The following is a 57671-nucleotide window of genomic DNA, read 5'->3' as shown; positions in this document are numbered from 1 at the left end:
GGTAAGGCGCCATGTCCGGATTCCATAGTCGATGCGACTGCGCGTCAACCCGGACGCGTCTGAGGCCCTGCACGAAATTCGACGAACGCACGATTTTATAAGCCTTGCCCGCGGCAGCACCGCCGGCCGCAAATCCAGCCATCAGAATCAGGTTTTCAAGGGTGTCAAACAGGCAATCGGTGGCATGTTCCTGCTCGCCATGGGCCCAACTGTCGATGCCTTCGTAAATCTTGCCAAGCAGCTGCAAACCGGCGACAGCACACATCACTTGCCCGAGAACCGGCACGAAGGACGCAAAAAACAGCAGTGTATTCAGTCCGATGGACTTATAGGTTTCCAATCTGGCGAGACGGGTTTTTTCATCCTCGTCGTCGGTCGGCACCACCAGCAGTCGACTGTCGGCACTTACCTGCGCCGCACGATGCTGGAAGATCGCCAGAAACAGGTCCAGTTTTGCGTCACCGTCAAGGTCGACGCCTGTCAACGGCACGTAGGTGGAAGTAATGGGAAATTGAATTGGCCTAGCATTCAACAGCCGCACATTCAGCCCGGTGAGGAAGGACGAGCGATCTTGAAGTGTGACGAAACGCATGAAAAAACTGCGAAAGCTGAAGTCTCGTAAGCGTCGACTCAACTCGAACTCAAATTTGGAGAACGAAGGGTATTCTTTCAATGGATGTTCGGGATCGTCCGGGATATAGACCACACAGCGGTAATCGTCGTCGGCATGCTCGCTGACCGGGCCGATGAACATGGGTCCTCTCAGCTTTACACCAAGCATTTCAAAATCTTGATAACCAAGAGTGTTATTGCCCAGCTTGATCGAAGACTCCCCGTCCTTGACCAATTTGAGCATATGGTAAACCTCGGTACTGATATGTCCGCGCATTAAGGCAATGTGGCGATCCACTTCAAATTGATCCCTGGAACAGGCTACCGACGTTTCCTGCAAACTTGCGGTTTGGCTAGCACTGCCGAAAAAAGCTTGCACATGTTTTTGGTATTGCTTACCCAAGTCGAGGTATCGGCAAAGTCTGGCGAACTCGTGGGGCTCCATCGACAGAACCCTATTGAATCGTCCCGTCACACGTTCCGGGATGTAAAGCACAGAACTTTCGTGATAATTGCCGGCCAGGGTTTCCGACAATTCGAAGTTCTCGCAGGCCGCCGTCAACAGATCGCGGTCGATCGGCAGCACCAGTTTTTTGCGTAGGCCCAACAGGCTGGAGGTAGAGCGCACGTGCTGGAAAATCGCACCCTCGACCTCGAAGGGCTCGCCCAACTTGTCAGCCATGGCCTTGGCCAGCAACGGCGTACAAAAGCTTTCCGGGGACTGTAGCTCTCGCAACTTTTCGAGCGCGACATGACGTGACTTATAACTGGACTTGAGGCTTTGATAGAGAGCCTCGCGCAGGGCGTCCGACGATTCAAGCAGCCAGGAAGGCATTTGCTTTTTGAACAAATCAAAAAAGACGCCTTGTTGGGCGGGCGTCATCTCCGACAACTTTGATTTACTTTTTTCAACGTCCATGTTTAGCAACCTTGTTCTAAATGTAATATTCAGAATAAAGTCGAAACAGCATTCAATACAGAGCGATTAGTTGATGAGTTTGCATTCAAAACAACAACAATGCAGAACGTTAATATATATATTTACCGCACACGTTCTTATCGAATATGAAATCACGCTCGCATGGCTGAAACCACACGAGCGTGCACAGCGATTACCAGAAACGTTGCTGGGTCAACCGGCTCCACCAGCTCAGCAACACGCGATCGACCGAACTGCTGGCCGCCATGCCGATGCGCTCCTGCAGGCTTTTACGCTCGGCGTAATGCAGGTGATAAAGCTCGGATTTCTTCGCCCGTTCGGCGAGGTATTCATCGCTGGTCTTGAGCTCGTCCACCAGTTGTTTGTCCAGCGCCGCGATGCCGAGCCAGATTTCACCGGTGGCCACTTCGTCGATGGCCAGTTGCGGGCGATAGCGCGAGACGAAGTTCTTGAACAGCTGGTGAGTGATGTCCAGGTCTTCCTGGAACTTCTCGCGGCCCTTCTCGGTGTTTTCGCCAAACACCGTCAGGGTGCGCTTGTATTCGCCGGCGGTCAGCACTTCGAAGTCGATGTCGTGCTTTTTCAGCAGGCGGTTGACGTTAGGCAACTGCGCCACGACGCCGATCGAGCCGAGAATGGCGAACGGCGCACTGATGATCTTCTCGCCGATGCACGCCATCATGTAGCCACCGCTGGCCGCAACCTTGTCGATGCACACGGTCAACGGCACACCGGCATCACGGATACGCGCCAGTTGCGAGGACGCCAGACCGTAGCTGTGAACCATGCCGCCGCCGCTTTCCAGACGCAGTACCACTTCATCCTTGGGCGTGGCGAGGGTCAGCAGCGCGGTGATTTCATGGCGCAGGCTTTCAGTGGCCGATGCCCTGATGTCGCCGTCGAAATCCAGCACGAACACCCGAGGTTTGGCTTCAGGTTTTTTCTTTTGCTTTTTCTCGGATTTAGCCTCGACTTTGCGCAGCGCCTTGAGTTGGTCCTTGTCGAGCAAGGTTTGCTCCAGGCGTTCGCGCAGCCCTTTGTAGAAATCATTGAGTTTGCTGACTTGCAACTGGCCGGCCGACTTGCGCCGACCTTTGCTGCGCAACGCCGCGAAACTGGCCAGGACCACCAGAATAGCGATCACCAGTGTCACGGTCTTAGCCAGAAAAACTGCGTACTCGGCAAAAAAATCCACAGGGACTCCTTTAATACAATGCGCTGCAAGAACGCGCGCGGGATTACCTCCAGCATACCCATGCACCGGCTCGGCGGCCAGCCGTGAAACCTCTGGCAACAGGCCTGTAACGGGCATTTCAAACAAGCGTATGTTTTTTCATTGACAGCTCACTGTCATCCTCATAACCTCGCCGAACCTTCAACGTACCGGGATGACGCGGACGTGGGCAGTATCTATTTGATTCGACATGGCCAGGCCTCCTTTGGTGCAGACGACTATGACGTCCTGTCGCCGACCGGTATTCGCCAGGCAGAAGTCCTCGGCCAGCACCTCGCTGAGCTGGGTATCAGCTTCGATCGCTGCCTTTCGGGCGACCTGCGCCGACAGCAGCACACGGCCAACAGCGCACTGGAACAGTTCGCTGCCGCAGGCCTGCCGGTTCCAGCCCTGGAAATCGATTCCGCTTTCAATGAGTTCGACGCCGACGCGGTGATCCGGGCGCTGCTGCCGGCCATGTTACCGGACGAACCCGAAGCGCTGCACATCCTGCGCAATGCCGCGCAAAACCGCGGTGAATTCCAGCGCATCTTCGCCCTGATCATCGAGCGATGGCTCGCCGGTACCTATGACACACCGGGGCTGGAAAGCTGGCTGGGGTTTGTCGAACGGGTGCAAGCCGGTCTGCAGCGCATTCTCGAACAGGCCGACAACACCCAGAAAATCGCCGTGTTTACCTCCGGCGGCACCATCACGGCCCTGCTCCACCTCATTACGCAAATACCTGCCAGGCAAGCGTTTGAACTGAACTGGCAAATCGTCAACACCTCGCTCAACCTCCTGAAGTTTCGAGGTCGTGAGGTGGCTCTGTCTTCTTTCAACAGTCATGCGCACCTGCAACTGTTGAAGACCCCGGAACTCATCACGTTTCGCTGAGTCCGGACTATTGTGACCCAGGCTGTAATCACCCAGCTCTAATTACCCAAGAAAGGATCGAACCATGACCTCCGTAGCTGATGCCGTACAAGCAATGAAAGCCAAGTTCAACCCAGCCGCTGCTGCCGGTCTGGACCTGGTATTCGGTTTCCGCATCGACGACACCAAGAACTTCTCGCTGATCGTCAAAGACAGCACCTGCGAGCTCAAGGAAGGCGAAAACCCGGACGCCCAGGTCACTCTGGTGATGGACGGCGAAACCCTGGAAGGCATCGTCGACGGTTCGACCGACGGCATGCAAGCGTTCATGGGTGGCAAACTGCGCGCTGAAGGCGACATGATGCTGGCCATGAAACTGTCCGAGCTGTTCCCGGCCTAAGCGCGCCGCTCCCGACCTTCGGGGGCACGCCTGGCTGCAAACGAATCCCGCCCCTCGTGGCGGGATTCGTCGTTTTTCGCCATCGGAAAACGGCTACCTGTGGATTTGCCGTCTATATTCCTTCTGGCCGCATGCGTCAGACATCGGCTGTTTGCCCTCGCTTCTTTTGTGAAGAGCCTTTGCGCGGAGCACTGCCCATGAGTCCACCTGACGACCACGACGGATTTAACCGCCGACGTGTACTGCAAGGCCTTTCGGCAGGCGCCGTCGGTGCCTGGATCAGTCCTCTAATCGCAGGGAGTAAAACCATGCCCGACGCCCCCGCCGACCTCATCCTGTACAACGGACGCCTGCATACCGTCGACCGCAAAAAACCTCAGGCCAGTGCCGTCGCGATCAAGGACGGACGCTTCGTGGTGGTCGGCAGCGATGCTCAGGCCATGGCCCTGCAAGGCCCTGGCACACAGATTATCGACCTGCACGGCCGCACGGTGATTCCCGGTCTCAACGATTCACACCTGCACCTGATCCGTGGTGGCCTCAACTACAACCTCGAACTGCGCTGGGAAGGCGTCCCTTCACTGGTCGACGCGCTGCGCATGCTCAAGGACCAAGCCGATCGCACACCCACGCCACAATGGGTGCGGGTGGTCGGTGGCTGGAACGAATTCCAGTTCGCCGAAAAACGCCTGCCGACCCTCGACGAACTGAACAAGGCTGCGCCGGATACCCCGGTGTTCGTCCTGCACCTCTACGACCGTGCCCTGCTCAACCGCGCGGCGTTGAAAGTGGTCGGTTATACCCGCGACACGCCGAACCCGCCGGGTGGCGAAATCCAGCGCGATGCCAATGGCGATCCGACGGGCATGCTGATCGCCCGCCCTAACGCGATGATTCTCTACTCGACCCTGGCCAAAGGGCCGAAACTGCCGCTGGACTATCAGGTCAACTCGACCCGCCAATTCATGCGTGAACTCAATCGCCTCGGTGTCACCAGCGCCATCGATGCCGGCGGCGGTTATCAGAATTATCCGGACGACTATCAAGTCATCCAGCAACTGGCCAAAGACCAACAGCTCACGGTGCGCATTGCCTACAACCTGTTCACGCAGAAACCCAAGGAAGAGCTGACCGACTTCAAGAACTGGACCAGCACCTCCCACTACGGTCAGGGCGATGACTTTCTACGGCACAACGGTGCCGGGGAAATGCTGGTGTTCTCGGCGGCAGACTTCGAGGACTTCCTCGAGCCACGCCCCGACCTGCCCCAAACCATGGAGCAGGAACTGGAACCGGTGGTCCGCCATCTGGTGGAACAGCGCTGGCCGTTCCGTTTGCACGCCACGTACAACGAATCCATCAGCCGCATGCTCGACGTGTTCGAGAAGGTTAACCGGGACATTCCGTTCGATGGTTTGCCGTGGTTCTTCGACCACGCCGAAACCATCACCCCGCAAAACATCGAACGGGTGAAAGCCCTCGGCGGCGGCATCGCGATACAGGATCGCATGGCATTCCAGGGCGAATACTTCGTCGACCGTTACGGCGCCAAGGCTGCCGAAGCCACGCCGCCCATCGCCCGGATGCTGGCCGAGGGCATACCGGTCGGCGCCGGCACCGATGCCACGCGCGTGTCCAGCTACAACCCCTGGACTTCGCTGTACTGGCTGGTCAGCGGTCGCACCGTCGGTGGTCTGGCGCTGTACCCGCAAGGCTTGAGCCGCGATACGGCGCTGGAACTCTTCACCCACGGCAGTGCCTGGTTTTCCTCCGAGCAAGGCAAAAAAGGCCAGATCAAGGTCGGACAACTGGCGGACCTGATTGCGCTGTCGGCGGACTATTTCCACATCGAGGATGAAGCGGTCAAATGGATCGAATCGGTGCTGACCATCGTCGACGGCAAGATCGTCTACGGCAGCGTCGAGTTCGAAAAACTAGGGCCGCCGCCAATCCCGGTGGTGCCTGAGTGGTCGCCAGTGGCCAAAGTACCAGGCCATTGGAAACCACTGGCGCCGCTGACGGCGCAGATTCATCAATGTGTCGGGGCTTGCGCGGTGCATGCCCATAGCCATGAACGGGCCCGGTTGTCCTCTGCGCCGGTCAGTGACTTCGCCGGTTTCTGGGGGGCCTTTGGCTGTTCGTGTTTTGCGTTTTGAAGGCAGAATCGAGTTGGAGTTCGGCCCTGTAGGAGCCAGGCTTGCCGGCGAAGGCACACTTAAGGACGCCTTCGCCGGCAAGCCTGGCTCCTACGAAAAGCAGTTCACTCGCCACCGGTAGCGAGTGCTCTTACAATGGCGCACCTCCCGCACCGGCCGCCCCATGGACATCGATCTCGCCCGCACTTTTCTGGAAATCGTCCGCCACGGCAGCCTTGCCGCAGCCGCCGAAAAACTCCACGTCACCCAGACCGCCATCACTGCGCGCGTGCAGAAACTCGAGAGTCAATTGGGCAGCACCCTGTTCGTGCGTAATCGCGCCGGTGCCCGTCTGACGCCAAACGGTGAAGCTTTCGTGGTCTACGCAAACCAACTGGTCGAAACCTGGGAAGCGGCGCGACGGGATTTGCCGTTGCCCGAGGGCTACCGCGACGTGTTGCACATCGGTGGCGAGGTCAGTCTGTGCAACCCGCTGATGCTCAGCTGGGCCGGCGAGTTGCGCGAAAAGATTCCCAGCCACGCACTACGGATGGAAATCCGTGACGGTGAAAACCTGCTGCGCCAACTGGAACTGGGGGTTCTGGATGCGGCACTGGTCTACCAGCCCGAGTATTGGCCGCGCCTGCAAGTCGAGCAGGTACTGGAAGAAAAACTCGTCCTCGTCCGGCTGGCCGCGAGTCCCGATCCCTACGTGTACATCGACTGGGGCCCGGATTTCCGCCGCCAGCACGATGCGGCCCTGCCGGAAAAAGCCAAAGCCGCGTTGAGCTTCAACCTCGGCCCACTGGGCTTGCAGTACATTCTGGAAAACGGCGGTAGTGGCTACTTCCGCACCCGGGTAGTCCAGAGTTATCTGGAAAGTGGTGTGCTGGAGCAAGTGCCCAAAGCCCCGGAATTCAGCTACCCGACCTATCTGGTTTACTCCCGCGACCGCGATTCGGCGACCCTGCAACGAGCCTTCGACCTGCTGCGCGAAGTGATCAAATCCGACGATGACTGGTCGCAGCGCTGGAGCCCGCTGACCTGAGTCCGGTTTGCACCGGATCATGGCGTTTGTGACCTCATGGTTCGGCCCGCCTGAAACGTCGGGATCGTCTAATCTGCTGGTTATAACAATAACTACAGGTGAACGCAGTGAGGCAGACGACCGAAGGATTCCGCGCCCGCTACCGCGCTGATATTCATCCGCTCTACAACCCATGGCTGCACGGCGCTTTTGTGCTGCTGTTCGGGTTGCTGGCCATTGGCGGATTCTGGAGCACCGTGCATCAGGTTCAGCCACTGGAATGGCTGGCAATGCCGCTGACCCTGCTGTTCTTCAACTTTGGCGTGTACATGGTGCATCGGCACCTTGGGCATCACAAAAAAAGTTTCGCGCGAATGTTCTACGCCCGCCACGCGGGCGACCACCACAGTTTTTTCGCCCCCGGCCACATGACCTACGGCAGCGCCCGCGACTGGCGGGTGATTCTGTTTCCGGCCTGGCTGATCGTGTTGCACACGGTTGTCATCACCCTGCCCATCTGGTGGCTGCTTGAGCAGTTCGATGCCAACGTCGCCGGGATGTTCGGCGGCTGCCTGGTCCTCGGTTACCTGACCTATGAAGTGTTCCACGCCTGCGAGCACCTGCCACCCGAGAACCCCGTCACACGTTTGCCGTGGATCCGCCAGATGCGCCGCCTGCATGAACTGCATCACCGTCGTGAACTGATGCAGGAACGCAATTTCAACATCGTTTTTCCGCTGATGGACTACCTGTTCGGCACCCTCTATTGGGAACCGGAGCCGATCGACCTGCACCTGACGAGAACGCCAATGACGCGCATGCAGCATCAGATCGACATTGCTGGAAACCCGATTGACGTGCTCGCCTACGCCAGCACCGTGACCCATTGGCCGGAGTGGCATCCATCGTCCCTCAAGGTTTATGGCCAGAGCGGGCCGCTGCATGTCGGGGCGCGGTTTGAGGAAGACATCAAGGCTGGCGGGCGTGAGGGACACTTGATCTGGGAGGTTAACGAATACCTGCCAGGACGTCGCTGGAGTGCCTGGGCCCGTGGTGATCACGGGTTGTCTTTAATGGTGACTTACGAGTGCGAGGCCTTGGGCGATAGCACACGTTTTGTCCGCACCCTGGAGTATCAGTTCAGCGGCCTGGCGATGCGCATTGCCAACCGACTGCTGCTCAAGAGGCGCATCGATCGTGAGTCGGCAGCGTCGATGCTGGCGTTGCGCGAGATGGCGCAAAAACAGTTGACCCCGGCAGGAGTCAGCGCGTGAGTCGAACCGTCAAGTTTCGCCATGTGGTGTTGCTGGTGATCGTTGCCATCGGCGCCTTCCTGCTGCTGATGCCGACCAAGGTTCAACCGGTGGCCTGGACCCCGCCGCCGGCGCCCTCCCTCACCAGCGGAATCTACGCCGACAATCAGCGCCTCAAAGGTGTGGAGCGCGTCGGCGCCGCGGACATCGACGGGCCGGAAGCGTTACTGCTGGAGGAAGACGTCCTCATCACGGGTTTGCATGACGGCCGACTGCTACGCACCAGCCTCGACGGCAAGGTCACCAAGGTCCTGGCCGATACGGGCGGTAGACCCTTGGGCCTGGCCCGTCACCCCAACGGTCTGTTGGTGATTGCAGATGGGGTCAAGGGTTTGCTGTCACTGGACGCCCAGGGCCGATTGATTCCATTGACCACTGCGGCCAATGGTGTGCCTTTCGGTTTCACCGACGACGTGGCCATCGACAAGTCCGGGCACTACGCCTATTTCAGTGACGCCTCCAGCCGCTTTGGCTATGGCAGGGACGGCGAAGCGATCATCGAGCACGGCGGTGACGGCCGCTTGCTGCGTTATGACTTCCAGACCGGCAAGACGGCGGTCTTGCTGGATAAGCTGGAGTTCGCCAACGGCGTGACCCTGGGACCGGACGAAGCCTTTGTGTTGGTCAACGAAACGGGGGCCTATCGTATTAGCCGTTACTGGCTGAGCGGGCCGAAAACCGGCACCCACGATCTGTTCATCGACAACCTGCCAGGGTTGCCGGACAACCTCGCGTTCAATGGGCGCGACCGTTTCTGGGTGGCGCTTTATGCACCACGCAACCCACTGCTCGATGCCACCGCACCGCATCCATTCGTGCGCAAGATGATCGTGCGAGCAATGATTGTCCTGCCTAAACCGGTGGAGAAACGCGCCTTCGCGCTGGGCCTGGATCTGGACGGAAAAGTGATCGCCAACTTGCAGGACGGGAGCCGCGACAACTATTCGCCGATCACTACCGTTCGCGAGTACGGGGATTGGTTGTATTTCGGGTCGTTGAAGGCGAAAAACATGGCGCGATTGCCGCTAAGTACCGCGCTGCAGTAAAAATCAAAAGATCGTCCGAACGCGGCCCGATCTTTTGATCCTGGTTTAGCGGGGGTCCACCTCACCATCCCTCACCGCATTGTCGGTTTCTTCAAGCACCCTTTCCGGGTCCATGGCGGTGGAGTCATCCTTGTCCAGCGGGCGCGCTCCTTCATTGTTCGGCAGTTCGTCGATGCCCGGCTCATCTTCGGGATGGACGGCAGTGCGTCCTGGACTCAGAGGCTCGGGATGTGTCGGGATGGGATCGTAGCCGCCCTGCTCTTCGCTGGGGAATTTGGGATTGCTCATGTGGCACCTCGCATGGAGCCGTAAATTCGGACTCTGATCATTCGAGGTGCCGGGATTTATCACCGTTCCAATTTTTCAGTCACCGGTCGTCGGTGGCTGATACGGAGTGTCAGGACTGTGCCTGGAGTCGGTTAACGATGTCCTTCTTGACCGCCACGCGCTTCTCCTTGAGCTTCTTCAGTGCATCGTCGCTGGGCGCATCCGATTGGGCGGTTTCAGCCTTTACAACCTCGGCGTCCGCCTGCGAATACTTGTTGATCAGTGAATCCAGTAACGGATCCTTGGTGCGTTTTTGCTGGATATCTTCCTTTGAAAGTTTGAGATCCTGATAAAGGTCGTGTGGCACCGGCATGGAACACCTCCGTTTGTTGATCGGTAGCAAACGCGATCGATTGCGTTCACCAACTATCAGAATGGCCTTGGTTAGCGGGTTCTGTCGACCGCCTATCAGACCAGCGGTGCCCGTTCGTCGCCCTGTGGCAAACGCAATAAAACCTTTGTCCGCTCGTCGGCCTCCACTGATTAACGATCACTCGATCGCCCATGAAAACCTGTGTGGAGAATAACCAATGGACGGATTTACCCTGCGCCACCTCACGTTGGCCGTTGCCTTGAGCACTAGCATGGGCACGGCTTTCGCTGCCACTTCCAATGACTTCGTCGACAACGCGGCCGAGGGCGGTATCGCGGAAATCGAAACGAGCCGATTGGCCCTGGAAAAAAGTTCATCGGCGGATATCAAGGCATTCGCCAACATGATGATCACCGACCACTCCAAGGCCAACGATGAACTGGCGGCGGTGGCGAAAAAAAATGACATCGAGGTGCCGGACAACACGACGATGGTCAAGAAGGCGAAAGAGAAAATCCTCGACATGCGCGATGAATCCTTCGATGCGGCCTACGCCAAGAATCAGGTGAAGGCTCACGAAGACACCATCGCGCTATTCAAGAAAGAAGCCAATACGGTGACGGACGACAAAGTCAAAGGCGCCACGGAGCTAAAAGGTTTCGCGCAAAAAATGCTGCCGGCGCTGGAGAAGCATCTGGCTATGGCGAAAAAGCTCCAGGCTGCTCACCCCAGCAAATAACGCACCCACAAAAAAGGCCGCATCGTTTGATGCGGCCTTTTTCAATGGCTTGTCTAGCCGCCATCGGTGTCGATATCGGCATCGGTGTCATCCCCGGATTTTGGCCGGTCGGGACTCGGCTTGAAACCCGGACTGAACTCATTATCGTTATCTGTGTGGATATTCTTCTGGTCAACCGCTTTGTCTGCGCTTTCCGGTTCGGCGGTTTTTGCGTCTTCCTCAAGACCACTGTCATCGTTCATAAGTACCTCGTTCGTCACTGCAAGTGCGCGGCTGAAACAGTCGGGCTTTGTAGATTCGAAGCCTCTCCGGGGACAGGGTTCCATCGTAAGGGTCATTCAAGGTCAAAAGCCGCAACCCTTTGACTATGCTCAAGTGACGGACACTGACTGATCCTCTCACCCTGGAGCCCGTCGATGAAGCGTGACATCCGTTTGCTGATCGTCGACGACAACGTCGCCACGCGCTACGCCTTGCGCCGGCACCTGGAGCGCCACGGCTATGAAGTGCTCGAATCTGGCACGGGTAGCGAAGGCCTGGAGCTGATCGAAAGCGTAGCGATCGATGCGCTGATCCTCGACGTCAATCTGCCGGACATGAGCGGTTTCGACATCGTGCGCAAACTGCGCGCCGAACCTGCCACCGCCCTGCTACCGGTGATTCACGTATCAGCGGCCTCGATCCAGTCCGGCGACATTATCACCGGCCTGGACGCGGGTGCCGACGCCTACCTGATCCACCCGGTAGATCCGGATGTACTGCTCGCGACTTTGCGCACCTTGCTGCGGGTGCGCGAAACCGAAAATGCCCTGCGTGAAAGCGAGGCGCGGTTTCGGGAAATCTTTGTCAATGTGTCGGCGCCCATCGCGGTGCTCGACGCCGAGTTGAAGGTGCACGAATGCAACCATGCCTTCGCGCAACTGATTCGGGACAACCGCAACCCGGACGCCCTGCGCGAGTGCTTTGCCGAAGACCAGGACACCGTCATCGAGGAACTGCGCCTGCGTCTGGCCTATGGCGAGCGCTGGAAAGGCACGCTGAGCATGCGGGTCCACGGCGAGGCTCGCGAAACCGAGTGGCAAATTTCGCCATACCGCACGCCGGAACTGAGCCTGGTGTTTGTCGAGGATGTCACTGAACACCGTCACCGCGAACGCTCGCACCTGGCCCGGCTTGACGACGCCACCACCCTATTGGCCAAAGAAGTCGCCGAACGAGCGCGAACCGAAGCTCAGCTGCTGCAAATGCAGAAAATGGATGCACTGGGCAAGCTGACCGGGGGCATCGCGCACGACTTCAATAACTTGCTGACCGGCATCATCACCAGCCTGGAATTGATTCTGAAACGGATCGCCGCCTCACGCACCGACAAGGTTCAGTTGTACGCCGAAGCCGCCTTGAACTCGGCCATGAGTGCCGCGTCGCTGACTCATCGCCTGCTCGCCTTCGCGCGCCAACAGCCACTCGATACCCGGCCCGTGGACATCAACGAGCACTTGCGTTCCCTTGAGGAACTGCTGGTGCGCACTATCGGCGAGCGCATTGCCCTGAAACTCGAATTGACTTCCAAAGCCGCCATCGCCCTGGTCGACCCCATTCAGCTCGAAAGCGCGATGCTCAATCTGGTGATCAACGCTCGCGATGCCTTGCCCCAGGGCGGCAACATTTGGGTCAGCACCTATGCCGCCTATTCCCATGGCGACCCCAATCTGGCCGATGGTGCGTATGTCGCGTTGTCTGTGCGCGATGACGGTACCGGTATCGACCACAGCGTGATCGACAAGGTGTTCGACCCGTTTTTCACCACCAAGCCGTTGGGCCAGGGCACCGGGCTGGGGTTGTCGACCCTCTACGGTTTCGCCCGACAATCGGGTGGCGATGCACACATCCGCAGCGTCGCCCGGCGCGGCACCGAAATCACCATAATGCTGCCGGCCAGTTCCGATCCCACCGCCGGCGAAGCCGAGCCAGCCACCGTCGATTATCAGGGTGCCGGCGAACATGTGTTGATCGTCGAGGACACGCCGTCGGTGTGCATGTTTGTAGCCGAAGTGTTGGTGGATGCCGGTTACCGTTGCACTCAGGTAGGCGACATCGAAGGAGCCCTCGAGCGCCTGCAAAACGACGAGTCCATCGACCTGTTGCTGACCGACGTCGGTTTGCCACGCATGAGTGGCCGCGAGCTGGCCGATGTGGCACGGGGCTGGCGCGAAAAACTGCCGATCCTGTTCATGACCGGTTATGCCGAAACCGCGATCAACCGCCAGGTGTTCCTCGGCGACGGCATGGAAATGCTGATCAAGCCGTTCCAGATCAATGAACTGCTGGACAAGGTGCGACGCACGCTCGGCCGCGCCTGAATTCGGGCAACAGATCGTTCCCACGCGCAGCAAAGGAATGCCTCTAGGGACGCTCCGCGTTCCAGCTCTGGAAAGGGACGCGGAGCGTCCCGGGCTGCATTCCCACGCGGAGCGTGGGAACGATCATCGACCAAGGGTTCTGGCCAAAAAGGGTGCCGTCCGGCTCATTTTGCTGTTGGCCACTTTCTTCGGCGTCCCACTGACGACTATCTTCCCACCCTGATCCCCCGCCCCCGGGCCAATGTCGATCACCCAGTCACTCTGCGCAACCACGCGCATTTCATGTTCGACGACGATCACCGTATGCCCCGCCGCCACCAGCGTATTCAACTGTTCGAGCAAGCGATCGACATCCCTTGGGTGCAATCCGGTGGTGGGTTCGTCGAGCACATACAGCGTTGCCCCACGCTGGTTGCGTTGCAGCTCGGTAGCCAGTTTGATCCGTTGGGCTTCGCCGCCCGACAGCTCCGTCGCCGGCTGACCGAGGCGCAGGTAACCCAGGCCGATATCGCGCAGCACCTCCAGCGAGCGGCGAATACCCGGTTGTTCGGTGAACACCGTGACTGCTTCATCCACCGTCAGCTGCAACACCTGGGCGATGTTCAATCCTTGCCAGACGATCGCCAGCGTCTCGGGGTTGTAGCGCGCGCCGTGGCAGGTCGAGCATGGCGCGTAGACGCTGGGCATGAACAGCAACTCGACGCTGACAAAGCCCTCACCTTCGCACGTCGAACAACGGCCCTTGGCAACGTTGAAGGAAAACTGACCGGCGTCGTAACCCTCGGCCTGCGCCTCGGGAGTGGCGGCGTACAGCTTGCGCACGTTGTCGAACAGCCCGGTGTAGGTCGCCAGGTTTGAGCGCGGTGTGCGGCCGATGGGTTTCTGATCGACTTGCACCAGACGCTTGATCGATTCCAGCCCCGCCGTGACCTGACCGCCGCTGACTTGCGGTGCGTCGTCCTCAAGGGTCAGCACTTCCGGCTCGCTTTCACTGGCCGCGCGCCCGAGATGCGCGCCCACCAGCTCCAGCAACGCCTGGCTGACCAGGCTCGATTTACCGGAACCGGAGACGCCCGTCACCGCGGTAAAACAGCCCAACGGAAACTCGACGCTGAGGTTGTTCAGGTTGTTGCGGGTGATGCCTTCCAGCCGCAGCCAATCGGTCGACTTGCGGCTGGTTTGGGGCTGAGTGACCTGCTCGGCGAACAGGTAGGCGCGCGTCTGCGAGTTCGTCACATCAGCCAAGTCTGGTGGCGGTCCGCTGTACAGGATCCGGCCGCCATGCTCGCCGGCCGCCGGCCCCACGTCGATCAACCAGTCGGCGCGGCGCATGGTTTCCAGGTCATGCTCGACCACGAACAAGGTGTTGCCAGCGGCTTTCAAACGTTGCAGGGCTTCGAACAGCGCTTCGCCATCCGCCGGGTGCAAACCGGCCGACGGTTCATCCAGCACATAGATCACCCCAAACAACTGCGAACCCAACTGCGTCGCCAGGCGCAGACGCTGCAACTCACCGGACGACAGTGTCGGCGTGCTGCGTTCCAGCGCCAGGTAACCGAGCCCCAGATCAGTCAACGTACTGACCCGTTCCAACAAGTCCTGAGCGATCCGCTGTGCGGCCAGGCGTTTCTCCACTGACAGATTCGGTGTGTGGCGCACATCCGGCGCGTTGGCGTGGCCACTGGCGCCGTGGGCCACACGCTGCTCACGGGCCTCGCGGGTCTGGCTGTGCGTCAACACCTCGCCCGCCTCATCGGCCTGTTCGAGGTAACTGTGGGCCGCCACCGGTTTCAGCACCTGCGCTACTTGCAGCAACGGCATCTGCGACAGCTCACCGATGTCGTAACCGGCAAACGTCACCGACAACGCCTCTCGCTTGAGCCGTTTGCCGTCGCACAGCGGGCACGGGCTGCCGAGCATAAATTGCGAGACGCGCTTCTTCATCAGCGCGCTTTGGGAATGGCTGAAGGTGTGCAGGATGTAGCGCCGGGCGCCGGTGAACGTGCCCTGGTAACTCGGTTCCAGTTTGCGTTTGAGCGCGACGTTGGTTTCTTCGGGGGTGAGCCCGGCGTACACCGGAACCGTCGGTGTTTCTTCAGTGAAGAGAATCCAGTCGCGCTGCTTTTTCGGCAGATCGCGCCAGGGTTTGTCGACGTCGTAACCCAGGGTCACCAGGATGTCGCGCAGGTTTTGTCCCTGCCAGGCCGTGGGCCAGGACGCGACCGCGCGCTGGCGAATGGTCAGGCTCGGGTCCGGGACCATCAGGGCTTCGGTGACTTCATACACCCGCCCCAACCCATGACATTCCAGACACGCGCCCTGGGGCGTGTTGGGCGAAAAATCTTCGGCATACAGCATCGGCTGCCCCGGCGGATAGCTGCCGGCCCGGGAGTAAAGCATGCGGATCAGGCTCGATAACGTCGTCACGCTGCCCACCGAAGACCGCGTGCTCGGCGTGCCCCGTTGTTGTTGCAGGGCCACCGCCGGCGGCAAGCCTTCGATGGAGTCGACGTCCGGCACCCCGACCTGATCGATCAGGCGCCGCGCATAAGGCGCCACGGATTCGAAGTAGCGGCGTTGCGCTTCGGCGTAGAGGGTCGAGAACGCCAGCGACGATTTCCCCGAACCAGACACGCCGGTGAACACCACCAGGGCATCCCGGGGAATGTCGACATCGACGTTTTTGAGATTGTGCTCCCGGGCGCCGCGCACCCTGACCATGCTTGAGGGAGGGTTGGAGGTGCGTGTGGAATTCATCGGCCAGCCTTGTTTCGAGAGTTCAAAGGAATGATCTATAGCTTGGGTCTGCACTCAATGATCGTTCCCACGCGCAGCAAAGGAATGCAGCCCGGGACGCTCCGCGTCCCTTTCGCGAGCTGGAACGCGGAGCGTCCCTGGAGGCATTCCCACGCGGAGCGTGGGAACGATCATTCAGCGTGGGAACGATCAAACATTTTGACTGCGTCAGCCATTGAGCACAGTGCGAACCATCTGTGTGAGCGCTTCGGGACCGTAGGGTTTGCTCAGCAGCCAGGTGTCGGGGTTGAGTTGGTGATTGCGCGAAATAATGTCACGGGTGTGGCCCGAGGTGAACAGCACGGCCACCGGTGGCGCCTGCACCTTGGCCCAGGCAGCCAGGTCCGAGCTTTTGATCAGGCCGGGCATGACCACGTCGGTGAAAATCAGGTCCACCGCCGCACCCTCCAGCAACATCTGCATGGCGGCGTCACCGTTGGCAGCCGTCAGGACTTGATAACCTTCTTCGCTGAGTAATTCCACCGCGGCACTGCGCACCGCCTCGTTGTCCTCGACCACCAGAATGGTTTCGTGTCCGCCTCGTTGTTGCGGATCTTGAAGTGTCGTTTCGCTGAGCATCGGACGCAGGCTGCGAGGGAAATACAGCTGCACCCGAGTGCCCTGCCCGACGACGCTGGAAATCTCGATATGCCCGCCACTCTGCTTGACGAAACCGAACACCATGCTCAGTCCCAGCCCCGTGCCCTGGCCGTCGGCCTTGGTGGTAAAAAACGGTTCGAAAGCCTGTGCGAGTACCTGCGGCGACATGCCGACACCCGTGTCAGCCACCGCTACACAGACATAGTCACCGGCGACGATGCCCTTGCCTGCACAAAACTTGCTATCAAGGGCGATGTTCTCGGCGATCAGGTCAATGGTCCCCTCGCCTTTCATGGCATCCCGGGCATTGATCGCCAGATTGAGGATGGCGTTTTCCAGTTGATTGCGGTCCACGTAGATATTCCAAAGGGCTTCAGTTGCGCAGACATTGATCTGGAGGGTTTCCCCCAGCGCCCGCTGCAGCAATTCACCGACGCCCTCGAAGACCTGCCGCAGATCGCAGACTGCTGGCGACAAGGGCTGGCGACGGGCGAACGCGAGCAGTTGCGAAGACAATTTGGCGCCGCGCTCGACCGCGGCAATCGACGCACTGACCCGGCGTTGCACGTTGGCGTTGTCCGGTTCATGCCGCGCCAGCAAGTGCAGGTTGCCGGCGATCACCTGCAACAGATTGTTGAAGTCATGGGCCACGCCGCCGGTGAGGCCGCCAATGGCTTCGAGTTTCTGGGATTGACGCAGTTGTTCTTCAGCGGCCAGCCGCGCTTCGACTTCGTCGGCAACGCGTTGCTCCAGGTTGCGGGTGAACTTGAGCAAGGATTCTTCGGCAGTCTTGCGTTCGTGGATGTCGATCAACACCCCGGGAAAACGGAACGGTTCGCCCTGTTCATTGAACTCGCAGCCACCGCTCGCTTGCACCCACAGATAACTGCCATCCGGGCGCTGGACCCGATACTCGGCATTAAAGGGTTCGCCGGTTTCCACTGATTGATTGAGCTGCTCCTGCACCCAGCTACGGTCATCGGGATGAATCCGTGCTTCGGCGATGTCCGTTGGCAGGTCAGCCAGGTTTTGCTCAGGCGGGTAGGAAAGGGTGCGGGCGAAACGCTCATCGCCGGAGAGCATATTGCCCTTGATGTCCCAGACGAATGAGCCGAGCAAAGCCCCGGCATTGAGCGCCAGGCGCACCCGTTCGTTGTCGGCGTGATAGGCGTCCTCGGCGGCCTGACGACGGCGTTCGGAGATCACATGTTCGGTGGTCTCGACCACCATCGCCATGACCCCGGCCGGTTTCCCGCCATCATCAGCCACCGGGCTGTAATAGAGGTCCAGCCAGACGTCTTCGGGAACTCCGTCGCGCAACAACTCCAGTACTTTGTTGCGATAGGACAAGGTGCCGCCGGCCAGGCAGGTGTCGACCACATGCCGATTGAATTCGGCGACTTCCGGCCAACCCAGTTCCACCGGGGAACCCAACAGGTAAGGATGTCGGCCACCGGCAAATTTCGAATACGCATCGTTATAGATCATGTAACCAGCACGGCCCCACAGCATCACCATCGGCAGTGGGGACGCGAGCATCAACTGCACCGCGCTGCACAGGCTTGCGGGCCAGGTGTCCATGTTCCCCAGCTCGGTCACGCTCCAGTCGAACGCGCGGATGCGCCCGGCCATTTCGCCGTTCCAGCCGGTACACCCGTGGCTATCGTCTAGAAACTGCATCGACTGACTCTGTATCCCTGTAGATGACTGGCTTAAGGGATCGCATCGGCATGAGGACGGTGCGTGCCCGTTTGTTTCGAGCATCGCGGTCGCCAATGGTTTCATAGAGGTTAGCTGATTCTTCACCTGCAGATTTTTGTGGACGTGCCTGAGGAAGAACCCTACGGATCCCGCTAAACCTCGATCAGGTGCTTGAGCGGGTGGTAGCCGGTTTTCAGCGTGGCGGCGACGTCGAGAATGGCCTTCTCGATGCCATTCAAATGCATGCAGGTCAGTTCGATCGCGGCGCTCTGATTGCCCGCTTCGATGTACTCGATCAGCCGCAGGTGTTCATCATCGCGGCAGACCTCATGACTGTCGTCATCCAGCGCGGCGGCGTACAGCGAGGCGCGGGAAATCAGCTTGCGGAACCAGTCCAGCAACACCGGGTTGTTCAGGCTTTGCGCGAGCTTGATGTGGAACTCGCCGAGCAAATGAATCAACCGTTCATGGTCGCCGCTGCGGTGCGCTTCATCCTCCAGCAACAGGTGATCACGCAGGTCCTGGGTCACGGCGGTATCACGTCGGCGGCAGAGTTCGCTGACGATGCCAATCTCGATCAGACGCCTGGTTTCGAACAATGAACGGATTTCTTCATCACTCGGCAACGACACCGACGCGCCTTTGTTGGGTTCGGTGGTGACCAGTCCGTCGGCCTCCAACTGTTTGAGCGCGGCACGAACCGACGTCCGGCTGACATTAAAAAGTTCGGCCAATGACGCTTCGCCGAGCTTCATGCCGGGACGCAATGAACGTTTGCTGATCGCCTCGTAAACCCCTTGGTAGACGCGGTCGACCGTGGTCTCCAGTTTTTTCTCGGTCATCTGAACACTCCTTTAGCGCGTAACAACCGACCCCTGGCGATGAGCAGCCATGGAAAAAGGGGGTTGCACGAGCAGGTTAATCCGGGTATTTCTAAATTGCATCCAGATATTGCATACAATAATTAGAGGAATGCACCATTATGGGTCATCCAGTCGCAATCGAAGTGCGTAGTGTGTCCAAGCGGTACTCCGACGATCCGGGGCTGGCTCCAGCCCTCGACAACGTTTCAGTCGACATTGCCGACAATGAATTCTTCACCCTGCTCGGCCCTTCCGGCTGCGGCAAAACTACCTTGTTACGCACCATCGCCGGTTTCGAGCATGTCAGCGAAGGCGAGATTCGTCTGGCGGGCGAACCGGTCAACAACCTGCCGCCGTTCAAGCGCCGGGTCAACACAGTGTTCCAGAGCTACGCGCTGTTTCCGCACATGAGTGTCGCGCAGAATATCGCCTTCGGCCTCGAGATGCAGGGTCTTGATCGCAAGCTCATCGCGCAACGTGTCGATGAGATGCTGGCGCTGGTGCAAATGCAACACCTGGCCAAGCGTAAACCCGCCGAATTGTCCGGCGGTCAGCAGCAGCGCGTGGCACTGGCTCGGGCCCTGGCGCCGAAACCCAAAGTGCTGTTGCTGGACGAACCGCTGTCGGCGCTGGACTTGAAGCTGCGCAAGGAAATGCAGATCGAACTCAAGCGCGTACAGAAGGAAGCCGGGATCACCTTCATTTTCGTCACCCACGATCAGGAAGAAGCCCTGACCCTGTCCGATCGTATCGCCGTGATGTCCGCCGGCAAGATCCTGCAAATCGGTACACCGAACGATATCTACGAACGGCCGCAGCATCGCTTCGTTGCTCAGTTTATCGGCGACATCAACTTCCTCCCCGGCCACCTCAAGCGCGGCCAGCAGAACGAAAAGCTCTTCGTGCCGAGCGGCATGCCGGTGGAAATCCCCTGCCCGGCTCAAGGCTTCGACGGCGCCAACGTGCAACTGGCGTTCCGCCCGGAACGTTCGCAATGGGTCGACCCGGCGCAACCGCATCACCTGCGCGGCGTGATTGAAGCGGTGTTGTATGTCGGCACCGCGACCCTTTACCAGTGCCGGTTGAACAACGACATCAAGGTCATGCTGCGCGAGAACAACGAAGGCCTGAACCGCGGCCGGGTGGTCGGTGATCGCGTCGCGGTCAACCTGCCACCCCACGCCTGCCTGTTGATGGAGGCCTGAGATGAGCGTCAGCAGCACTTCTCCCGCCCTTAACCGTGCGCTGTTGCTCAGCCCGGTGGTTCTTACTTTGCTGGCGCTGATCGCCATTCCGCTCGGCATCATGGGCTACATCAGCCTGTTGCCCCGCAACGTTTACGGTGGCGTCGACTGGCAGGCCAACTGGCAATTGCAAAGCTACGTGCAGCTGTTTTTCCAGGAAGGTTTCGACGGTGAACTGGAGCTGAACTGGGTCTACGCCCAGGCGCTGTTGCGCTCGGTGTTCCAGGCCGGTGGCACCACGTTGCTGTGTTTTCTGTTTGGTTTCCCGGTGGCGTTGTGGATGTCGAGCCTGACACCGCGTCGGCGCAACCTCATGGTGTTGCTGATCACCATTCCGTTCTGGACCAACCTGCTGATCCGCAACTACGCCTGGCTGATCATCCTGCGCGAACAGGGCTGGGTCGCCCAAAGCATTAATGCACTGTTCCCCCAGGCCGGTGGCATCACCCTGCTCTACAACGACTTCGCGGTCAGCGTCGGGCTGGTCTACAGCTTCCTGCCGTTCATGATTTTGCCGATCTACTCGACCCTGGAAAAACTCGACTGGCGCCTGGTGGAAGCGGCTTACGACCTCGGCGCCAATCGCTGGCACGCGTTGCGGCGGATCATTCTGCCGCTGTCGATGCCCGGCGTGATTGCCGGTGCATTACTGGTGTTCGTGCCGAGCCTCGGCGCCTTCATTACCCCGGCGATTCTCGGCGGTGGTAAGACGCTGATGATCGGCAACCTGATCCAGCAACAGTTCGGCACCGCGCGTAACTGGCCGCTGGGCAGTTCGCTGTCGTTCCTGCTGCTGGGGATTCTGCTGCTGTCGCTGGTGCTTTACGCCCTGTATAGCCGCAGCACCGCCAAAACCCTGCGTCGGGGAGCCACCGCATGATCGCCCTGCACCTGAAAAAACTGCCGCTCACCCGCGAAGTCAGCCTGTTGATCCTGGCTTATCTGTACGTGCCGATCTTTGTGCTGATCGCCTACAGCTTCAACGCCAACCGCTCGGCGACGGTGTGGACCGAGTTCTCCTTCGCCTGGTACGGACGGATTCTGGCGAACCCGTCGATCCAGACCGCCGCGCTGAACTCGATCATCGTCGCCGGCATCGCCACGGTCTGCGCCACGGCCATTGCGTTGCTCGCAGCGCTGGCGACCTATCGGCCGTTCTACGGACAGAAGATGGTCGAGGGCGGGATCAACCTGCCGCTGATCCTGCCGGAGATCGTCACCGCCGTGGCCACCCTGCTGCTGTTCATGGCGCTGGGGATCAAGCTCGGTTTGCTGACGGTGATCGTCGCGCACATCGGCTTCTGCATTCCCTTCGCGTACCTGCCGATCCGCGCGCGGCTCAATGACCTGGACAAGAGCTTGCTGGAGGCGGCGAACGATCTGTACGCCAACCCGTGGCAGGTGTTTCGCCGGGTGACGTTGCCGCTGCTGTGGCCGGCGGTGTTGTCCGGGTCGGTGCTGGCGTTCGTGGTCAGCCTCGACGATTTCATCATGACCTTCTTCGTCGCCGGCCCCGGTTCGACAACGTTACCGGTGTACATCTTCTCGGCGATCAAGTCCGGCGTGACGCCGGAGATCAACGCGATCTCGACCCTGATGCTGGTGATTTCCATCGTGCTGGTGGTGCTGGCCTTCTGGCTGGGACAGCGCGGCAAAAACCAATGAGCCCTTTCCTTCGCGGTACTTTCGGAGCGTAAAACCATGATGTTGAAAAACACGATCTTCAAAAGCATGCGTTACGGCGTCGCCGGTCTGGCCCTCAGTTGCTTCACCGTTTTTACCGCACAGGCCGCCGAACCCAAGGAATTGTTCTTCTATAACTGGACCGACTACTACCCGGTTGAACTGCTGGCCAAGTTCGAAAAGGAGACCGGGATCAAGGTCACCATGGACGGCTACGACAGCAACGAAACCCTGCTGGCCAAGTTGCAGGCCGGTGGCGCGGCGTATGACGTGATCGTGCCGTCGCAGTCGATCATGCGCACGTTGATCAACCAGGACCTGCTGTTGAAAATCGAGGCGTCGACTCTGCCCAACTTCCAGTACGTCAAACCGGCGTTCCGCGACCCGGGTTTCGACCCGGGCCGCAAATTCTCCGCACCGTACCTGTGGGGCACCACCGGGTTTTCCTATGACAGTGCGCGGGTACCCGGCGGCAGGCTGGACGATTCGTGGAAAGAATTCTTCGAACCGCGCAAGGAACTCGAAGGCCAACTCGCCGCCCTCGACACCTCCAGCAGTGTGATCAACGCGGCCAGTCATTACCTGAACGTCGACGAATGCAGCGAAAACCCGCAGGACGCCAAGCGCATTCTGGAGCTGCTGCAAAAGCAGAAACCGCACTTGAAGATGTACAGCTCGGACAACACCGTCGACCGCATGGCCTCCGGTGAAGTGATCATGATGCAGAACTGGAACGGCTCTACCGCCCGGGCCACGTTGCAAAAAAGCACCATCAAGTACGTGTACCCGCGCGAAGGCCTGGCCATGTTCCAGGACAACTTCGCCGTGCCGAAAAGCGCGCCGCACCCTGGCAACGCGAAGATCTTCATCGACTGGATGATGAAACCGGAAAACGCCGCCGCAGTGTCCAACGCCATCGCCTACGACAACGGTATCCAGAGCGACAAGTTGATCGATGCCAAATGGCGGGTCATGGACGCCATCAACATGCCCGACGAGTTCGCCTCGCGCCTGCGCCCGGAAAAAGAGTGCAGCAACAAGGCGCGCGAGCTGCAGGACCGTATCTGGTCGAAGCTCAAGGGCTGATTGCCTGGCTTGAAACCGAGTCGCGGCCATCGCGGGCAAGCCCGGCTCCCACAGTGATTTGTGTTGATTACAACATTTGTGACCACCTCCGAACCCTGTGGGAGCGGGCTTGCCCGCGATGAGGCCCGCCCTAACACCATAAAATTTGAGGTTTCTCATGACTCAATCCCGCTGGCTGCGCAATGTGCGGCCCTACGGTTCAACCGCCGAAGACCTGTTGATCGAGAACGGCCGGTTCACCCAACGCCGCCCCGCCTCCGACGCGGCAGTGACCACCACCGACATCGACGGCCAAAACCAGCTCCTCACCCCGGCCCTGGTTGAAAGCCACGTCCACCTCGACAAAACCCTCTGGGGCCAACCCTGGCGTCCGAACAGCGCTGGACCGACGCTCAAGGATTACATCGCCAACGAGCGCCGCGTGCTGCGTGAAGTCGACGCGCCCATCGCTCAACGCGCCGGCGCGCTGCTGGAAAACTGCATCGCCCGTGGCTCGCTGACGATGCGTTGTCACGTCGATATCGACCCGGAATTCGGCCTGCGCCATGTCGAGGCCATGCAACAACTGCGCGAAAGTTACCGCGACCTGATCGATCTGCAACTGGTGGTGTTTCCGCAAACCGGCCTGATCAGCCGACCCGGCACCGCCGAACTGATGCGTGAAGCCATGGCCCTGGGCGTTGAAAACGTCGGCGGCCTCGACCCGTGCGGCATCGACAACGACCCGATCGCCCAGCTCGACTTCGTGTTCAAACTGGCCAGCGAATTCGAGCGTGGCGTCGACATTCACCTGCACGACAAGGGAGAACTGGGCCTGTGGCAGATCGCGCGGATCGCCGACTACACCGAGCGCTTCGGGTGTCAGGGTCGGGTGATGATCAGCCACGCCTACTGCCTTGGGATATTGCCGTGGAGCCAGGTCAAACCGGTGGCCGAGCGTCTGGCGGCGCTGAACATTTCGTTGATGAGTTCGGCGCCGGCCGATTGCGCGGTGCCGCCGTTCCTCGCGCTGCGTGAGGCCGGGGTGAATGTCTGCTTGGGTTCGGACGGCATTCGCGATGCCTGGTCGCCCATGGGCAACGGCGACATGCTGGAACGGGCGATGCTGTTGGCATTCCGGTTCGACTTGAACAAGGACGATGAACTGGCGGCGGCGTTCGAAGCGGCGACGGTGAATGGCGCTCGGGCGTTGGGCTGTGAAGGTTATGGGGTGGAGATCGGCCAGCCGGCAGACTTTTTGCTGATGCCGGTGCAGACGCTGGGTGAGGCGGTGGTGTCGCGGCCGGTGCGGCAGGTTTATCGCGGCGGTGAGTTGATCGCTTCCGGTGGCCAACTGCTGGACAGTCGCTTGTGAAACGGATTGCGTTGAAAGCCAGTTGCGTGGTCGGCTTCGACGGCACGCAGCATGTGCTGTGGCGCGACGGCGAAGTGGTGTTCGAAGGTTCGCGCATCGTGTTTGTCGGGCGTGATTATCCGGGCCCGGTGGATCAGAGGATTGATTACGGCAACGCGTTGATCGGTCCGGGCTTCATCGATCTGGATGCGCTCGGGGATCTTGATTCGACGGTGCTGACGCTGGACAACGGCGATGAACGCGACATGGGCCGGATGTGGTCCGAGGACTATCTGGCGAGCGGTCCGCGGGAGAGTTACAGCGCAGATGAAGAAGTCTTCAAATACCGCTATGCCTTCACTCAGTTGATCCGCAACGGCATCACCACCGCCATGCCGATCACCTCGATGTACTACCGCGAATGGGCCGAGACTTACGACGAGTTTTCTGCGGTGGCCGGTGTCGCTGCCGAGTTGGGGCTGCGGACTTACCTCGGTCCCTGCTACATGAGCGGCATGAGTTACTGGCGCGCCGATGGAACCCTCGGGCATCACTGGGATGAAGCGCGGGGAATGGCCGGGCTCGATGCGGCTGTGCGGTTTTTCCATGATTTCGACGGTGCGCACGAGGGTTTGATTCGCGGCGCGCTGTTGCCGGACCGTATCCAGACCTGCACCCCGGCCCTGCTGCAACGCACCGCCGCGCTGAGCCGGGAACTGAACGCGCCGATGCGTTTGCATTGCTGCCAGGGGCTCGGTGAGGTGGCGATGGTCGAGCAATTGCGCGGTACTTCGCCGCTGGGTTGGTTGCAGCAATTGGATCTGCTGACCCCGCGCAGTCTGCTGCCCCACGGCATTTACACCTCTGGCGATGACGATCTGCAACGCGTGGTGGATGGCGGCGCGAGTCTGGTGCATTGCCCGGTGGTGTTTGCCCGTGACGGCGAGGCGCTGAACGCCTTCGGTCGCTATCGGGCCAAGGGCATCAACTTCGCCTTGGGCACTGACACCTGGCCGGCGGACCTGCTGGAGAACATGCGCCAGGGTCTGAACATCGCGCGATTGATGGAGGGCGATGGTTCTTTGACCGGTACGTTGGACTTTTACAACGCCGCCACGCTCGGTGGCGCCAAAGCCTTGGGTCGAGACGATCTCGGCCGTCTGGCACCGGGGGCCAAGGCCGACATCACCGTGTTCAGCCTTCGCGGCCTGCATTTGGGGCCGCTGTTCGACCCACTGAAAAACCTGGTGCTGGCCGGGCGCGGTGACGACTGCATCGCCAGCTACATCGACGGCCGCTGCGTCATGCAGGACGGTCAGGTTCAAGGCGTCGACTACCCCGCCCTGCAACGCCAGGCCCAACAACAATTCGAAAAACTGATGCGCAGCCACAGCGACCGGGCCTTCGGCCAACCGGACTGGAAAGGCCTGTTCAAACCGGCCATCCCATTCGCTGACGACTACAGCGCACACGCGCCGCTGAGTGCGATTGATCCACTTTTTTAGAGAGTTCTGCCCATGCAAAGCTTCGACTTCAGCCAATTGAGCCCGCGAGACAAGTACAAGATCCTGATCGGCAGCGTGGTGCCACGGCCGATTGCCCTGGTCACCACCATCGACGGCGAAGGTCGGATCAACGCCGCGCCCTTCAGCTTCTTCAACGCCCTCTCGGCCGACCCGCCGATCCTCGCGTTGGGCGTGGAAAACTACGGCGACCAAAGTCCCAAGGACACCACTCGCAATATCCAGCTCAACCAGGAATTCACTGTGAACATCGTCAGCGATGCCCTGGTGGAAGCCATGAACGTCTGCGCCGTGCCGTTCGCTCCCGGCTTCGACGAACTGACCGCCGCCGGCCTTACCGCGATTCCCGGCACTACCGTCAAATGCCCAAGGATCGGCGAAGCCCCGGTGGCGCTGGAGTGTCGGCGGATGATGGCGCTGTCCATCGGGCAGTCGCGGGAGATTATTTTTGGGGAAGTGCTGATGGCGCATGTACGGGATGAATTGATTGACCCAAAAACGTTGTACATCGATCAGTTGGGGCTGGATGCGATTGGACGCATGGGTGGGCATGGGTATGCGCGTACGCGGGACTATTTTGATTTGCCGACACGTTCGTTGCAGGCATGGACGGATGCGCCGGGGGGTGGGGAGCGGTTTTGGCCAGAAGCCAAATGATCGTTCCCACGCTCCGCGTGGGAATGCATCCTGTGACGCTCTGCGTCACGCTTGCGAAGGGACGCGGAGCGTCCCGGGCGGCGTTCCCACGCGGAGCGTGGGAACGATCCTGCAAAACAGGCTGATCTCAGTCAGTGCCGTATTTCGGCGAACGCGGCCCGTACAGCAACCCCGCCGGTTGTCCTGCCGACAGCAGCCGAGCGCTGGTCACACCGGCAATCGGGTGACCGGCATCGGTGGAGTTGTTTATCACTTGCTTGACCGCAGCCGTAATCAGCATGCCAATCAAACCACCACCACCGTTGTTACCGCCCTCCTCGCTCGAAGCCCGAGCCGAGCCAGTCCACAGGGTGGTGCCGCTCTTGAGGTCCACCAGTTTCGCGCTGGCCGTAACCACGGTTTCGCTGCTGATGATCATGTAGCGAGTGCCGTAGTCCGTCACAGTGATGTACAGCGCAGCATCGGCACCGAAGATTTCTTGCAGCTTGTTGGCCGGTGCCTGGTGGATGTCTGCCGGCGTGGTCAGGCCGTTCTGGCGGAACGTCTCATCGACCAGCGTGATCGGCAGCACGTAGTAACCGGCTTCAGCCAATGGATACGTGACCTGCGACAACAGGCTGTAGGACGCTTTGACGTCTGGCGAGTTGTTCAGCGGCGGCAGCACCAAAATGGTTTTTGGACGACTTTGCTTGTACGCCGAATAATCCACGGTCTTGGGGCTGACGCAGCCACCGAGCACGGCCAGAGCCAGCAGCCCGGCCAGCAGTTTCAATGAGCGCGCGATCATTGGGTGTCTCCGGTCTTGGCGTTTTTAAGCAGAAAATCCATGTACGGCGTCGACTCGGGGAACAACGTTTTCTCGGTTCTGAATTGCTGCACCATCTGATCGTCCTTGCCCATGCTCAGGTACAACAAGCCCAAGTGAGCGTGGTAGCCAGGCGGCGGTGTCTTGCCGGTGGACCTGATCTTCTGCAGGTCGCGCTCCAGGGCTTCGGCCTGAGCTTCCTTGGGCTCTTCACCCTTGAAGTACTCGTAGACTTCCGGCTGGTAGCTTTCCCACTGGTAAAGGGTTTTCGGGCCGCTGTTGCAGCCGGCCAACAGGCCACTGACCAGCACGGTCGACGCCATCAGCGCCCATTTCGCATAAACCTTGAACATGCTTGTACCGCTCCTTGTCATCGACCTTGATCAGTTGCCTGGTTTCCATGCACCGGCATTCATGCCGTCCACCAGACGATTGATCGCCTCGCGCATGGCCAGGTCGAGCACTTTGCCGTTGAGGGTCGAATCGTAGGCAGCGGTGCCGCCAAAGCCGATGACTTCACGGTTGGACAAGGCGTATTCGCCCGCGCCCTGAGTCGAATAAACCACTTCGGACGTGCTGATATTGACGATGTTCAGATTGACCTTGGCGTAGGCCACCTGGGTCTTGGCGCGACCGAGAATGCCGAACAACTGGTGATCGCCAGTCTCTTTGCGGCCGAACTCGGTGACATCACCGGTGACCACAAAGTCAGCCCCCTTGAGGCGCTGGGACTGGCCCTTGATCGCGGCCTCCTGCTGGATCTCACCCATGTTGTCGCGGTCCAGCACGCTGAAGCGGTTGGTTTGCTGCAAGTGAGTGATCAGGATGGTCTTGGCCTGACCGCCGAGGCGATCCACGCCATCGGAGAAGATCCCGCGCATGTAGCTCGAACGGTTGTCGAACTTGCCGACGGCCATGGGTACGCGAAGACCGGCATAAGCGAGGCTGGCGCTTTCAACCTTTTCTACCGGCAAGGCGCGCGAGCTTTCGGTCGCACACCCAGCCATCGCGCCCAAGACGGCAATCGCTGCCGCCGATACCAACATCCGAGAGATCATTCTCACTGTGCATTCCTTTTGAAAAACGGTTTATCCCGGCACGGCAATAGCCCGCCACTGCGGGTTGCAGCGGCGAAAAAGCGAGGGGGAATCAAATCGACAATCGACGTGCGGGACGTCGGCGGCCGGCATTATGCCAAAGTGCCATCATCGAAGACAGTATTAAATGTGTGGGGTGGTTTGATCGTTCCCACGCTCTGCGTGGGAATGCAGCCACGGACGCTCCGCGTCCGCTGTGACGCAGAGCGTCACGGGAGGCGTTACCACGCAGAGCGTGGGAACGATCATGCCCCGAGATCAACGGAAATCCCGGCTGCGCACACTGATGCCGTCGAGCAACGCACTCAAATCGCTCAACCGTCCGGCAATCAAATGCCGCACCTCGCCTTCCCTCTCCCAGCGCCCATCAACCTTGAGCAATTGCGAGCCGACCAATACCTGGCGCTGCCGGTCGGCCAGGTCGCGCCAGACCACCACGTTGACGTTGCCGAACTCATCTTCAAGGGTGACAAAGGTCACGCCACTGGCGGTGCCCGGACGTTGCCGACCGGTCACCAGCCCGGCGACGCTGACCGGTCGTCCATGCTCGACATCCAGCAGCTCCTTCGAACTGCGGCAGCGTCGGGCTTTCAATTCACCCCGCAACAACGCCAGCGGATGCGGACCGAGCGTGGTGCCGACACTGTTGTAATCGGCTAGCAGGTCCTCGCCCACGGTGGGTTTGGGCAATGACACCGCGCCCTCCTCCTGACTCGGCAGGCCGGCAAACAAGCCGAGCTGTTTCTGCACCCCCGCCACTTCCCAGCGCGCCCGATGACGGTCGCCGGCCAGTCCACGCAGCGCACCGGCATCGGCCAGTTGCTCCTGGGCGCGGGCATCGAGTCGTGCCCGCTCGCCGAGGTCGGCAATGTCGATAAACGCCCCCTTCGACCTCGCCGTTTCGATGCGCCGGGCATCGTCCTCGCGAAAGCCCTTGATCATCCGCAACCCCATGCGAATCGCCGGCTGGGCACCGGTGATCGGTTCGAGGCTGCAATCCCAGTCACTGGCGCGCACGTCCACCGGGCGGATCTGCAAATGATGCCGGCGCGCGTCCTGCAGAATCTGGTCCGGGCTGTAGAAACCCATGGGCCAGCTGTTGATCAGCGCACAGGCGAAGGCCGCCGGCTCGTGGCATTTCAACCAGCAACTGGCGTAGGTCAGCAAGGCAAAACTGGCGGCGTGGGATTCGGGGAAACCGTAACTGCCGAAGCCTTTGATCTGCTCGAAGATCTGCGCGGCAAATTCTGCCGTGTAGCCGTTTTTCTTCATCCCGGCGGCCAGGCGATCCTTGTGCGGTTCGAGCCCGCCGTGGCGTTTCCAGGCGGCCATGGAGCGGCGCAACTGATCGGCCTCGCCGGGGCTGTAGTCGGCGGCGACAATCGCAATCTGCATCACTTGTTCCTGGAACAGCGGCACGCCCAGCGTGCGCTTGAGCACGACTTCCAGTGCCGGGGACGGATAGACCTCGGGTTCTTCCTTGTTTCGGCGTCGCAGGTACGGATGCACCATCCCGCCCTGAATCGGCCCCGGACGGACGATCGCCACCTCGATCACCAGGTCATAGAAAGTCCGGGGCTTGAGCCTCGGCAGCATCGACATCTGCGCCCGGGACTCGATCTGGAACACGCCGATGGTGTCCGCACGGCCGATCATGTCGTAGGTTTGCGGGTCTTCGGACGGGATCGTCGCCAGGCTCAGGTCCCGATGGCGATGACGGCGCAACAGATCGAAACAACGGCGGATCGCACTGAGCATGCCGAGGGCCAGGATATCCACCTTGAGCAGCCCGACCGCGTCGAGGTCATCCTTGTCCCACTGAATGATCGTGCGCTCGGCCATGGCGGCGTTTTCCACCGGGACCAGGCTGTCCAGAGGCTGCTCGGAAATCACGAAGCCGCCAGGGTGCTGGGACAGGTGTCGGGGGAAACCAATCAGTTGCCCCGTCAGGCTCAGCACCCGGCGCAGTACCGGGCTTTCGGGATCGAACCCACCTTCGAGCAGGCGTTCCACGGGCGGTGTTTCATCACTCCAGTGGCCACAGCAATCGGCGAGGGCGTTGATCTGGTCTGGCGGCAACCCCAAGGCCTTGGCCACATCACGCACCGCGCCGGCCGCGTGATACGTGCTGACCACCGCCGTCAGCGCCGCGCGGGTCCGGCCATACCGCTGGAACACGTACTGCAAGACTTCTTCGCGGCGTTCGTGTTCGAAATCGACGTCGATGTCCGGCGGCTCGTTGCGCTCCTTGGAGAGAAAACGCTCGAACAACAGCGTGGTGCGGTCCGGATCGATTTCGGTGATGCCCAAGGCAAAGCACACCGCCGAGTTGGCCGCCGAACCACGTCCCTGGCACAGGATTTTTTGCTCACGGGCGAAACGCACAATGTCGTGAACCGTCAGGAAGTAGCTTTCGTAGCCCAGCTCGGCGATCAGCTCCAGTTCCTTGTCGATCTGCTCCAACACTTGGGTTTGCGGGCCTTTTGGCCAGCGCCACGCAATGCCCTCCTCGGTCAAATGACGCAGCCAGGACGTGGCTGTCTGGCCTTCCGGTACCAACTCCCGGGGATATTGATAACGCAACTGACCGAGGTCGAAGGTGCAGCGCCGGGCGATGTTCAGCGTTTCGTCGAGCAGTGTTTGCGGATAGATCGATTGCAGAGCATCGAGACTGCGAACATGCCGCTCGCCATTGGGATGAAGACGCAACCCGGCCGCGGCCACCGGCACGTGATGACGGATCGCAGTCATGGTGTCCTGCAAGGCGCGCCGCCCACGGGCGTGCATGTGCACATCGCCGCTGGCCACTGCCGGGATTCGCAGTTCGCCCGCCAGGGTCAGCAGCGCAGCCAGCCGTCGGGCATCGTCCTGGCCGCGATGTAACTGGACGGCCAGCCACAGGCGTTCGGCGAAAGTCTGCTTCAGCCAGTGGCCCTGTTCAACGTCATCGACAGCGTCCGGCACCCACAACGCCAACAGCCCTGGCAACGGTTCGCTGAAGTCTTCCCGCAGCACTTGATACTGGCCTTTCTGCGTTCGGCGTCGGGCTCGGGTAATCAGTCGACACAGGGTCTGGTAGCCCTCGAGGTTTTCCACCAGCAGCACCAGTTTCGGGCCGTTCTCGATCCGCACTTCGCTGCCGATGATCAGCGGCAGCTCCACGGATTTGGCCGCTTGCCAGGCGCGGACGATACCCGCCAGCGTGCACTCATCGGTGATTGCCAAGGCCTGATAGCCCAGTTTTTTCGCCCGCTGAAACAGTTCGAGGGCACTGGAAGCTCCGCGCTGGAAACTGAAGTTCGACAGGCAGTGCAACTCGGCATAGTCGATGCTCATGCGAACCACCCCTGCAACCACAACGGGCCGTCCTCACCGACCGCACGATAGGCCCAGCCCTGCTGGCCGGAGCGGGTTTCGATCAGGAAATAATCGCGGCGCACATCGTCACCGTCCCACCAACCGGACTCGATGCGTTCCGGCCCCATCAGGATGCGCGTCGAACCTTCGTGCACCGCCAGCGGTTCAGTCAGCAGCCAGCCCGGTCGTTGCACGGCAGGCAGCCCGCCACAGCGCTGACTGTCGACACTGGCCTGCCACGCGCATTCCGGCCGGTGATCGGCCTGGAACCGCAAACCCTGCACCGCGTCATCCCCCAACCGCGCGCGCAAGCGTTCGCGCAGTTGCTCCCAGGGCAAGGACTGCTGCGGGCGGTCGTCGAACAGCGCCTGATACTGGGGAACGAAGGCCGGCAAGTCTTCGGCGCGCAGACGAAAACCACGCACCGGGGCCTCGACCTGGACTTGCTCCAACCGGCCCCGGGCCAGTTCAAAGAGCATCGCCGGATCACGTTCGGCGCTGAGCAGGCCGACCTTGATAAGGGTGTCCGGCAACCCGGCATGCTCCAGGTGCAGGTCGAAACGCTGTACGCCGCTGTCCCGCCCGCAAAGAAACGCCGACAGGTCACCGGTCAATCGGCGTAACGGAAACAGCAGCGCCTGATGGGATTGCACATCGAAGTTGAGTTCGATGCGCACATCGAACTGGTCCGGCGGCAGGTAGAACGTCAGCGCCAGCCGCCGTAACCCGAGCAAGGTGTCCAGATGCTTGAGCACCTGGGCCTCGAAACGCCGGGCCAGACTATGGCGAGGCAACGCCTGAACCTGACTCAACGTGCGCAGCCCCATGCGCGACAACGCCGTGGCGACGCTGGTCTCCAGCCCGATCCGGTCGATGGGCAACTGTCCAAGATGATGTTGCAAGGCTTGATCGTCGGGCACCACCAGACCGTCATACGCGTTGGCCAGCACCCGTGCGGCCACCGGGTTGGGCGCGGCAACAATCCGATGGCGAAACCCCAGTTCGCCGAGCTCGGTCCGCAACCGCGCCTCGAATTGCGGCCAGGCGCCGAACAATCCCAGGCTGGACTCGATTTCAAACACCACCGCACGCGGGTAATGCACGCTGACTTGTGAACTGAAGCGGTAGGCCCATGCAGCCAGAAACTGCTGCCAGTGTTCGATCTCGGCGGCGTCGTATTCGGCCGTGGCAAACCCTTTGCTCAGCGCCTGCGCGGCGGTCATCGACTGACCCGGACGCAAGCCCAGCGCCCGCGCCGATCCGTTGACCGCTTGCAGCACCCGACGTTGCGCCGGACCGGTCAGCAGCGCCAGCGGCGCATCGGGATCGGCGCGCTGACGCAGTACCGCGTCCAGCGCCAATTGCGGGAAAAGAATGCAGACCCAGCGCATGGCAACCTCAATGCCCCACGGGAAAGGCAATCGGTGCCGAGCGCGCCAACCCACCCCGGCACTTGAGCACGCGCAATTGCGCAGGCCTGGCGTCGATGGCGATGCGCAAAGCGGCTGGCGAAGGGTTGATGGCTTCATTGATCGAGCGATAGGCGAACGCCAGGGTCGAGCCGGTTTCCGCGGCCACCTGCAAGCGGCGCAACGCCCGGTCATCAGCCTTGTGCGGCCAGCACAACACCGCACCGCAACTGCCTGAACGCAGGCATTGTTCGGCCGCCCACAGCGCATCGCGCTCGCTGGCCTGGATGATCGACAACTGGCGCAGATCGACCCCGGCGTTCTGCCAGGCCTGGGGATACGGCACGTAAGGCGGCGCCACCAACACGATGCGCTCGCCAGCGGCCGACAACCGCGCCAGCGCCGGCCACACCAGTTGCAGCTCACCGACGCCCTGCCCGGCCAAAAGGATTTCGGTCAGCGCCGCTTCCGGCCAACCGCCAGTCGGCAACGCCGCATCCAGCGCGGCATGCCCGGTGGGTTGCGGGCTGACGGCCGGTGGCGCAGGCCGGCCCTTCCAGACCTGGCCGCCATTGAACAGCGTATCCAGCGCAACGACGGCGCCCATCACCCTTGCCTCACCAGACCACAGAACACCCCTTCGATGGCCAGGTCCTGATCGGCATCGACGATGATCGGCTTATAAGCCGGGTTGCGTGGCAGCAAGCGGACAACGTCGCCGATCCGCTCGAAACGTTTGATGGTGACTTCGCCGTCGAGCCGTGCGACGACGATCTGGCCGTTGACCGCCTCGGGATTGCGGTGCACGCCCACCAGATCGCCGTCGAGAATGCCGTCCTCGATCATCGAGTCGCCCTGGACCCGCAGCATGTAATCCGGCACCCGCGAGAAGATCGACGGGTCGAGCAGCAAGCGGCTGTGAACCTCGGCGTCGGCACCGATCGGCGCACCCGCCGCCACCCGACCGAGTACCGGAATGTCCAGCAGCTCGGGCCGCGCCGGTTGCCCGAGCAAACGAATGCCCCGGGCCTGATGCGCATTGACCTCGATGAAACCGGCTTCGGTCAGCGCCAGCACATGCTTGCGCGCCACGCTGCGGGAGGCGAAACCGAACGCCTCGCTGATTTCAGCGAGGCTCGGGGACTGACCGTGCTCGGCGATTCGATCGCGGATAAAAGTCAGGATGGCGGTACGGCGGGGCGTTAAAGTCGTCATGGAGTACATTTGTACTCTTTTGGCTTTTTCCTGGCAAGGACCGCCAGTCAGCTCAACCCACGAGACGCCAGAAAACCTGCGATGTAATCGATGAAAGCCACCACTTTGGCGGTCGCCCGCCGATGGCTCGGGTACACCGCCAGAATGTGCGCGCCGAAGCTGTCCGGATCGATGTCGTAGTCGGCCATCACCCGCACCAGTCGACCGTCGGCCAGATACGGCGCGGCGCTCCACAGCGGCGTGTGCAACAACCCGCGCCCGGCCAGCGCGTTGGCCAGCAGCAGGTCGTAATTGTCACTGCGCAAACGCGGCGCCTGCGGTTGCGGCAGGCTCAAACGCTGGCCGTCGCGCTCGGCCCACCAGAATTCGCGGCTGAGCAACGGATGGCGATACAGCAACCATTCGTGGTCATCGAGGTTTTGCGCAGTGACGGGCAACGCCTTGCGCGCCAGGTAAGCCGGGCTGCCACACAGCGCCAGACGATTGCTGCCGACGACGCGGGCGATCAACCCCGGCAAGTCGTCATGACCTTCGCGCAACGCCAGGTCGTAGCCACTTTCCAGCAGATTGACGAACTCATCGCACAGGTCCACTTGCAGATTGATCTGCGGGTATTGCTCCAGAAAACCACCACACACCTGATCAAGAAAGGCCTGCCCATAGGCCAGCGGCGCGGTGATTTTCAGACTGCCGCGCAGGCCATGCTGCATTTGCTCGATTTCCTCGCCGGCCTCCTCCAGCCGTTGCAATACCTGGCGCGCGGTTTCCAGGTAGAGCCGCCCCACTTCCGTCAGCAGAATCCGTCGGGTACTGCGCTCGAACAGCCGGGCGCCGAGCTCGGCTTCCAGGTGATTAACCGCTTTGGTCAGGGCCGAAGGCGTCTTGCCCAGTTGCTCGGCGGCGCGGCTGAAACTGCCCAATTGCGCCGTGACCACGAACATTTTCAATGCACCCAGCTTGTCCATTCTTTTTCCATTCAGGCAAAAACGTTTTTCGTGAGTGAGGCGTTCTGCTTGCCGTGACAAGCCACTAATCTGGCCATCAGACGCAATAACAAGGAAACATTCAATGAAAAGATTCATCCCGAATCTATTGATGGTGGCAGTGAGTTTTGCCTCGTTGGAAGCCATGGCAGCGACCGATCTGGTGCTGCTGAACGGCAAGATTTTCACCGCCGACCGCAGCCAGCCCAAGGTCCAGGCGTTGGCGGTGCAGGACGGCAAAGTGTTGCAGGTTGGCAGCGATGCGCAGATCAAGGCCTTGATCGAGTCGGGAACCCAAGTCATTGATCTGGGCGGCAAGACCCTGATGCCCGGCCTGATCGACAGCCATTCCCACGCGATTTTCGGCGGTCTGGAAATGGCCTCGGCCAACATGGAAGACGAGGTGGTCGACCTCTTTGAGCTGGAAAAACGTCTGCGCGCCTGGCGTGACGATGGCAAAGCGAAACAGGGCGATGTGCTGAGCGTGGCCGGCATGAGTTCCGCTTACTGGGCTCAGGCCGAGGCCTTCGGCAAGACCTTCAACACCGGGGAATGGGCCGAAGTGCCGGTGGTGTTCACCGGCAGCGACCACCACACTGCGTGGGCCAACGACGTCATGCTCAAGCGCGCCGGCATTGATGCCGCACTGCTTAAATCATTGCCGGCCGCCGAAAAAGACACCATCGGCAAGCGCGCCGATGGCAGCCCCAACGGGTTCCTGGTCGACGCCGGTTGGGATCGCGTCGCGTCAAAAATGCCGGTGCCGAGCGCCGCCGACATGCTGAAGGCCGCGCAAACCGCGGTGCGCTACAACAACAGCCAGGGCATCACTGCGTGGATGGACCCCGCCGCCAACGCCGCCCCCGGCGAGCCGGTATTCGCCCTCACACCCACGGAAAAAACCGTCGGCGTGCTGCCGGTGTACAAAGCGCTGTCCGAAACCGGTGGCATGACCGCCCACGTCGCCGCGCTGCTGGTGGCCAATCCGAAAAGCGTACCGGCCGACCTCGACACCTTGGACAAAGTCCGCCAGCAATTTCAGGGCATCCCCAACCTGACCCTGCCCGGCATCAAGATCTTCGCCGACGGCGTGATCGAATACCCGGCGCAGAGCGCGGCGATGATCGATCCCTACACCAACTCGCACAAACAGGGCGAGTTGCTGATCGATCCGAAGCATTTCGGCGAACTGGTCAGCGCCATCGATCAGCGCGGCTGGCTGGTGCACATCCATGCGATAGGCGACCGCGCAGTGCGCGAATCGCTGAACGGCATCGCACAGGCGCGCAAGGATCGCCAGAGCGGCGTGACGCACTCGATCACGCACCTGCAAATGGTCAACCCGAAAGAGTTTGCGCGGTTCAAACCGCTCAACGTCATCGCCTCGATGCAACTGCTGTGGGCCACGGCCGATGACTACACGCTGGACATGATCAAGCCTTACGTCAGCGCGCTCGCCTTCCGCTATCAGTACCCGGCGCATTCGCTGCTCAAGCAGGGCGCGACAATTGCTGGCGCCAGTGACTGGCCGGTGTCCACGCCCAACCCGTGGAACGCCATGGCCCAGGCCATCACCCGCGACGGTCCGCTGGGTGTGCTGAACGCCGATGAACGCATCGACCGCGAAACGATGTTTTACGCCTACACCCTGAACGCCGCCCGCACCATCGGGTTAGAGAAGCAAATCGGTTCGCTGAGCCCCGGCAAGCAAGCCGATTTCATCGTGCTGGACCGTGACGTGTTCAGCGTCGACAACAAAGCCCTGCACGACACCCAAGTGCTGCAAACCTGGTTCGCCGGGCGCGAAGTTTACGCACCGACCCTCTAAGAAAAATCACCTGAAACCACTGCCCACCCCGCGCTCATCGCCGGGGTTCGGCGCAGCCTTGCCGCAAAAAAACTGCCCATCACAAACCTGCCCTTAACAATAAAAAACAACGGGACGCACCCCATGAAAGCTTTCACCCTGTTCGCCCTCGGATCCTTGAGTCTGCTTCCCTTGAGCAGCCAGGCGTTGCCATTGAATGACGACTTCGCCGTGCTGGTCGACCTGACCCTGGCCAGCGACTACCGCACCCGCGGCATTTCGCAAACCCAAAACGACCCTGCGGTGCAGGCGGGTTTGACGTTGGCGCACAGCAGCGGTCTATACCTCGGCGCATGGAGTTCAAACGTCGACTTCGGCGGCGGCCTGAAAACCCGACAGGAAATCGACTACTACGCCGGTTGGCTCTGGCAAGCGACCGATGCGGTCAGCCTGGACCTCGGCTATCTCAAATACGCTTACCCAAAGGAAAGCCAGTTCAACCAGGGCGAGACCTACGCAATCCTCAACGTTTACGGCGTGAAGCTGGCGGCCTATTACTCCGCGGATGCGCCGGGCATCGACAGCAAGCAGAGCTCGCTGTACAGCTACGTCGGCTATGAAACCGAGTTGCCTTACGACACAGGCCTGAAACTGCGATACGGCAACATGGATTTCAAGGATCCGCACTTGTACTCGATGTCGGGCCTTGCCGAAGACTCGTACCGCGAATGGGAAGTCAAACTGTCCCACGAACTGGTCAGTGTGATGCTGGGCTTGAGCTATATCGACACTGACCTGTCGAAAAGCCAGTGCGCCAGTAACTGGGGCTTCGACGATGTGTGCAGCGCCACGGTGGTGGCGAGTATCAGCAAATCCTTCTGACGTCTCCAGTTACCTGTAGGAGCGAGGCTTGCCCGCGAAGGCGATTTACCTGACACACCGCCTTCGCGGGCAAGCCTCGCTCCTACAGGGGTGGGGTTAACCCAAAGAGGTAGGGCCACGGGTAGATTCCGCGTTCGTGGCCGTCGCTGAAGATCAGTTGCAGGCCGTAGCCCTGCTGATTGAGTTCAATCAAGCGGATGCGCTCATCGACTTTCACCGTCAACCCCTGCAACCGAAACGCCCGGCATTGCGAGCACGGGCATTGACGACGCAATTCAACGTGGTCCAGCAACTGTTCGCGGCCGTCCGGCCAGTTCAACCGCAGCTGTTGTTTACCTTGGGAATTGCCAATCGCCACCGGGTTCATTGCAGCTGACTCAAGGCGATGCGCACGGCTTTACGCACTTCCGGATCACCGTCGTCCTGCGCGGCCTGCAAGGGTGCGATGGCGCCTCGATCATTCAACTCTCCGAGCGCCAGGGCGGCTTCCTTGCGCAGGTTGCTGATGCGGTGGCCGAGAGTTTCGATCAACGCATCGAGGGCCGGGACGTAACGCAAACGACCGAGGCTGCGGGTAGCGCGCAAGCGCACTTGCCAGTACGCGTCGCTCAAGGCTTCGACCAATGCCGGGCCGGCGTCGACGTGGCCGACCTTGCCCAGCGTGGTCGCGGCTTCTTCGCGGACTTGCCAGGCTGCGTCCTGCAAGGCGTGGCGCAGCGCCGGCAGCACTTGGGCGTCGGAAGCCAGGCCAAGGGCACCGGTGGCGGCGCGGCGGACTTCGGTGTCCGGGTCGTCACTGACCAATCGAGCCAGGGCCGGCAAGGCATCGAGTTGCTTGAGCCAGCCGAGTACGCCGACGGCTTCGCGGCGAACACTGGCGTCTTCATCGGTCAATGCCCCTAAAGCGGCAGCGGCGGCATCGGGAAAACGCAACTCGCGCAATGCCCGGAAAGCGGCGATGCGCACGTTAATGTCGGCATGCCCGGTCCACGGCAGAATCACCCGGCCCGCCGCCTCGGTCTTTAGCAGGCTGAGGCTTTGCGCGGCGGCAACTTGCACGGCTTGGGAAGGATCGGTCAGCGCCTGGCACAGCGCTTCGACCACAGGCGTGTCCTCCCAGGCTTCGAGCAATCGCGCGGCTTCGGCGCGGACTTCTTCGGTCGGGTCTTCAGCCAGCCGATTGATCAGCCAAAGCAAACCGTCCGGTTCTTCAAGATCAGCCAGCTCGATCAGGGCGATCCTGCGCACGCCGGGATCATCATCGGTCAGGCGTGGTTGCAGGGCGAGAATGTCGTCGTTATCGGTTACATCGAATAGAGAGGTCATAGGGCAAATCGCGGCAGTTTGTTTTCAAGGGGAAGTCCGAGAGGGTTCAGGCGCGGTAACTGCCGACCGTCCTCGTGACGCAGCAACTCGAGGCAATGACGCTTCAAGCGGGAGAACTCGTGGCTGGTGACCAGTTCGGTGGTGCGTGGTCGTGGGAAATCGAGGCGCAGGTCTTCGATGATGCGGCCCGGGCGCGAACTCATGACCAGCAGCCGATCGGCGAGGAAGAGTGCTTCATCGATGTCATGGGTGACAAACACCACGGTGGTGCGAATTCGCGTCCAGATGTCCAGCAGCAGCTCCTGCATGTTCAACCGGGTCAGCGCGTCGAGGGCGCCGAAGGGTTCGTCCATCAGCAACAGGCGCGGCCGATTAATCAGCACCCGGGCGATTTCGACCCGTTGCTGCATGCCGCCGGAAAGCTGGTCGGGCCAGCGCTCGGCAAACCCTTCGAGGCCCACCAGCGCAAGGATTTCGTCGGCAGCTTTGTGGCGTTCGGCTTTGCCGATGCCGCGCATTTTCAGGCCGAAAGCGACGTTGTCGCGCACGGTGCGCCAAGGGAACAGCGTGTGGTGCTGGAACACCATGCCGCGTTGCGGCGATGGGCCCAAGACCTGCGCACCGTCGACTTTCAGGGTGCCGGTTCGCGGCTGCAGGTGGCCGGCCAGTGCACCGAGCAAGGTCGATTTTCCGCAACCGGACGGTCCGAGAATGCACACGAATTGCCCCGGCTCGATCTGGCAATCCAGACCTTGCACGGCTTCGAAGGCTTGCTTGTCTTCGCCGAGGACGATGGACAATTGTCGGATGTCGATCCGCCCTTCAGGGGTTTGCATGATGCTCATCAGGCTTTTCCTCGTGGTCGGTGCCAAGGCGTGAACAGCCCGCCCAGGCGTTTGATCAGCCAACTGCTGCCCATCCCCAGTACGCCGATCAGCAACATCCCGACCACGATGTCGGCGTAGTTCTGAATGGTGTAGGACTCCCAGGTGTAATAGCCGATGCCGTACTGGCCGGAGATCATTTCGGCGGTCACCAGGCAGAACCACGAGGTGCCCATGCCGATCGCCAGGCCGGTGATGATGCTCGGCGCAGCGCCTGGCAGGATCACCTCCAGCAGAACCGCCCGGCGCCCTGCCCCGAGGCTTTTCGCCGAGGCGATCAGCCGTGGGTCGACGCCTTCGACACCGTGCACGGTGTTGAGCAAAATCGGGAACAGGGCGCCGGTGAAGGTGATGAAGACCATAGACAGCTCTGACGATGGGAACATCAGGATCGCCAGCGGAATCCAGGCCACGGCGGGGATTGGGCGCAGGACCTCCAGGGGTGGCAGCAATAAGTCTTCGGCCCATTTCGAGCGACCGATGGCCAGGCCCAAAGCGATGCCGATGATCAGCGCGGCGAGGTAACCGGCGAAGACCCGGCTGAGGCTGCTGCTCAGGTGTTGCGCGAGCTTGCCGGAGTCGCCGAGGCCCAGGGCCGCTTCGATGACCGCCAGCGGCGTCGGGACGTTGGCGAAGGTAACCAGGCCGAGGTTCCAGTGATGACTGGCGGCGAGTTGCCAGAATAGGAGGCAGAGCAGCAGTGAGGCTGCTCGGGGGATCCAGCGGGTTGGCGATTTGGGCATGTCGGGTTCCAGTTGTAGATGGTGTAGGACAGGAGAACCACCCCTCACCCTAACCCTCTCCCCAGAGGGGCGAGGGGACTGACCGAGTTGTTCTTGGAGCTACATCGACCTGAAAAATCCAGGCGAACTCCGGCTTGGAAAACGCTGGAGATCTGCTCCCTTTCCCCTCTCCCCTCTGGGGAGAGGGCTGGGGTGAGGGGTGGTTTTTGAGCCAACCCTAAACTCAGCGAACGGCGACGGCCTGGGTGGTGGCATCGGTGAAGTCGAAGACATTTCCACCCTGAGCCGCCGCAAATAGCTGAGCCTGCCCCTTCAGCAGAAACACACTCAGCCGCCCTTTCGCATCACTGGCAAACCACGCCTGATCCGCCAGCAACTTGATCCCGCTGTCACTCGCCTGGGCATACACCGCGCGGATGTTTTTGCCTTCCTGCTTCAGGCTGGCCAACGCGGTGAACGCTGACTCTGCCGAGGCATACTGCCGAACCTTCGGCTCACCCCGCACCCAGATCTCCGCCACATGACTGAAGTCGGTAATCGCTTTGCCGCTCAGCGCATCCACCGCCTTGAGCGGCGTCTGCCCGTAGTTGGCCAGTTGCGCTGTGTAATCCAGATTCGAGGCCTTGAACGCGGCGCGGATGTATTGGTCGTCGATGAAGGTATTGAGGTCCAACCCGCGATCAGCTTTCTTCAACAGCTTGAGCGTGTCGATGGCAGTACCGACGGCCTGACGGTATTCGGGCTTCCAGCTCAGGTCGCGGGTTTGTACGCCCAGCGGACCGTGGAACAGGTAATTGACCTCGGCATCGACGCCGGTGACCTTGGCAATCAACTCGCTGTATTTCTCCGGTTCTGCTGCGAGCAATTGATTGGCTTCGATGCTCGCACGCAGGTAAGCCACGACGATTTCCGGGTACTTCTTCGCATAGGCCTGATCCACCAGCGCACCGTGGAAGGTCGGCGCATTGGCCTGGGCGCCGTCATAGATCTTGCGAGCGAAACCACGGCTGGGGAACAGTTCGGCGAACGGTACGAAGTCGGCGTGGGCATCGATCTTCCCGGCCTGCAGTGCAGAGCCGGCGACTTCCGGCGGCTGGGCGATGATGTTCACGTCTTTCAGCGGATCCCAGCCTTGGGCAGCCACGGCCCGCAGCAACATGCCATGGGCCGTCGAGGCAAACGGCACGGAAATGGTTTTGCCCTTGAGCTCCGCCAGCGACTGCACGCTTGATGCGCTCGGCACCACGATGCCGTTGCCACTGCCCTTGATGCTGCCCGAGAGCACGCTGATAAACAGGCTGTGCTTGCCCGCGGTTTCGAACGCCACACCGTTGAACGAACCGGGGAAATCGGCCATGGCGCCGAAGTCGAGTTTGCCGGCGACCATCTCGTTGGTCAGGGGCGCGCCGCTGGTGAAGTTCTTCCACTCCACCTCGTACTTGGCGTCTTTGTAGGGGCCGTCGTGGGGCAGGTATTTGTCCAGCAAGCCGAGTTCACGGATCAACAAACCGCCAGCGGCGCAGTTGATCGTGGTGTCCTGAGTGCCGATGGCAATGCGGATGGTCTCGGCGGAAGCAGACAAGGTGAATGAAGCCAGTACCAGACCGGCTAATGCTGCACGCAGCAATATTGGCAAAGACATGGGTGTATCCCCTCGAATCATTTTTAGGATATTCGTCTCCGCCACGATCAGGGCGCGGTGGGAAACGAGGGGTGTTTGAATCAGGCGTCCGGTGTTGCCGGGTAGCTTTTAAAGCAGTGTTTCAACGTAGGAGATAAGGGATTTCGACTTTCACCGCCCCGGTCGGGCAGTCCTTTTCACACGGCATGCAGTACCAGCATTCGTCGAACGCCATGTAGGCCTTTTGCGTGGCCGGGTTGATCGCCAGCAGGTCCATCGGGCAGACATCGACGCACACGGTGCAGCCTTTGTGGGCGATGCAGAGGTCCTCGTCGACCGTGACGGGGGCATTGGAGCGGAAGAAGATTTCCTGGGGTTGATAGGCCATTTCGCCGTCTCTCTCTTTTGTGATGCTCAGGCCGCAAAGGGACCGACACGCAGCCGGTCGTAGGCCTGCATTTCATCGGCGTCCAGCGGGATGATGTAAGGCTCGACGGCTTTCTTGAAACTGGTCATCAAGCCGTTTTCATCCTTCTTCAGGTGGCAGTGGCAGAACCACTCGCTGTCGTTGCGTTGCGGGTGGTCGACCCGATAGTGGTAAAGCCCCCAGCGACTTTCGGCACGGAACAGCGAAGCCCGGGCCGCCATTTCGGCGCAGTCGCGGATCATGCTGACTTCCATGGCGCGCATCAGTTCGTGGGCGTTGTGGGCCTTGATCTGATCGAGATCACGCTGGATATCGCTGAAGCGTTGCAGGCCGATCTGCATCTTCTTGGTCACTTTCGGCGGTTGCAGGTAGTCGTTGACGAAGCGCCGCAGCTTGTACTCGACCTGGGCTGGCGGCAGGCCGTGTTCGCGGTCCAGCGGTGCGTAGACCCGGGCCTTTTCTGTTTCGATCTGCCGGGCATCGACCGCTGAAAACTCGCGCCCGGCGACAAAGTCAGCCGCGTTGGTGCCGGCAAACCAGCCGTAGGTGAACGCGCCCAGCATGTAATTGTGCGGCACCGCGGCCATGTCACCGGCCGAGTACAAACCCTTGACCGAGGTTTCCGCTTTCTCGTTGACCCAAACACCCGATGCCGAGTGACCGCTGCAAAAACCGATTTCCGAGATGTGCATCTCGACCATTTGCGTGCGGTAGTCGGTGCCGCGATTGGCGTGGAACTGGCCGCGACTCGGGCGTTCGTTGCTGTGCAGGATCTCTTCGATGTTCTGGATGGTTTCCTCGGCCAGGTGATCGAGCTTGAGAAACACCGGGCCGTTGCCGCTTTCGAGTTCCTGGTGGAACTCCCACATCATTTGCCCGCTCCAGTAATCACACTCGATGAAGCGCTCGCCCTTGTTGTTCGCGGTGTAGCCGCCCAACGGACCCGTGACGTAGGCGCAAGCCGGGCCGTTGTAATCCTTGATCAACGGGTTGATCTGGAAGCATTCGAGGTTCGCCAGCTCAGCGCCGGCGTGATAAGCCATGGCGTAACCGTCACCGGCATTGGTGGGGTTTTCGTAAGTGCCCATCAGGTAACCCGAGGACGGCAACCCCAGACGTCCGGCGGCGCCGCAGCAGAGGATCACGGCTTTGGCCTTGATCACGTGGAAGTCGGCGGTGCGGCAGTCGAAACCCATCACACCGTTGACCGCGCCCTCTTCATCCGTCAGCAATCGCGTGCAGACCAGCCGATTGGTGATATTCACTCGCGCCCGTTTCAACTGGCGATACAGGACTTTTTTGATGTCATGCCCTTCCGGCATCGGCAACACGTAGGCGCCCATGTGGTGGACTTTTTTCACTGCGTAGTCGCCGGTTTCATCCTTCTCGAACTTCACGCCCCAGCGGTCCAGTTGCTCGATGGTTTCGAAGCTGTGGGTCGCGTAGGCGTACACCGCCGCCTGATTGACGATGCCGTCGTTGGCAATGGTGATTTCCTTGGTGTATTGCTCCGGCGTCGAATGGCCGGGAATGATCGCGTTGTTCAGGCCGTCCATGCCCATGCTGATCGCGCCGCTGCGTTTGACATTGGCCTTGTCGATCAGCAGCACACGCAAATCGCGGTTGCGTTCCTTGGCCTTGATCGCCGCCATCGGTCCTGCGGTGCCGCCGCCAATCACGACGATGTCGTATTCCTGTTCGAGCGTCTTTCTAATCATTGAGCTGCTAGTCATGCCTGCGCCCCTTTTTGCCGGTCGATCCGCAGGCGGTACTGGAAGGCATCGCCGCGGTAGTAAAGGTGTTCGAAGTCCACGGGTTGACCGCTGGCGTCGTGGGTCAGGCGTTCGATGCGCATGATCGGTGAACCGGCTTCGACGTTCAGTGCCTGGGTCAGGTCGCTGTCGGCCAGCACTGCGTCGATGGCCAGGTCGGCATGCCCGAGGGTCAGGCCGCAGTCGTTTTCCAGGATCAGGAAAATGTCGCGAGTGACCAGATCTGCCTTCTCCAGGCGCTCGCCAATGGTCTTGGGCAGGTAGGTGATTTCCAGGGAAATCGGCTCACGGTTGATCAGCCGCACCCGTTTGATCTGCGCCACGGTCTCGCCTTCGGCGACCTGCAAACGCTCGGCGACGAGCTTGTCGGCCGGTATGAATTTGAAACTGCGCAGGCGGTTGATCACCTCGTAGCCGCGGCCGGTCATGGACTCGGCCAGGCCTTGCAAGGTGCTGACGTTCTGGAAGGTTTTAGGCTTGGCGACAAAAGTGCCCTTGCCGTGGATTTTGAAGATCAGCCCTTCTTTCTGCAGATCCCCCAAGGCCTGGCGCACGGTGATGCGGCTGACTTTGAAGAGTGCGCCGAGTTCGCTTTCGGAAGGCATCTGGCTGTCATGCGGGTATTCGCCGTCGAGGATGCGGGCGCGTAGCACGTCTCGCAGTTGGGTGTGCAGAGGAACACTGCTCAGGGATAGAACGTTATCGGTCATGGCAGATCACTTGTTATAACGAGTTATGACGTGATCTTAAAGTTCTAATAACAGGCTTGAGAAATACTGTTTGGGCATAAGGTTAGATGCGTGAATCAGCGCTTGAGGATCTGGTCCATCACCCAATCGGTTTTCAATGCCTGTTCGGCCACGGCCGGATGCTGCGCTTCACCCCGAATGTGCGCGTTCATGCCCAACACGTGATGCCACTGGATGTGCGGGTGATTGTCGATGTGCAGGCTGAGGTGTTCATCGGCTTCAAGCTGAACCGGATGTTCATCGAATACAGAAAAGGTAATCCGGCCTTTGCTGCCGATCAGCTCGACCCGATCTTCGCGGCGGTCCGCAACAAAATTCCAGCAGCCCATGCCCAAGGCCCCGCAAGCAAACCGCCAACTGGCGCTGACGGCGTCTTCAGCGGCATACAAGCCGGCTTGCCGAGCGGTAAATCCGGCGACTTCGACGATGTCACCGAGCAGGTACTGGAACAGGTCGAATCCATGGCTGGCCAGGTCGGCGAAATAACCACCGCCGGCAATTGCCGGGTCGGTACGCCAGTTGTCGGTGCCAGCCTGATCCGCCGCTGATGGCGCTTTCGTCAGCGTCCAGGTCAAATGCCGGACTTCGCCGATCCGCCCCTCTTCCAGCCATTGCCGCACCTGCTGGAAGCGCGGCAGCGAGCGTCGGTAGTAAGAAACAAACAGGTGCAGCCCAGCATCGGCAAAGACCTTTTGCATTTCACGGCTTTGCCCGGCATTCAACGACATTGGTTTTTCGACGCAGCAATGTTTGCCGGCGGCGGCCACCCTCAAGGCATAAGCGTGATGACTGTCAGGTGGCGTGGCGATGTACACCGCGTCCACCTCGGGATCATTGATCAGCGCTTCGACGTCGGTGTAGAACCGAGCGATGCCGTGGCGCGCGGCATAATCCGTCACCGCTTCCAGACGCCGGCCCATCACCGCCACCAACGCCGAGCCGGGAGCCTTGTAGAAGGCCGGCCCGCTCTTGCGTTCAGCGACGCTGCCACAACCGATCATGCCCCAGCGCACCACGTTCATACTCACTCCTTGATGTTTAACCGATGCGCAGCGCGCGCAGGTCCAGATGACCGTCCTTGAGCGGCGGGCACCAGTAATAACCGCCGGTGATTGGTCGGCTGATGCGGTACAAACCGTCGGTGATGCCGTCTTCCAGACCGCTCATGCGCCGCAATTGGGCTTCGAAGGCATCGAGGGAGAAACCGAAGGCCAGGAACATCAGGCCGGCGCGGTCGCCTTCGATCCAGGGCATGGAACGGCGCACCACGAATGCCTCGGGGGCGAAGCTTTCCTGGGCGGTGCGTTTGACGTGCGCGGAGATCGGCGCGTCGTCGATCTCTTCGTTGTCGCTCAAACGACGGCCCATGATGTTGTCCTTCTCATGGGACGGCATCGCGTGGAAGCCTTTCAGGTCGTGCTGCCACTGTTGGATCGCGGCGAAGCTGCCGCCGACCATTCCGTCAGCACCGTTACCCACCAGCGCGGCGACGACGGCGGCTTCGTCGTGAGGGTTTTCGGTGCCGTCTTCGTAACCGGTCAGGTCATGGCCGGTGAGGTGGCGGAAGGTTTCGTTCATCTGCACCAGGCGCAGGGCGGGTGCCAGCGCGGCTTCGATGGCGTTGCTGCGGTTGAGCAATTCGCCACGGTCGATACCGTGCAACCAGCACCACAGGGCGTGCTGGGTCGACGGGTTGTCGACACCGGCACCGGTCAACGCTGGAAAGGTGCGCAGGCCTTCGATTTGCACCTTGAGGGCCTTGACCAGGGATTCACCGAAACCGACCACTGCCGACTTCCCGTCTACCAACCCTTGCAGATTTTCCAGCGCGGCCGGCAATGCAGCGGCGGATTCGAGTGCGAAGAACATATGACGGGCTTGAGGCGGTACTGGGGTGGCGAGAATGCCCGGCTGGTAGTAACTCATATGAACTCCTTTAGAAAGAGCGCGAAGTTTAACCGCACCATCAGCCGTTGTGTGTTTTCAGGTCAAAAGATCACGTGTTTCTGGCGTGTATAAAAACCTCGATCCCGTTTCGATTTTCAAGGCGCTGCCCAAATTCGCCAAGTCCGCTAAACCGACCCAAGGGCAGGCGCAATACCGTCTAATCTGAGGAGAGCAAGACCACAAACACGCCTCTAGCCTCTTGATACAGGGGAAATGGGATGATCGGAAAAACAGCGCGCCAATGCTCGTCATGGGTCGTACTCTCCCTGCTCGCCATCAATCTGGCACTGACCGCGGGATGTGCAGGCAAAGCTGCCACGGCTCGCTACTCGGCCTCAAGCATAGGCTCAAGCTGCTATGCAAAAGCGCTGCCCACTGCCGGCGAGGGCGGCCTGGCTTGGGGCTCCACCTTGAGCATGGCTCGCAAAAAATCCCTGGATAATTGCATACGCTATGCCGGCCGATCCGGTGGCACGCCGAATACCTGCCAAGTGGTGTTGTCGGAGTGCAGAAATTAATAGAGCGGGAGCGGTTCGGTCGCGGTCAACCACCTGACCGAACGTCGTATTAACGGGCAGCAGGCTACGGACGATGTCACGTCGTGTGGCGGGGGACGCCCGTGCCACCATCGAAGGAATGGTAATGAGGCGGACGTCCACGTCAGGAAAAATCGAACACAACCGAGGAATAAAGTCGGTCTTCAAACCTATGCAAATCCGAGGAACGACAGGATAACCACGACGATCACAACTAACCCGACGATGTAGATGATGTTGTTCATGAAATCCACCTCTCAACCAGAATAGGTTTGCGGCACGAGGGCGTTACAAATACAAGGTACTGCACATTTGCCCGCAATTCCATTCGGCAACACGCAGAGCTCATTTCCTCATTCGCAATCTTCCCTGGGGCACAGACCGCCTCCGGTCGCGCAAAAAGAGACGAAGCCGACTGAAGCACGTCCGGTTAAGCCGTGTGTCAGGCCCGACCGTGTTAGATGTCGGGCCTGAGCTTACTCTTGCCTGACAATATCGACCGAGATCTCCACCGCCGGAATCGTTCCTCTGTTCTCAAGCCAGTGTGTGGTGTTCCTATCCTCGGGCCAGCCCACTCCCGGCCCATAGTCCGTGGCGACTCCATTTCGATGGTCAGTGATCGTTCCTTGCAGTATGTAGACGGTGCCTGGTCTGTCTTTATGGTTGTGAATCGGCCCGAAGACGCCTCCAGGCTCGATGGTCACCCTGCGCATTCTAAGTTGGCGCCCTGCCCAGTAACTGGCTAGTGATCAAGGATCTACTTGCCCCATCAGCTCGGCCACCGATTCCTGGCGATTGGCATAGCGCTGCGCGAGCACCGCACAGACCATCAACTGAATCTGATGGAACAGCATCAGCGGCAGGATCAGCACACCGAGGGTGCTGCCAGCGAACAACACCTGGGCCATCGGCACACCGGTAGCCAGGCTTTTCTTCGAACCACAGAAGAGGATGGTGATGCGATCTTCCTGATTGAAGCCAAAGGCTTTGCCCAATACGGTGGCGGCCACCAGCACCAGCACCAGCACCACACAGCAGGCCAACACCAGCCCGGCCAAGTCCCGCAGCGGGATCTGGTGCCAAATGCCTTCGTTCACCGCTTCGCTGAACGCACCGTACACCACCAACAGAATCGAGCCCTGATCAACGAACTTCAGCCAACTCTTGTTGCGCCCTACCCAGGCGCCGATCCAGCGCCGCGCGATCTGTCCGGCAATGAACGGCAGCAACAGTTGCATGCTGATCTTCACAATCGCATCGAGGGTCGAGCCGCCTTCGCCATGCACATTGAAAAGCATCGTCACCAACAACGGCGTAAGAAAAATCCCGAACAGGCTGGACGCCGCCGCACTGCAAATCGCCGCCGGAATGTTGCCGCGAGCCAGCGAGGTAAAGGCAATCGCCGACTGCACCGTCGCGGGTAACGCGCAGAGGTAAAGCATGCCCATGTACAGATCGTCGCCGATCATAGGCGACAGCAACGGTTTGAGCGCCAGACCGATGAGTGGGAACAGCACAAAGGTCAAACCGAATACCAGCAAATGCAGACGCCAGTGGCCCGCCCCGGCGATGATCGACTCGCGCGACAGTTTGGCCCCATGCAGGAAAAACAGCAGGGCAATGGCGATGTTGGTCAACCAGCCAAAGCCCACCGCGACCTGACCGCTGGCGGGCAGTAAGCTTGCGAGAGTGACCACGCCGATCAGCGTCAGGGTGAAGTTATCGGGTAAGAAACGAGGGCGTGTCATCAGGATCATCCGAGTTTGCAAGAAACGTGATCACGACTCTAACGCGCCTGCGGATTACCGACTAACGCTAACAACCCAGTAGATGTCGCCTAAAGGACACCACGATGGTTTAGAGGTCAGAATTCACCCGGATATGTCCCCTCGTACAGATTCACGCGGCCGCGCCTCGTTCGTTGTTGCTACTCACCTCAAACTGCCCCACTAACTTTTGCAGTTTGTTGGCATTGAGCCTCACGGTTTCCGCACTGCTTTGCAGCACCACCACCGTCTGGCGCATCTCAGTGGAGGATTGGTCGACCTTCTTGATCGTTTTTCCGTAGTCGAGGCTTCGTTTGTTAAGTTGCTGAATGATCGCAAACATACTTTCCACGGCTTGATGTAACTGCACGTTTTCCGAGGATGCATCTTCGGCCAGGCGCAGGCTGTTATCGACGTCCTTGACGCCCTCCTTCATGAAGCTGACGGCTTTTTGCGTTTCGTTCTGCAGGCCTTCAACCATCTGCCGAATGTCGTCGGCAGCGCGTGATGTGCGTGAGGCGAGACTACGTACCTCATCGGCGACCACCGCAAAACCTCGCCCATGTTCACCCGCGCGTGCGGCCTCGATGGCGGCATTGAGTGCCAACAGATTGGTCTGGTTGGTAATGTCGCTGATCAGGCCGGTGATTTTGCCGATCTGGGTCATGCGACTGTCGAGCAACTGCACGCTCGAAGAAGATCGCTCGACCACATCCCGAATAGACTGTGTTCCTTCTTGCACGGCAAGAAATTGCTCGCGGGCACGCGTGACCACTTCATCCATTGCCTGCTTCATTTGTTCAGCGCTGGCGGAAGCTTGCTGGATCTCGCCCAATTGATCCTCGACGATAATCATCATGCCGTGCACAGCTTCGGCGACCTCAGCGGAAGTCAGACTGGCTTCCTGGCTGCGGCCCAACATCATCTGATTGGTGGTGCCGACGTTGCGACTGGCCTTCACCACTTGCCCGACAACCGAGTCCAGATGGTCAATGAAACTATTGATCCATCGCCCCATGTCACCGGTCTCATCGTTGGCCATTCGCGTGGTATCCAGGCGCTGACGAAGGTTGCCCTCGCCCTCGGCGATGGTCCTGATCACACTCGTCATCTCGTTCAACCTTGCCGCAAGACGTTTGGGCCCCAACAGGCTGAACAAGACAGTGGCGCACACCATGCTCAAGACTTCGATGGTATCGATCAGGTTTTGCGCTAGACCGCTGTAATGCTGGGCCATGAAATTGCAGGCAAAGAGGCCCGTCATGGTCGCGAGATAAGGCTTCATCAAACCGTAGCTAAGTGAGCGCCGGCGGTATACCTCCTCCAGATCGGCCTCACACATCATGCCCCAGCGGTCAGGTGACCCCGGTAATTGGAAAGTAACGCCCTTGCCGACCACCGGAATGTGCCGGTAGTCCGAGTAACCGGGATAAGTCACGAACACGTTGGAGCCCGTGCGGATAGTTTCGCGTACGCCTGGGTGCAGTTGCTGCGTCGCCGGGTCGGTAAAGCGCAGTTCCAGCTCGGTGTGTCGTTGGATCTGCACCGTCTTCCAGGACGTGTGCACGCCGCTTTTCAGATTTTCGCCGTGGGTGAACGTACCGTCTTCGAAACGTGAGCGCGACAAGGCGGTTCCCGGTTGAATTGCCGGATCAAAGCGTGATTGCGCCATGAACAGATAGTTGTCGCCCGATTCGGCAAAAATGTGCCCGGCCTCGCGCTGGATAAGATCGCCCAACACATCGTTGGGTACGCGACCGCAGAGGCAGCCAAGGACTTTTCCATCGGCCTTCAGAGGTTGATAGAACATCAACGTGACTTCATCGTGGAAGCGTGAAGACGATGGGCCAATGTGCAAGGTCAGTGGATCGCTGTAAGGGCCATGGAGAAACGGCGCTTTCAGTCCCTCTGCCAATGCACGGGTGTTCTCGAGCTGATTTTTACCGCGTTCTTTCCAAGTCGAGACGATGACGGTGCCACTGGCATCAACGACAAACAACTCCGAAAAATCTTCAGCCTGGCTGAGTTTGTCCATCAGCAAAGTACTGTCGAAATGAGCGAAATCACAACCGAGATTTTCCGCCAACTCAGCCAGGTGCTCCCATTGCTCGCGCGTCCAGTTGTGCAACAACTGCACGCGAGTTTCAGCAATGGCCTCGAACGTTTGTTCTATCACTGGATAAGCCGACTGATTTAGCCCACAAGCCCAGCGCATCGCAATTTTCCCAGTCTTGCCGAACCACGGTAACCAGTGCTTTTCGCTAGAGGATAACTGCATCGAATTGCTTGATAGCGACATCTACTTCCCCACTTGCGACATTCATATGCAAGTTTAAAAGCAAATACCACACCAACTCGCAAGCTTGCTAACAATTTCGGGGGTCGACGCTTACTAAAGGGATACCTCGATAGGTATTCAATTGAAGATCCAGTGGGTTATGGCAGCAGGTGAATGAGGATACGAGACAATCATGTCCCAACTCAGTGCGCAAAACGCGACATGCCCTATGAGTGCGCTTCGCTGTCAGGCTATATCTCTTGATCAACGTGCCGGCCATGATCACGCCGTGTCGGAGCAATGCTTCGCACAGGAAAGTGCGATGGAGGGCCATCTTCAATTGATATCAAAACCGCATGAATTTGATGAGTAATCAGCGTTTGTCGCGCTGATTATCACGTCTTACCCTGACACACAGAACCATGAAGGCGAGTGTCTCACAAGCCGTTCATCTGGCCCTGAATCTGGAGTTGATCATGCCGCTTACTGCCGATGCCAATGGCGTCTACCCAATTGCCCCAACGCCTTTTTTCGATAACGGCGACATTGATAAATCCTCGATAGACCGGATGGTCGATTTTTATCTGGAGTGCGGCTCGACCGGCATGACGGTATTGGGCCAATTGGGCGAAGCGCCGAAACTGGAATACTCCGAATCGCTGGATATCGCCAGCCAGGTTATTCAGCGTGCCCAGAAGCTTCCCGTTATTGTCGGCGTGTCTGCTCCAGGATTTGCTTCGATGCGCGCGCTGACGCACGAAGTGATGGATCGCGGCGCTGCCGGGGTAATGATCGCACCGCCAAACACGCTGCGCACTGACGACCAAATCGTCAACTATTACCATCAGGCTGTGGATGCCATTGGTGAAGACGTCCCTTTCGTATTGCAGGACTATCCACTGACCTTCTCGGTGCAGATGTCACCGACCGTCATTCGACGCATCGTTACCGAGCTGCCGTCATGCGTAATGCTCAAACATGAAGATTGGCCGGGGCTCGAAAAAATTTCCACTCTGCGCAACTTCGAAGCGCAAGGCACCCTGCGCCACATATCCATCATGGTGGGTAATAACGGCTTGTTTTTAGAGTACGAACTTGCCCGCGGCGCCGACGGTGCAAATACCGGATATGCCTTCCCCGATATGCTTTGCGATGTGGTGCGAATGACGAAAGCGGGTCAGATTGAAGAAGCCCATGATTTGTTCGACGCCCACCTGCCGTTGCTTCGTTATGAGCAACAGCCAGGCGTTGGCTTGGCCGTTCGCAAGTACGTGATGATGAAACGTGGAATCTTGACGTCCGCTGCACAACGCAAACCTGCAGCACCGATGTCGGAGAAGGCGCGCGTTGAAGTCGACAATTTGCTCAAACGTCTTGCCCGTTACGATCGTCGAGCTGATGTCTGAAAATTGCCGGAGCTTGGTTAGCTCGGTGTCGGCCCGGTCCGTTGGGCAAACCGCTTGATCAATGAGCCATCGTCAGGCCTGAGATGAGGCAAGCACAACTTGGCGGTTTCGATCAGGGCATTTATTTGCCCTGTGCGAACGGAAGCCTTGCTCGACAGCAACCCAACGCGGCGATTGAAGCCATCGAGAGGGAGCAAGTACTTGTTGAGGGATAACCCCTCAGGCCAGGGCCCTGTCCAATCAGGCACCAGTGAAACACCCAGACCTTCGTTAACGAACAGGCTGATGGCGCTGAGTGACTCAAGTTCATAACGCTCAACCGGCTGGATGCCCGCCTGACGGAGATAGCTGTCGGCGTGCTTGCCCCCCCATAGATTTCGGTCATATCGAATAAGCGGTTCAACCGAGAGCGTTTCGTGAGGATGATTGACCTCCATCGAAGAGGGTGTCAGCAGGATCAAGGGTTCCTCTACCCACGTATGCCACTGGCACGTTTTAGGGATCTCGAATTGCGGCTCAATCATGACAGCGGCATCAAGATCACCATCACACACGCTGCGATACAGAGCCCCGGAAAACGCGGGCTGGATGAATATTTTGGCTTGAGGGTTGGAGTGGGTAAATCGAGCCAGGATAGGGGGCAATAAACCGGTGACCGCACTGAATGTAGCCCCTAAACGCAACTGGCCCGTCATGGTAGGACTGGTGGCGAGTTCCCGCAGATCGTTGATCTCTCTAAGGACCGTATTGGCACGGCTGAAAACCCTGTAGCCGGCTTCCGTCGCCACCACAGTGCGCCCCGCCCGGTGCAGTAAGGGTGTGCCGAATTCACTTTCGAGTGCGCGGATCCTGAGACCTATGGCGGCAGCGGTCAGATTCAAATGGCGGGCAGCTTCAGCGATTGAGCCGTGCTCGATCACCGCAACAAAGCTTTCGAGAAATTGAGATTCCATGATGACCTCCTATGAGCGGCACGCGTTTTGTCGATTATTGTAAGTTGGTGCGCGGAGTATCCGTCATAGCAGCCCCTATAACGTTGAATATGACTCAACGTTTCGTGCAGTAAAGCTAAACGTAAGCTCATGGAGCTCGGTGTACCATTAAAACACTCAACGATTACCTGGGCCGTATCGGCCGTTTTACTCATACCCACCGCTATGCTTGCGGCCCGGCAACCAGCCGAAGCTAGCCGCTTTGATTAGGACGCTCTAATGAAAATGCAAGACCTTGCGGGAAAAATTGCTGTGATTACAGGCGCTTCCAGCGGTATAGGAGCGGCCACGGTGAAATTGCTGGTGGATGAGGGCGTGCATGTGATCATGGTCGCTCGTCGAGCAGAACGTCTTGCGGCATTGGCTCAGCGCTTGGGCGACAAGGTTAGCGTCATGCAAGCCGACGTGACCGATCAGGCCGAGGTCAAGGCCCTGTTTGCTGCAATTGGCGAGCGATTCGGCGGCCTCGATTTGCTTTTCAACAACGCCGGCCTCGGCATCAGCGCGAAATTCGAACAGAGCACCGCCGCTGATTGGAAAAGCATGATCGACGTGAACATCCATGGCGTACTCAATTGCACTCAAGAAGCCATACCCCTTCTGCGAGGGCGGCCTGGGGCAATGATCTGTTCGGTTTCAAGCGTAGGGGGTCGATACGGTGTCGAGAACTGGTCGGTCTACAGCGCGACCAAATATGCCGTGATTGGGTTCCACGATGCCTTGCGTAAAGAACTGGGCCCGGATCGGATTCGGGTCACGGTCATCGAACCGGGTGCGGTGTGGACCGAGTTCGGTGAGAACGTGAGTGAGGCGTTACAAAATCGCCGCGAACAGTTGGATGCATTGAAGTCAGAAGACGTTGCCCAGGCGCTGGTCTATGCCTTTGCACAGCCAGCTAATGTGCTAATCGAGGAAATACTGATGCGCCCGGTTTTGCAGGTGGCTCCCTGAATTCAATAAAGGGAATGGGCTGACGAGGACTTCTGGAAAGCGTCGAGCACGCTCTTCGCGATGAGCATACGAATGTAGTGGTCAACTAATCCCGGACACGACTTCGATGCTGTTCACTTAAACGCAACACCGAACCTGTGGCGAGGGAGCTTGCTCCCGTTGGACTGCGCGGCAATCCCTTTTGGGGCCGTTTCGCAGCCCAGCGGGAGCAAGCTCCCTCGCCACAGGTTTTTTTCGTTCGTCTCGAGATTTTCTTAAGTGAACAGCATTGCGGACACGAGCGGCACTACCGCTCGCCGAACTACTTCCCCTCTCCGGATACTTCCCGGACCAGCACCGAGTCTTTTCACGATAGAAACAGGCGAAATAACAGCCCATGGTTGTGCGCAACAGGCTTTTTCGCACCACAAATGGGATTCCAGAGCAGTTGTTCATAAAAGCTCAACAAGCATTGAAAAAGCATGGTTTGCGACACGTGTAACCCGATGCTGAAATGACCCTCGATTCGAATCGCGCTCGTCTGGTTACCCACCTTGACTATAGGAAGTACTTGCTATGACCGCACCCATCGTCTCCGCGAGGTTAAGTCCCGAGCTCTCTAGAAAGATTGTTTGGCGGTTGGCTCCAATGCTGATGTTGATGTACGTCATCAATCAGCTGGACAGAGCAAACGTCGGTTATGCGTCGCTGACGATGAACCAGGAAATCGGCATTACCATGGCCCAATACGGCCTCGGCACGAGCCTGTTCTTTCTGGGTTACATCCTCTTCGAAGTGCCCAGCAACCTTTGCCTGCATCGCTTTGGCGCCCGCATGTGGATGATGCGGATCATGGTGACCTGGGGATTGATCAGCGCCGCGTCTTGCCTGATTCAGAATGCAACCTGGCTCTACATCGCTCGTTTCGCTTTAGGCGCTGCTGAAGCAGGCTTTTTCCCCGGTGTCGTTTATTTCCTGACCCTGTGGTTACCCACCCGCGACCGTGTTTGGCTGATGTCTCTGTTCGTCATGGCAATCCCGATTACCGGCATGCTGGGTGCACCGATGTCTACCTGGGTGATGCAGGAAGTGTCGCTGTTCGGCATGAGCGGCTGGCGTAGCATGATTCTGCTCGAAGCATTGCCAGCAATCATCATGGGAATTGTGGTCTTTGTACTGTTGCCAGACAGTCCCGAGAAAAGCACCTGGTTGTCTCCCGCCGAAAAGGATGAAGTCAAGCAGGCGCTGGAGTTGGAGCGCAAAGAGGTGCCTGTGGCTGGAGGCTCAACCCTCGCCGAGGTTCTGCGTAATCCAAAAATATGGGCTCTTGGCCTGGTCTACTTTGGCATCAATGCAACGATCATCAGCCTCCTGTACTTCCTCCCGCAAGTCGTCAAAGGTTTTGAGGCGAGCTTCAACGTCAAATACAGCATCTTTGAGGTGGGCCAAATCACGGCCATCCCCTTTACGGCGTCGATCATCGCAATGGCGTTCTATGGCCGCTACGTACGCAAACGCCCGTTCAGTGTCGCGTTCGTATCTGCCCCCATGATCATTAGCGCCTTGGCACTTGCCAGCGCCTTGTACATGAGCTCCCCCATCCAGACGATGATTGCCTTTTCGATCGGCGCCACCGGTTGCTTCTGCAGCATCAGTACGTTCTGGCAATTGCCGTCTCGCCTCCTGTCTGACCGAGGCGCCGCTGCTGGCATTGCGTTGGTCACGAGTGTGGGTGTTGCATCAGGGATGTTCGTGGGCTGGTTCATCGGCGCGGTGAAAGACGCTACCGGTTCCTACAACCTCGCCATGCTGGTCGTTGCAGGATTCATGACGCTCAGTGCCATCCTCGTGCTGTGCCTGGAAGCGCAGCGCCGCGCGAGCCTCGTCCCCCTGAAAAGCTGATTTTCAACTAGAAACGCGGCGCGTTGCGCCGCAACTGCCCCAAGGTGCCA

50 protein-coding genes and 1 pseudogene (1 of these 51 only partly in view) are annotated in these 57671 nt (G+C 59.7%); 21 read left to right on the top strand and 30 right to left on the bottom strand.

Annotated elements, in window-relative coordinates; genetic code table 11:
• Positions 1-1447, bottom strand: partial view of a dermonecrotic toxin domain-containing protein gene (locus tag ACYZT5_RS02855; RefSeq protein WP_462049694.1) — the 5' end (the start) only. 3350 nt of this gene lie to the left of the window's left edge; the window shows 1447 of its 4797 coding nt (coding positions 1-1447); its start codon is at positions 1445-1447; the stop codon falls past the left edge of the window.
• A 277-nt stretch (positions 1448-1724) separates the two neighbouring features.
• The gene (gene sohB, locus ACYZT5_RS02850) at positions 1725-2747 is read right to left on the bottom strand and encodes a protease SohB (RefSeq protein ID WP_462049693.1); all 1023 of its coding nucleotides are present in this window, start codon (positions 2745-2747) and stop codon (positions 1725-1727) included.
• Between the two features lie 204 nt (positions 2748-2951).
• Between sohB and ACYZT5_RS02845 the strand changes: the two genes are divergently transcribed.
• The 6 genes from ACYZT5_RS02845 (at position 2952) to ACYZT5_RS02820 (ending at position 9562) form a co-directional block, all read left to right on the top strand.
• Positions 2952-3662, top strand: a complete 711-nt coding sequence (locus ACYZT5_RS02845; protein ID WP_462049692.1) for a histidine phosphatase family protein — start codon at positions 2952-2954, stop codon at positions 3660-3662.
• A gap of 64 nt (positions 3663-3726) precedes the next feature.
• Positions 3727-4041 (top strand): SCP2 sterol-binding domain-containing protein, encoded by a 315-nt coding sequence (locus ACYZT5_RS02840; RefSeq protein ID WP_449643541.1) that lies wholly within the window; start codon positions 3727-3729, stop codon positions 4039-4041.
• A gap of 308 nt (positions 4042-4349) precedes the next feature.
• Entirely contained in the window at positions 4350-6197 is a 1848-nt protein-coding gene (locus ACYZT5_RS02835) for an amidohydrolase (protein WP_462049691.1), read from the top strand.
• 163 nt (positions 6198-6360) lie between these two features.
• Positions 6361-7224 carry a LysR family transcriptional regulator gene (locus ACYZT5_RS02830; protein ID WP_462049690.1) on the top strand — a complete coding sequence of 288 codons (864 nt, stop codon included), beginning with the start codon at positions 6361-6363 and terminating at the stop codon, positions 7222-7224.
• Between the two features lie 107 nt (positions 7225-7331).
• Entirely contained in the window at positions 7332-8477 is a 1146-nt protein-coding gene (locus ACYZT5_RS02825) for an SRPBCC family protein (protein ID WP_462049689.1), read from the top strand.
• On the top strand, positions 8474-9562 hold the full coding sequence (locus tag ACYZT5_RS02820; protein WP_462049688.1) for an SMP-30/gluconolactonase/LRE family protein: 1089 nt from the start codon (positions 8474-8476) through the stop codon (positions 9560-9562). The genes ACYZT5_RS02825 and ACYZT5_RS02820 overlap by 4 nt, the downstream gene beginning before the upstream one ends.
• Positions 9563-9607: 45 nt before the next feature.
• Here ACYZT5_RS02820 and ACYZT5_RS02815 read toward each other — a convergent pair whose 3' ends face one another.
• Positions 9608-9850: a hypothetical protein gene (locus ACYZT5_RS02815; protein ID WP_462049687.1), complete on the bottom strand. Its 243-nt coding sequence runs from the start codon at positions 9848-9850 to the stop codon at positions 9608-9610.
• A 109-nt stretch (positions 9851-9959) separates the two neighbouring features.
• Positions 9960-10202 carry a hypothetical protein gene (locus ACYZT5_RS02810; RefSeq protein WP_462049686.1) on the bottom strand — a complete coding sequence of 81 codons (243 nt, stop codon included), beginning with the start codon at positions 10200-10202 and terminating at the stop codon, positions 9960-9962.
• A 217-nt stretch (positions 10203-10419) separates the two neighbouring features.
• Here ACYZT5_RS02810 and ACYZT5_RS02805 point away from each other — a divergent pair, with 217 nt between their 5' ends.
• Positions 10420-10941, top strand: coding sequence for a DUF4142 domain-containing protein (locus ACYZT5_RS02805; protein WP_462049685.1), 522 nt, complete (start codon positions 10420-10422; stop codon positions 10939-10941).
• 53 nt (positions 10942-10994) lie between these two features.
• Here the strand turns inward: ACYZT5_RS02805 and ACYZT5_RS02800 are convergent, their stop codons facing one another.
• Positions 10995-11183 carry a hypothetical protein gene (locus tag ACYZT5_RS02800; protein ID WP_462037135.1) on the bottom strand — a complete coding sequence of 63 codons (189 nt, stop codon included), beginning with the start codon at positions 11181-11183 and terminating at the stop codon, positions 10995-10997.
• Positions 11184-11357: 174 nt separating this feature from the next.
• Here ACYZT5_RS02800 and ACYZT5_RS02795 point away from each other — a divergent pair, with 174 nt between their 5' ends.
• Entirely contained in the window at positions 11358-13301 is a 1944-nt protein-coding gene (locus ACYZT5_RS02795) for a response regulator (RefSeq protein WP_462049684.1), read from the top strand.
• Between the two features lie 123 nt (positions 13302-13424).
• Here ACYZT5_RS02795 and uvrA read toward each other — a convergent pair whose 3' ends face one another.
• The 3 genes from uvrA to ACYZT5_RS02780 all read right to left on the bottom strand — a co-directional run bounded on the left by uvrA (position 13425) and on the right by ACYZT5_RS02780 (position 19240).
• Entirely contained in the window at positions 13425-16058 is a 2634-nt protein-coding gene (gene uvrA / locus ACYZT5_RS02790) for an excinuclease ABC subunit UvrA (RefSeq protein WP_462049683.1), read from the bottom strand.
• Between the two features lie 207 nt (positions 16059-16265).
• On the bottom strand, positions 16266-18377 hold the full coding sequence (locus ACYZT5_RS02785) for a hybrid sensor histidine kinase/response regulator (RefSeq protein WP_462049682.1): 2112 nt from the start codon (positions 18375-18377) through the stop codon (positions 16266-16268).
• Between the two features lie 173 nt (positions 18378-18550).
• Positions 18551-19240: a GntR family transcriptional regulator gene (locus tag ACYZT5_RS02780; RefSeq protein WP_462049681.1), complete on the bottom strand. Its 690-nt coding sequence runs from the start codon at positions 19238-19240 to the stop codon at positions 18551-18553.
• Positions 19241-19380: 140 nt separating this feature from the next.
• Here ACYZT5_RS02780 and ACYZT5_RS02775 point away from each other — a divergent pair, with 140 nt between their 5' ends.
• The 7 genes from ACYZT5_RS02775 (at position 19381) to ACYZT5_RS02745 (ending at position 26787) form a co-directional block, all read left to right on the top strand.
• Positions 19381-20466, top strand: a complete 1086-nt coding sequence (locus tag ACYZT5_RS02775) for an ABC transporter ATP-binding protein (RefSeq protein ID WP_462049680.1) — start codon at positions 19381-19383, stop codon at positions 20464-20466.
• Position 20467: 1 nt separating this feature from the next.
• Positions 20468-21385: an ABC transporter permease gene (locus tag ACYZT5_RS02770; protein ID WP_462049679.1), complete on the top strand. Its 918-nt coding sequence runs from the start codon at positions 20468-20470 to the stop codon at positions 21383-21385.
• Entirely contained in the window at positions 21382-22170 is a 789-nt protein-coding gene (locus ACYZT5_RS02765; RefSeq protein ID WP_046048507.1) for an ABC transporter permease, read from the top strand. The genes ACYZT5_RS02770 and ACYZT5_RS02765 overlap by 4 nt, the downstream gene beginning before the upstream one ends.
• 39 nt (positions 22171-22209) lie before the next feature.
• On the top strand, positions 22210-23274 hold the full coding sequence (locus ACYZT5_RS02760) for an extracellular solute-binding protein (protein ID WP_462052178.1): 1065 nt from the start codon (positions 22210-22212) through the stop codon (positions 23272-23274).
• Positions 23275-23431: 157 nt separating this feature from the next.
• Complete coding sequence (locus ACYZT5_RS02755) at positions 23432-24628, top strand: amidohydrolase family protein (RefSeq protein ID WP_462049678.1); 1197 nt, start codon at positions 23432-23434, stop codon at positions 24626-24628.
• A complete protein-coding gene (locus ACYZT5_RS02750; protein ID WP_462049677.1) occupies positions 24625-26112 on the top strand; it encodes an amidohydrolase family protein in 1488 nt (495 codons plus the stop codon). Before ACYZT5_RS02755 ends, ACYZT5_RS02750 begins: the two co-directional genes overlap by 4 nt.
• 12 nt (positions 26113-26124) lie before the next feature.
• Positions 26125-26787, top strand: coding sequence for a flavin reductase family protein (locus tag ACYZT5_RS02745; protein ID WP_401360933.1), 663 nt, complete (start codon positions 26125-26127; stop codon positions 26785-26787).
• A 127-nt stretch (positions 26788-26914) separates the two neighbouring features.
• Here the strand turns inward: ACYZT5_RS02745 and ACYZT5_RS02740 are convergent, their stop codons facing one another.
• The 8 genes from ACYZT5_RS02740 to ACYZT5_RS02705 all read right to left on the bottom strand — a co-directional run bounded on the left by ACYZT5_RS02740 (position 26915) and on the right by ACYZT5_RS02705 (position 35635).
• Entirely contained in the window at positions 26915-27574 is a 660-nt protein-coding gene (locus tag ACYZT5_RS02740) for a DUF799 domain-containing protein (RefSeq protein ID WP_462049676.1), read from the bottom strand.
• Positions 27571-27915, bottom strand: a complete 345-nt coding sequence (locus tag ACYZT5_RS02735) for a DUF4810 domain-containing protein (protein WP_371925536.1) — start codon at positions 27913-27915, stop codon at positions 27571-27573. The genes ACYZT5_RS02740 and ACYZT5_RS02735 overlap by 4 nt, the downstream gene beginning before the upstream one ends.
• Before the next feature lie 60 nt (positions 27916-27975).
• Entirely contained in the window at positions 27976-28650 is a 675-nt protein-coding gene (locus ACYZT5_RS02730; RefSeq protein WP_462052177.1) for a CsgG/HfaB family protein, read from the bottom strand.
• 297 nt (positions 28651-28947) lie between these two features.
• The gene (locus tag ACYZT5_RS02725) at positions 28948-32046 is read right to left on the bottom strand and encodes an error-prone DNA polymerase (protein WP_462049675.1); all 3099 of its coding nucleotides are present in this window, start codon (positions 32044-32046) and stop codon (positions 28948-28950) included.
• Positions 32022-33437 carry a Y-family DNA polymerase gene (locus tag ACYZT5_RS02720; RefSeq protein WP_462049674.1) on the bottom strand — a complete coding sequence of 472 codons (1416 nt, stop codon included), beginning with the start codon at positions 33435-33437 and terminating at the stop codon, positions 32022-32024. Before ACYZT5_RS02720 ends, ACYZT5_RS02725 begins: the two co-directional genes overlap by 25 nt.
• Positions 33438-33444: 7 nt before the next feature.
• The gene (gene imuA, locus ACYZT5_RS02715; protein WP_033061610.1) at positions 33445-34062 is read right to left on the bottom strand and encodes a translesion DNA synthesis-associated protein ImuA; all 618 of its coding nucleotides are present in this window, start codon (positions 34060-34062) and stop codon (positions 33445-33447) included.
• Positions 34062-34679, bottom strand: coding sequence for a transcriptional repressor LexA (gene lexA / locus ACYZT5_RS02710; protein WP_462049673.1), 618 nt, complete (start codon positions 34677-34679; stop codon positions 34062-34064). The genes imuA and lexA overlap by 1 nt, the downstream gene beginning before the upstream one ends.
• Before the next feature lie 38 nt (positions 34680-34717).
• Positions 34718-35635 (bottom strand): LysR family transcriptional regulator, encoded by a 918-nt coding sequence (locus tag ACYZT5_RS02705; RefSeq protein ID WP_462049672.1) that lies wholly within the window; start codon positions 35633-35635, stop codon positions 34718-34720.
• A 103-nt stretch (positions 35636-35738) separates the two neighbouring features.
• Here ACYZT5_RS02705 and ACYZT5_RS02700 point away from each other — a divergent pair, with 103 nt between their 5' ends.
• Complete coding sequence (locus ACYZT5_RS02700) at positions 35739-37481, top strand: amidohydrolase (protein WP_462049671.1); 1743 nt, start codon at positions 35739-35741, stop codon at positions 37479-37481.
• 123 nt (positions 37482-37604) lie between these two features.
• Positions 37605-38342 (top strand): TorF family putative porin, encoded by a 738-nt coding sequence (locus ACYZT5_RS02695; protein WP_462049670.1) that lies wholly within the window; start codon positions 37605-37607, stop codon positions 38340-38342.
• A gap of 82 nt (positions 38343-38424) precedes the next feature.
• Here the strand turns inward: ACYZT5_RS02695 and ACYZT5_RS02690 are convergent, their stop codons facing one another.
• From ACYZT5_RS02690 to ACYZT5_RS02645, 10 genes are all read right to left on the bottom strand, one after another.
• A complete protein-coding gene (locus tag ACYZT5_RS02690; protein WP_462049669.1) occupies positions 38425-38709 on the bottom strand; it encodes a DUF971 domain-containing protein in 285 nt (94 codons plus the stop codon).
• The gene (locus ACYZT5_RS02685) at positions 38706-39668 is read right to left on the bottom strand and encodes a HEAT repeat domain-containing protein (RefSeq protein ID WP_462049668.1); all 963 of its coding nucleotides are present in this window, start codon (positions 39666-39668) and stop codon (positions 38706-38708) included. Before ACYZT5_RS02685 ends, ACYZT5_RS02690 begins: the two co-directional genes overlap by 4 nt.
• Positions 39665-40513: an ABC transporter ATP-binding protein gene (locus ACYZT5_RS02680; RefSeq protein ID WP_462041396.1), complete on the bottom strand. Its 849-nt coding sequence runs from the start codon at positions 40511-40513 to the stop codon at positions 39665-39667. The genes ACYZT5_RS02685 and ACYZT5_RS02680 overlap by 4 nt, the downstream gene beginning before the upstream one ends.
• Positions 40513-41295, bottom strand: coding sequence for an ABC transporter permease (locus tag ACYZT5_RS02675; protein WP_462049667.1), 783 nt, complete (start codon positions 41293-41295; stop codon positions 40513-40515). The genes ACYZT5_RS02680 and ACYZT5_RS02675 overlap by 1 nt, the downstream gene beginning before the upstream one ends.
• A 223-nt stretch (positions 41296-41518) precedes the next feature.
• Positions 41519-42925, bottom strand: a complete 1407-nt coding sequence (locus ACYZT5_RS02670) for an ABC transporter substrate-binding protein (RefSeq protein ID WP_462052176.1) — start codon at positions 42923-42925, stop codon at positions 41519-41521.
• 133 nt (positions 42926-43058) lie between these two features.
• The gene (locus tag ACYZT5_RS02665) at positions 43059-43304 is read right to left on the bottom strand and encodes a 4Fe-4S dicluster domain-containing protein (protein WP_007946457.1); all 246 of its coding nucleotides are present in this window, start codon (positions 43302-43304) and stop codon (positions 43059-43061) included.
• A 26-nt stretch (positions 43305-43330) separates the two neighbouring features.
• Positions 43331-45061, bottom strand: coding sequence for a fumarate reductase/succinate dehydrogenase flavoprotein subunit (locus ACYZT5_RS02660; protein ID WP_462052175.1), 1731 nt, complete (start codon positions 45059-45061; stop codon positions 43331-43333).
• An 11-nt stretch (positions 45062-45072) separates the two neighbouring features.
• Positions 45073-45825, bottom strand: a complete 753-nt coding sequence (locus ACYZT5_RS02655) for a GntR family transcriptional regulator (protein WP_462049666.1) — start codon at positions 45823-45825, stop codon at positions 45073-45075.
• A gap of 95 nt (positions 45826-45920) precedes the next feature.
• Entirely contained in the window at positions 45921-46886 is a 966-nt protein-coding gene (locus ACYZT5_RS02650) for a Gfo/Idh/MocA family protein (RefSeq protein ID WP_462049665.1), read from the bottom strand.
• A gap of 16 nt (positions 46887-46902) precedes the next feature.
• Positions 46903-47790, bottom strand: a complete 888-nt coding sequence (locus ACYZT5_RS02645; protein WP_462049664.1) for a Dyp-type peroxidase — start codon at positions 47788-47790, stop codon at positions 46903-46905.
• 239 nt (positions 47791-48029) lie between these two features.
• Here ACYZT5_RS02645 and ACYZT5_RS02640 point away from each other — a divergent pair, with 239 nt between their 5' ends.
• Positions 48030-48329: a hypothetical protein gene (locus ACYZT5_RS02640; RefSeq protein WP_462049663.1), complete on the top strand. Its 300-nt coding sequence runs from the start codon at positions 48030-48032 to the stop codon at positions 48327-48329.
• Between the two features lie 494 nt (positions 48330-48823).
• On the opposite strand, the pseudogene ACYZT5_RS02635 reads toward ACYZT5_RS02640, so the two are convergent.
• The 3 genes and pseudogenes from ACYZT5_RS02635 to ACYZT5_RS02625 form a co-directional block, all read right to left on the bottom strand.
• Positions 48824-49078, bottom strand: a pseudogene (locus tag ACYZT5_RS02635) (cupin domain-containing protein); the annotation flags it as partial.
• Positions 49079-49096: 18 nt separating this feature from the next.
• Positions 49097-50095, bottom strand: a complete 999-nt coding sequence (locus ACYZT5_RS02630) for a bile acid:sodium symporter family protein (RefSeq protein WP_462049662.1) — start codon at positions 50093-50095, stop codon at positions 49097-49099.
• A gap of 151 nt (positions 50096-50246) precedes the next feature.
• The gene (locus ACYZT5_RS02625) at positions 50247-50897 is read right to left on the bottom strand and encodes a methyl-accepting chemotaxis protein (RefSeq protein WP_462052174.1); all 651 of its coding nucleotides are present in this window, start codon (positions 50895-50897) and stop codon (positions 50247-50249) included.
• Between the two features lie 1970 nt (positions 50898-52867).
• Here ACYZT5_RS02625 and ACYZT5_RS02620 point away from each other — a divergent pair.
• Positions 52868-53797 carry a dihydrodipicolinate synthase family protein gene (locus ACYZT5_RS02620; RefSeq protein WP_462049661.1) on the top strand — a complete coding sequence of 310 codons (930 nt, stop codon included), beginning with the start codon at positions 52868-52870 and terminating at the stop codon, positions 53795-53797.
• A 17-nt stretch (positions 53798-53814) separates the two neighbouring features.
• Here the strand turns inward: ACYZT5_RS02620 and ACYZT5_RS02615 are convergent, their stop codons facing one another.
• The gene (locus ACYZT5_RS02615) at positions 53815-54750 is read right to left on the bottom strand and encodes a LysR substrate-binding domain-containing protein (protein ID WP_462049660.1); all 936 of its coding nucleotides are present in this window, start codon (positions 54748-54750) and stop codon (positions 53815-53817) included.
• A gap of 258 nt (positions 54751-55008) precedes the next feature.
• On the opposite strand from ACYZT5_RS02615, the gene ACYZT5_RS02610 reads away from it, so the two are divergent.
• Both ACYZT5_RS02610 and ACYZT5_RS02605 read left to right on the top strand, forming a co-directional pair.
• Entirely contained in the window at positions 55009-55740 is a 732-nt protein-coding gene (locus tag ACYZT5_RS02610) for an SDR family oxidoreductase (protein WP_462049659.1), read from the top strand.
• Between the two features lie 627 nt (positions 55741-56367).
• Positions 56368-57621, top strand: coding sequence for an MFS transporter (locus ACYZT5_RS02605; RefSeq protein ID WP_462049658.1), 1254 nt, complete (start codon positions 56368-56370; stop codon positions 57619-57621).
• The last annotated feature ends 50 nt before the right edge of the window (positions 57622-57671 follow it).

The sequence above is a fragment of the Pseudomonas sp. LB3P14 genome (genome assembly GCF_054898045.1).
The sequence above is the reverse complement of the archived record's forward strand: the minus strand, read 5'-3'. Positions and strand labels throughout refer to the sequence as shown.

Coding starts and splice junctions, on each gene's coding strand:
- imuA (WP_033061610.1), bottom strand. CDS start 34,062: ATGGGCGCCGTCGTTGCGCTGGATACGCTGTTCAATGGCGGCCAGGTC.
- ACYZT5_RS02645 (WP_462049664.1), bottom strand. CDS start 47,790: ATGAGTTACTACCAGCCGGGCATTCTCGCCACCCCAGTACCGCCTCAA.
- ACYZT5_RS02660 (WP_462052175.1), bottom strand. CDS start 45,061: ATGATTAGAAAGACGCTCGAACAGGAATACGACATCGTCGTGATTGGC.
- ACYZT5_RS02755 (WP_462049678.1), top strand. CDS start 23,432: ATGACTCAATCCCGCTGGCTGCGCAATGTGCGGCCCTACGGTTCAACC.
- ACYZT5_RS02640 (WP_462049663.1), top strand. CDS start 48,030: ATGATCGGAAAAACAGCGCGCCAATGCTCGTCATGGGTCGTACTCTCC.
- ACYZT5_RS02795 (WP_462049684.1), top strand. CDS start 11,358: ATGAAGCGTGACATCCGTTTGCTGATCGTCGACGACAACGTCGCCACG.
- ACYZT5_RS02835 (WP_462049691.1), top strand. CDS start 4,350: ATGCCCGACGCCCCCGCCGACCTCATCCTGTACAACGGACGCCTGCAT.
- ACYZT5_RS02705 (WP_462049672.1), bottom strand. CDS start 35,635: ATGGACAAGCTGGGTGCATTGAAAATGTTCGTGGTCACGGCGCAATTG.
- ACYZT5_RS02685 (WP_462049668.1), bottom strand. CDS start 39,668: ATGACCTCTCTATTCGATGTAACCGATAACGACGACATTCTCGCCCTG.
- ACYZT5_RS02675 (WP_462049667.1), bottom strand. CDS start 41,295: ATGCCCAAATCGCCAACCCGCTGGATCCCCCGAGCAGCCTCACTGCTG.
- uvrA (WP_462049683.1), bottom strand. CDS start 16,058: ATGAATTCCACACGCACCTCCAACCCTCCCTCAAGCATGGTCAGGGTG.
- ACYZT5_RS02680 (WP_462041396.1), bottom strand. CDS start 40,513: ATGAGCATCATGCAAACCCCTGAAGGGCGGATCGACATCCGACAATTG.
- ACYZT5_RS02745 (WP_401360933.1), top strand. CDS start 26,125: ATGCAAAGCTTCGACTTCAGCCAATTGAGCCCGCGAGACAAGTACAAG.
- lexA (WP_462049673.1), bottom strand. CDS start 34,679: ATGTACTCCATGACGACTTTAACGCCCCGCCGTACCGCCATCCTGACT.
- ACYZT5_RS02655 (WP_462049666.1), bottom strand. CDS start 45,825: ATGACCGATAACGTTCTATCCCTGAGCAGTGTTCCTCTGCACACCCAA.
- ACYZT5_RS02695 (WP_462049670.1), top strand. CDS start 37,605: ATGAAAGCTTTCACCCTGTTCGCCCTCGGATCCTTGAGTCTGCTTCCC.
- ACYZT5_RS02740 (WP_462049676.1), bottom strand. CDS start 27,574: ATGATCGCGCGCTCATTGAAACTGCTGGCCGGGCTGCTGGCTCTGGCC.
- ACYZT5_RS02765 (WP_046048507.1), top strand. CDS start 21,382: ATGATCGCCCTGCACCTGAAAAAACTGCCGCTCACCCGCGAAGTCAGC.
- ACYZT5_RS02810 (WP_462049686.1), bottom strand. CDS start 10,202: ATGCCGGTGCCACACGACCTTTATCAGGATCTCAAACTTTCAAAGGAA.
- ACYZT5_RS02760 (WP_462052178.1), top strand. CDS start 22,210: ATGTTGAAAAACACGATCTTCAAAAGCATGCGTTACGGCGTCGCCGGT.
- ACYZT5_RS02840 (WP_449643541.1), top strand. CDS start 3,727: ATGACCTCCGTAGCTGATGCCGTACAAGCAATGAAAGCCAAGTTCAAC.
- ACYZT5_RS02605 (WP_462049658.1), top strand. CDS start 56,368: ATGCTGATGTTGATGTACGTCATCAATCAGCTGGACAGAGCAAACGTC.
- ACYZT5_RS02610 (WP_462049659.1), top strand. CDS start 55,009: ATGAAAATGCAAGACCTTGCGGGAAAAATTGCTGTGATTACAGGCGCT.
- ACYZT5_RS02665 (WP_007946457.1), bottom strand. CDS start 43,304: ATGGCCTATCAACCCCAGGAAATCTTCTTCCGCTCCAATGCCCCCGTC.
- ACYZT5_RS02800 (WP_462037135.1), bottom strand. CDS start 11,183: ATGAACGATGACAGTGGTCTTGAGGAAGACGCAAAAACCGCCGAACCG.
- ACYZT5_RS02770 (WP_462049679.1), top strand. CDS start 20,468: ATGAGCGTCAGCAGCACTTCTCCCGCCCTTAACCGTGCGCTGTTGCTC.
- ACYZT5_RS02805 (WP_462049685.1), top strand. CDS start 10,420: ATGGACGGATTTACCCTGCGCCACCTCACGTTGGCCGTTGCCTTGAGC.
- ACYZT5_RS02780 (WP_462049681.1), bottom strand. CDS start 19,240: ATGACCGAGAAAAAACTGGAGACCACGGTCGACCGCGTCTACCAAGGG.
- ACYZT5_RS02625 (WP_462052174.1), bottom strand. CDS start 50,897: ATGGATGAAGTGGTCACGCGTGCCCGCGAGCAATTTCTTGCCGTGCAA.
- ACYZT5_RS02785 (WP_462049682.1), bottom strand. CDS start 18,377: ATGCAGTTTCTAGACGATAGCCACGGGTGTACCGGCTGGAACGGCGAA.
- ACYZT5_RS02735 (WP_371925536.1), bottom strand. CDS start 27,915: ATGGCGTCGACCGTGCTGGTCAGTGGCCTGTTGGCCGGCTGCAACAGC.
- ACYZT5_RS02700 (WP_462049671.1), top strand. CDS start 35,739: ATGAAAAGATTCATCCCGAATCTATTGATGGTGGCAGTGAGTTTTGCC.
- ACYZT5_RS02815 (WP_462049687.1), bottom strand. CDS start 9,850: ATGAGCAATCCCAAATTCCCCAGCGAAGAGCAGGGCGGCTACGATCCC.
- ACYZT5_RS02730 (WP_462052177.1), bottom strand. CDS start 28,650: ATGATCTCTCGGATGTTGGTATCGGCGGCAGCGATTGCCGTCTTGGGC.
- ACYZT5_RS02690 (WP_462049669.1), bottom strand. CDS start 38,709: ATGAACCCGGTGGCGATTGGCAATTCCCAAGGTAAACAACAGCTGCGG.
- ACYZT5_RS02630 (WP_462049662.1), bottom strand. CDS start 50,095: ATGACACGCCCTCGTTTCTTACCCGATAACTTCACCCTGACGCTGATC.
- ACYZT5_RS02830 (WP_462049690.1), top strand. CDS start 6,361: ATGGACATCGATCTCGCCCGCACTTTTCTGGAAATCGTCCGCCACGGC.
- ACYZT5_RS02650 (WP_462049665.1), bottom strand. CDS start 46,886: ATGAACGTGGTGCGCTGGGGCATGATCGGTTGTGGCAGCGTCGCTGAA.
- ACYZT5_RS02615 (WP_462049660.1), bottom strand. CDS start 54,750: ATGGAATCTCAATTTCTCGAAAGCTTTGTTGCGGTGATCGAGCACGGC.
- ACYZT5_RS02620 (WP_462049661.1), top strand. CDS start 52,868: ATGCCGCTTACTGCCGATGCCAATGGCGTCTACCCAATTGCCCCAACG.
- ACYZT5_RS02720 (WP_462049674.1), bottom strand. CDS start 33,437: ATGCGCTGGGTCTGCATTCTTTTCCCGCAATTGGCGCTGGACGCGGTA.
- ACYZT5_RS02775 (WP_462049680.1), top strand. CDS start 19,381: ATGGGTCATCCAGTCGCAATCGAAGTGCGTAGTGTGTCCAAGCGGTAC.